Below are 56937 nucleotides of genomic sequence, written 5' to 3' on the forward strand. Positions count from 1 at the left end.
GTGCCGCAGGGCACGATCCACTTCCCGGAGGCGTTCGGCGTCTGACCGGGCAAGACCGCCGCCGCCGAGTTCCGGCGCGGCGGAGGCGGACATGCCCGAGCTGCCTATGTGCGGACAAGCCGCTTTTGTACGGCACACTGAGCAGGCCCCTCAGGGCCGCCGAGGACCGATGCGAAGGATGGTTATGCCGACCTCACCAGCCACCGCGACGAACAGCACGTCGAACGGAACCCCCCAAGCGATCCTGCTCGAACTGGTCGACGAGCACGGCAACACCATCGGCACCGCGGAGAAGCTCTCCGCCCATCAGGCGCCCGGGCAGCTGCACCGGGCGTTCTCGGTGTTCCTCTTCGACGAGCACGGGCGGCTGCTGCTCCAGCGCCGCGCCCGCGGGAAGTACCACTCCCCCGGTGTCTGGTCCAACACCTGCTGCGGCCACCCGTATCCCGGCGAGGCCCCGTTCGCCGCTGCCGCCCGGCGTACGCACGAGGAGCTGGGCATCTCGCCCTCGCTGCTCGCCGAGGCGGGCACGGTCCGCTACAACCATCCGGACCCGGACTCGGGGCTGGTGGAGCAGGAGTACAACCACCTGTTCGTCGGTCTGGTGCAGGCTCCACTGCGGCCGGACCCGGAGGAGGTCGGCGAGACCGCGTTCGTGACGCCGAAGGAGCTGGACGAGCGTCATGCCCAGGCGCCGTTCTCGGCCTGGTTCATGACCGTGCTGGATGCCGCGCGCCCGGCGATCAGGGAACTGACGGGTCCCTCCGGCGGCTGGTGACGGGGACCGGCACGGCGCCCTACAGGGGCGTGGTGCCGTCCGTCGGACTCAGTGGCAGCAGTGGCAGCGCGGCCCAGATGATCTTTCCGCCGCTCGCCGTGTGTTCGACGTCGCAGGAGCCGCCCGCTTCGAGGGTGATCTCGCGCACGAGCAGGAGACCCCGCCCGCCGGTCTGGCCGGAGTCGGTCTCCAGCGCCTTGGGCCGGTAGGGATGGTTGTCCTCGACGGACACGCGGATCCACTCGGCGCCGATGGCGACCTCGACGGCGACCTCGGGCGAGAGCAGGGCCGCGTGCCGTACGGCATTGGTGACCAGTTCCGAGACGATCAGCAGCAGTCCCTGGACGAGGTCGTCCTCGGCGGGGACGCCTTGACGATTCAGCAGATCCCTGACGGCGTGCCGGGCCTGGGGGACGGAGACATCGACCGCCGCAGCGGTGAATCGCCAGACGCCCTCGTACGTACGGGGCCGGGCCGGGACGCTCCCGCGGCTCTCCATAGTCCGGCACCCACCCTCGGCTCGACTGCCCCTGACCATCGAGTAACAAGTGTTGGGAGTCGGTTGGTCCGGACCGGCCCGCTGAACAGAAGTCAGCGCCAATCGACACTTTTTGACCGTGCGGGTATGACAGAGTCAGTTGTGCGACCCTTCCTGATCTTCTTCTGACGGAATGGTCGGCGTTTTCGCTTCTACGACCATATGCATGCTCTGGTGGCCGCTGCGCTCGGCGGTCCGTCGAAGGGCAGCGCCGACAGGAAGAAGCGGCCGGCCGCCCGCATCGGGACCCCTTCCTGATCATAGGTCGGGGGACGGCGGATACCATCCGGCACATGGAGCCGTTGGAGCGGTCGGGACCGCAGCCGCAGTTGGCACACACCGTCACGGACGGGGTCGCCACCGTCGTCATCAGCAATCCCGCCAAGCGCAACGCGATGACGGCCCAGATGTGGCGGGCGCTGCCCGCGCTGCTCTCGGAGCTCGCCTGTGACGAGGCGGTGCGCGCTTTGGTGCTGACCGGCGAGGGACCGACCTTCTGCGCCGGCGCCGACATCTCCTCGCTCCGCGAGCCCGGCGAGGGCCCGCAGGCGCTCGCCGTGCGGGCCGAGGAGGCGCTCGCCGCGTTCCCCAAGCCGACGCTCGCCGCGGTACGCGGCTACTGCGTGGGCGGCGGCTGCCAGCTCGCCGCGGCCTGCGATCTGCGGTTCGCGCAGGAGGACGCCCTCTTCGGGGTGACGCCCGCGAAGCTCGGTCTCGTCTATCCGGCCTCCTCCACGCGCCGCCTCGTCTCACTGGTGGGGCCGGCGGCGGCCAAGCATCTCCTCTTCTCGGGCGAGTTGATCGACACGGCGCGGGCGCTGCGCACCGGGCTGGTCGACGAGGTGCTGCCCAAGGGCGAACTGGGCAAGCGCACCGCGGAGTTCACCCGGATCCTCGCTTCGCGCTCGTTGCTCACGCAGGCCGCGGCCAAGGAGTTCGCGACGGGCCGCACCGACCGCGACGCTCACTGGGAGGAGCAGCAGCGCACGAGCGGCGACCCCGCGGAGGGGGTCGCCGCCTTCCTGGAGCGGCGCGCGCCGCTCTTCACCTGGAACGGATGACGGGACCTCCGGTCAGCCCTGCGCGGCGAGTGCGGCCTCCGCCTGCCCCGCCACCGCACAACCAACTGCGCCGGGGCCTTGTGCGGCGAGCCCGCGTCGTACGGTGGCTGCGAGTCGTACTCCGTGAGCAGCCGCACCGTCTGGGCCACCTCGTCGCCCGCGATCCGGCCGAGCAGATACAGAGCCCTCTGCAGGAGCAGTCCTGTACCCCTCCTTTCCCGCCATCGCCGGCCCGGCCTTCACGACGTACCGACCAGTCGGTAACATGTCCGTATGAGCTCTCTACCCCCGCGCGCCGGCCGCCGCTGTCACAACTCCCTCAACCTGCTGCACTCGTCGGTCTACTTCTCGCCCGATCTCGGGAGCGAGCTCGCACGGCTCGGCATCGAGGATGCGAGTGCCGCGTACTTCGCCGCGCGCGGAGCCGCGATGGGCGCCGTGGGACCGGGCACGGTCGCCGCGGCCTTCTACAACTTCAATCCCGAACTGGTCGCCCAGCACCTGCCCGCCGTATGGGACATCGCTTCCCCCGAAACGGTGCTTGAGGCCAAACTGCGCGCCGTCGACCGCACACTGCGGCGGCTGCTCGGCGAGGAGGCGCTGGCGTCCGAGGAGCTGGCGGAGGCCGCACGGCTCGCGCTGCGCGCCGCCGAGGCGTGCACACCCCACGCCCGGCCGCTGTACGCGGCGCACGCGGACCTGCCTGTTCCCAAGGAGCCGCACCTCGCCTACTGGCACGGCGCGACCCTGCTGCGCGAACACCGCGGCGACGGCCACCTCGCGGCGCTGCTCTCCGCCGGGCTCGACCCCGTCGAGGCGCTGGTGAGCCACACCGCGACCGGGAAGGGCGCGGCGCCGCGCTGGATCCTGTCCACCCGCGGCTGGCGCCGCACGGACTGGGAGGCCGCCCAGGACCGGCTGCGCGAGCGTGGACTGCTGGACGCCGAGGGCGAGTTGACGGAGGCGGGTACCGCGCTGCGGGCCGAGGTCGAGGACAGCACCGATCGCATCGACCGTGCCCCGTACGAGCATCTTGGCGCCGAGGACGTCGAGCGGCTCACCGATCTGGCACGCGGCTTCCTGATGACCGTGGTGGCCGCCGGCGCGTTCCCCGAGGACGTCAGCGGCTAGGGCTGAGCCCCACCGGACAGCGCGTGTCCGAGACGGCGCGCGACACAGCCCCCGGCCACCCGGCACAATGCACTCTCAAGCACAGCCAGCACGAGAAGGCGAGTCGGGAAAACCGTGACGACGTCCATCGAAGGCAGGATCGCCGAGGAGCTCGGCGTACGGGAGCGGCAGGTGAAGGCGGCCGTCGAGCTGCTCGACGGCGGGTCGACCGTGCCGTTCATCGCGCGCTACCGCAAGGAAGCGACCGAGATGCTCGACGACGCGCAGCTGCGCACGCTCGAGGAGCGGCTGCGGTATCTGCGCGAGCTGGAGGAGCGGCGGACCGCGATCCTCGAGTCCGTGCGCGAACAGGGCAAACTCGACGAGGCTCTGGAGGCGCGGATCCGCGCCGCCGACACCAAGGCACGCCTGGAGGACATCTACCTGCCCTTCAAGCCCAAGCGGCGCACCAAGGCACAGATCGCGCGCGAGGCCGGCCTCGCGCCGCTCGCGGACGGGCTGCTCGGCGACCCGTCGGTGGATCCCCACGCGGCCGCCGCCGCGTTCGTCGACGCGGACAAGGGCGTCGCGGACGCCGCCGCGGCTCTGGACGGCGCGCGGGCGATCCTGACGGAGCGGTTCTCCGAGGACGCCGACCTGATCGGCGAGCTGCGCGAGCGCATGTGGACGCGCGGACGGCTGGCTGCGAAGGTGCGCGAGGGCAAGGAGGAGGCGGGCGCGAAGTTCGCCGACTACTTCGACTTCGCCGAGCCGTTCAAGGAGCTGCCCTCGCACCGGGTGCTGGCGATGTTCCGGGGCGAGAAGGAGGACGTACTCGACCTGGTCCTGGAGCCCGAGGAGCCGTCCGAGCAGCCCGGTCCTTCCCTGTACGAGTCGTCGATCGCCCGCCGGTTCGGTGTCGCCGACCGCGGACGTCCCGGTGACAAGTGGCTCGGCGACACGGTGCGCTGGGCCTGGCGGACCCGGATTCTGGTGCACCTGGGGATCGATCTGCGGCTGCGGCTGCGCACGGCGGCCGAGGACGAGGCGGTACGGGTCTTCGCCGCGAATCTGCGGGATCTGCTGCTCGCCGCGCCCGCGGGCACCCGCGCGACGCTCGGCCTCGACCCCGGTTTCCGTACGGGCGTGAAGGTCGCCGTCGTCGACGCCACGGGCAAGGTCGTCGCCACCGACACGATCTATCCGCACGTCCCGGCGAACAAGTGGGACGAGTCGCTGGCCAAGCTGGCGCGCCTCGCCAAGGAGCACTCGGTCGACCTGGTGGCCATCGGCAACGGCACGGCGTCCCGCGAGACCGACAAACTCGCTGGTGAACTGCTCACCAAGCACCCGGAGCTGGGGCTGACCAAGGTGATGGTCTCCGAGGCGGGCGCCTCGGTGTACTCCGCGTCCGCCTTCGCCTCGCAGGAGCTGCCGGGCCTCGATGTGTCGCTGCGTGGCGCCGTCTCGATCGCGCGCCGCCTCCAGGACCCGCTGGCCGAGCTGGTCAAGATCGACCCCAAGTCGATCGGCGTCGGGCAGTACCAGCACGATCTGTCCGAGGTGAAGCTCTCACGCTCGCTCGACGCGGTCGTCGAGGACTGTGTGAACGGCGTCGGCGTCGACGTCAACACCGCCTCCACCCCGCTGCTCTCGCGGGTCTCCGGCATCGGCACCGGGCTCGCCGAGAACATCGTGGCGCACCGCGACGCCCATGGCCCCTTCCGCTCCCGCAAGGCGCTGAAGGACGTGGCGCGCCTCGGCCCCAAGGCGTACGAGCAGTGCGCGGGCTTCCTGCGGATCCGGGGCGGGGAGGACCCGCTGGACTCCTCCAGCGTGCACCCGGAGGCGTATCCGGTGGTGCGGCGCATGGTCAAGACGGCCGGTGAGGAGGTCGCCTTGCTGATCGGGAACGCTCCGGTGCTGCGCTCGCTGAAGCCCGCGGACTACGTCGACGACACCTTCGGTCTGCCGACGGTGACGGACATTCTGCGGGAGCTGGAGAAGCCGGGGCGCGACCCGCGGCCGGCGTTCAAGACGGCCACCTTCAAGGAGGGCGTGGAGAAGCTGGGCGACCTGGCGCCCGGGATGGTCCTCGAAGGTGTGGTGACCAATGTGGCGGCCTTCGGCGCGTTCGTGGACATCGGTGTCCACCAGGACGGCCTGGTCCATGTGTCGGCCATGTCGAAGACCTTCGTCAAGGACCCGCGGGACGTGGTGAAGCCGGGGGACGTGGTCAAGGTGAAGGTTCTGGACATCGACATCCCGCGCAAGCGCATCTCGCTGACACTGCGGCTCGAGGACGAGGCCGCCCCGAAGACGGGCGGCCCGAAGCAGCCCCGCGAGCGGGGTGAGCGCGGCGGCCGGCCGCCTCAGCAGCGTCGTCAGCAGGGCGGCGGACGCGGGGACCGCGGCGGCGAGCGCCAGGCTCCCCCGCCGGCGAACAGCGCGATGGCGGACGCGCTCCGGCGCGCGGGTCTCACGGATCCCGACCGGCGTCGCTGAGCAGGGACGATGCCGACGCCCTGATCCTCAGGACGGGCGGGGTCCCGCAGCCGGGTGGCTGCGGGACCCCGTGCGTACGGCGTGCCGTCGGCGCGCGTGGTGTGCGCCCATTGCGGGTGACGTCGCGTCAGGGACCGTTCGTCCCGGGGAGGGCCGTCAGAGCTCGGTGACCTTGCCGTCGGCCACCTCGACACGCCGTGTCGTGCGGACCGCGTCGAGCATCCTGCGGTCGTGCGTGACCAGGAGCAGGGTGCCGGTGTACGAGTCGAGGGCCGACTCCAGCTGCTCGATCGCCACGAGGTCGAGGTGGTTGGTCGGCTCATCCAGGACGAGGAGATTGACGCCCCTGCCCTGGAGGAGCGCCAGCGCCGCGCGGGTCCGCTCGCCCGGTGAGAGCGTGGTGGCCGGGCGCAGTACGTGTTCGGCCTTCAGGCCGAACTTGGCGAGCAGCGTGCGTACTTCGGCGGGCTCGGTCTCGGGGACGGCCGCGCAGAAGGCGTCGAGCAGCGTCTCAGTGCCGTAGAAGAGTCCGCGGGCCTGGTCGACCTCGCCGACCACGACGCCCGAGCCGAGCGAGGCATGGCCGGCGTCCAGGGGCAGTCGTCCCAGCAGGGCGGCGAGCAGGGTGGATTTGCCGGCACCGTTGGCGCCGGTGACGGCGACGCGATCGGCCCAGTCGATCTGGAGCGAGACCGGGCCGAAGGTGAAGTCGCCACGGCGTACCTCGGCGTCGCGCAGGGTCGCCACGACGGAGCCGGAGCGCGGTGCGGACGCGATCTCCATCCGCAGCTCCCACTCCTTGCGGGGCTCCTCCACCACATCGAGGCGTTCGATCATGCGCTGGGTCTGGCGGGCCTTCGCCGCCTGCTTCTCGCTGGACTCACTACGGAACTTACGGCCGAGTTTGTCGCTGTCGGTCGCCTTGCGGCGGGCGTTCTTGACGCCCTTGTCCATCCAGGAGCGCTGCATCTGGGCGCGGCCTTCGAGTGAGGCCTTCTTGTCGGCGTACTCGTCGAAGTCCTCGCGGGCATGGCGGCGGGCGGTCTCCCGTTCCTCCAGATAGGCGGTGTAGCCGCCGCCGAACAGGGTGATCTGCTGCTGGGCGAGATCGAGTTCGAGGACCTTGGTGACGGTACGGGTCAGGAACTCACGGTCGTGGCTGACGACGACCGTGCCCGCGCGCAGACCCTGGACAAAGGTTTCGAGGCGGTCGAGTCCGTCCAGGTCGAGGTCGTTGGTCGGCTCGTCCAGCAGGAACACGTCGTAGCGCGAGAGGAGCAGCGACGCGAGTCCGGCGCGGGCGGCCTGGCCGCCGGAGAGCGCGGTCATCGGCAGATCGAGCCCGACGGTCAGACCGAGCGAGCCGGCGACCTCCTCCGAGCGCTCGTCGAGGTCCGCGCCGCCGAGGGCGAGCCAGCGTTCCAGGCTGTCGGCGTACGCGTCGTCCGCGCCCGGAGCACCGTCGACCAGCGCCTGGGTGGCCTCGTCCATCGCGCGCTGCGCGGCGGCAACTCCGGTCCGGCGGGCGAGGAAGTCCCGCACGCTCTCGCCGGCCCGGCGCTCGGGTTCCTGCGGAAGGTGGCCGACGGTGGCGCCGGGCGGGGAAAGCCTGAGCTCGCCCTGCTCCGGCCGGTCGAGTCCGGCGAGCAGGCGCAGCAGTGTGGACTTGCCGGCGCCGTTGACTCCGACGAGGCCGATCACATCGCCGGGCGCGACGACGAGGTCGAGCCCGGAGAAGAGAGAGCGGTCACCGTGTCCGGCGGCGAGATCCTTGGCGACGAGAGTGGCAGTCATCAGGAGGCCGATCCTAACGGGACCGGCGCCCGCCTCATTCGGGCCGCCGGACCTTCCGCGGGCCGAGGAGCTGCGCCGCCGGAATCAGGGCCAGGCCGGCGAGCATGGTGAGCAGGAAGATCGGCCACGCGGTGATCCGCAGGGTGGCCGGCGCGGTCGCCGGCAGGAGCGTTCCGGCACCCCAGAGCCGGGGCCGCCGCACCGTACTGCGCAGCCGGGGAAAGGTGGCCCGGCCGGTCGCCACAGCCAGCACACCGGCCCAGGCGAGCACCGCCGCCAGCATCAGCGTGATCACAAGTATGAGCGGGGACATGCCCCGCCCCCGGAGCCCCGCACAGGGCCCGCGCGGCGATGCTCCCACCACGGCGCCGGGTGATCAGGACTTCTGGGCGTCCGGCACCGGTGCGACCAGCACGCTCCCCACCGTGCGCGCGACCAGGAAGGACTGCCCCTTCACCACGCGGCCGTCCAGCGGAATCCGGTGCTCGCCCGGCTCCAGCATCCCGTCGAAGACCTCCCGTGTGTGCGTGCGGCGGAGCCGGTCCAGGCTGTACGCGACGAGCCGCACCCGGCAGGGCGATGTCACCTCCACGTCCGCCGTCCCGTCCACCGCCGCCAGCCGGGTCAGCCTGCGGCGCTCGGGCGGGCTGCGGTCCAGAGCGTGTTCTATCTGGGCGACGAGCACGGGGACGAGCGGGGCCGGCCCGTCCACGTATGTGACGTCCGCGGCCGCAGCCTCGACGGCGGCGCGCACCGCAGCCCGTTCCGGTTCCGCGATGGCGTGGCCGAACGCGACGGCGCCGTAGGCGCGCAGCTCCTCCGCGGAGACGCGGGCGGCGTCGTGCGTGATGTCGGCACCGATGCCGATGGTCCGCAGCGCCGCGGCCAGCTTGGCGAGCACGGCGACCCGCGAGCCGATGAGCAGCACCCGGCGGCGCGCGAGCGGCGCCTCGTCGCCTTCCGGCAGCAGGCGTTCCAGTTCGCTCCGGTAGGCGTCGCCGCGGAAACGGTACGGCCCTATTCCGTGGTAGCCGTTGAGCTCCAGGTCCGCTGCCTCGGACGTCTGCCAGGCGAAGTCCCGCCACACGACATCGTCGCCGTCGCGCTCGATGACGGCCGTCACGGCTCCGCATTCGATGGCTTCGCACTCCGGGCAGCCGTATATCACGCAGCGCCCGCCCGCCAGCGGCGCCGGCGCTTCGAGCAGCAGAGTGCGCACCTGGGCGGCGAAGATCGCCGGAGGGACGTCGGAGGCCAGCGGCGAGACGGCGTCGAGGTCGCACAGCCGGAACAGCAGCGGCCGCCCGTCGACGATGAAGTCCATGAAGTCCCGGTGGACTTGGTAGCCACCGTCGGCGAGGACTCCCCCGGTCCGCATCGCCGGCGCCAGCCCGAAGGTCGCGTACTCGGCAGACATATCCCGAGTATCCCCACCTGTGCTGTGTTCTCAGCACAATGCGGGGAATTACGCGCATGCAACATACGTACGGAGGCGGCCACCGACGCGCAACTCAGCCATCCTTTCGAGGGGTCCGGGCCCGCGTACCCACGGCGCACGCCGTGGGTACGCAGGCCCACGGCGCACGCCGTGCCCGTCAACACGTGGTGAGCGCCTCCCCCGAGGCGAGGTGGTAGGTCGCGCGGGCATCGAGCAGCAGCGGGATCAGTTCCCGCTGGGACTGCCGCAGCGGCACGAAGGCCCCTTCACCGTCCGATTTCACCGCGACACCGTGCAGGGCCAGCTCGTCCCCGACGTCCGCGTACTGCGCCGAGTCGAGCCGGTAGCCGCAGGGCGGATCGGCGAGAATCTGCTCCGGCTTCGCCGGATCGTTGTCGGCGCCGCCGAGATAGACCGGGCCGCGGTCCGAGAAACCCGCCAGCCGGGCCGCCGACGTGACGGCCTCGATCCGGCCGCGCCGTTCACCGGCGAAGGCCAGCAGCCCGCCGAGGGCGTCCAGTTGACTGTCCACGCGGCGCCTGTTGTTCAGCGCGGGATCGGCCTTCTCCTCATCGGTCTTGGGGTCGACGCGGCTCTCGATCAGCAGACCCACCGCGTTCTTGACGCCCGAGGCATTGCGCAGGATGCGCTCCTGCCCGTCCCCGGCCGTCTGTTTGACGGGGTCGCCGGTGACCGGGTCGGTCCAGATGCCGTACGTGCCGGTGCTGTGGCCGCCGTCGTGCGCGGCCGGGCGGACATAGTCCTCGGACAGGGTCTTCGACTCCCGGTGGACCCCGGGGTCGGTGTTCGGATTGCGCGGCCAGAGGTCGAAGAGGTCCTTGTCGTAGTACGGAGGGGTCGCGCCGTACTCGTGCAGGTCGTAGACGATGTCGGGACTCCGGTCGCGGATGACGGCGGCGATCGCCCGCGCCTCGGCCGTCCTCAGCGCGATGTGGTCCCGGTTGATGTCCACGCCGTCGGAGTTCTCACGGGTGCCGGCCGCCCGTCCGTCCGGGTTGGCGGTGGGCACGACGAGAATCCTGGTGCGGGACAGCAGCCTGCGGGTGTCGGCGTCCCGGGCATACGCAAGATCACGAATCGTGGTCAGGCAGGCGTCGCGGCCCGACGGCTCGTCACCGTGCTGCGAACAGATCAGCAGCACGGTGTTCGTGGCACGAGGGGCGCCGATGCGGACCAGCTGCAGCGGTCTGCCCTGCTTCGTCGTGCCGATCCGGCCTACCGAGACCCGGTCGCTGCCCTGGTCGACGGCGGCGAGGAAGGACTGTTCCTCGGGCTGGCCGGTCCACCGGGCGCCCTTGCTGATCTCGAATCCGGTGCGCGGCACGCTGTGCGCCGCCTCGGCGCGGGCGGTGACGAGCGGAACGGCGAGCGCGGAAACGGTGACGGCGAGAACGAGTCCGCGGATACGGGGCATCATCGGTGACCGCCTCCCGGGACCGGGAGGGCCGGATGCGGCCCACCCACACCGCTCGCGCGCCGCGCGGCCGGGATGACGGACGCCGGGGTGCCCGCGGTCGCCCGTACGAAGGCGGGCGCACCGCCGACGATCGGCAGCTTCGCCGAGGTACCCGCCAGGTCGAGGGTGAGCGTGGGGGTGCTCGCGGGCGGGTCGATCAGGTCACGGTCCGTGCCCGCGACGATCAGGGCGAGCCGGTGGCCCGCCGGAACGACGTGGTCACCGGCGTGCAGGTCGAGGGTGATGGTGTAAGGCCTGCCGGGGGTCAGCGGGCGGCCCGTGGCGTCGGAGGCGTAGTTGCCGAGGTCCGCCCAGCCACGGCTGAAGACCGTCTGCCCGACGGCGGCCGTGCGTGCCTTGGTCTCCTTGAAGCAGGAGCTGTCGCCCGGGGTGCTCGCCCCCCAGCAGGTGCGCTCGGCGAGGGTGGTGATCCCCTCGCCCGCTGCCGCGTAGTCGCGGATGGTGTCGGGACCGAGGTCCACGAGCACCGCCGTCAGATGGGCGCTGGTGGTGGACGGGGTGGCGGTGACCGTCACCCGCGCGGAGCCGGAGATCCTCAGATCGCGGCCGAGAGGTCGGGTGATGAATCCGGCCTTGGCGGGCGTGGGGCGCTCGATCTGCGCGGCCCAGTCGGTCTCGTCGAGCGTCCGGTCGTCGGTGAACGTCTCCGTCGCGCCGGGGCGTGCCGGCGACAGCGCAAGGGCGCCGACGCCCGCCGCCGTGCCGTTGCCGGGCCGCAGGCTGGTGGTGGCAGTCGCCCGGGGCGGCCAGAGACGGTCGGTGGACCACTGGTCGGGGGCGCGCTCGATGTCCGCCATCGGCTCGCGGTCGATGCCGTTGTCGTAGCCGAGGAGGTAGTGGTCGAACCAGCGGTGCAGGGTCGTCACCCACTGGGCACGGCGGAAGTCGAAGGGGTCGACATGCCCGGTCTGCGAGAGCCAGACCTTGCGCTCGACGCCCTGGTCGGCGAGGGCGTCCCACCACTGGCCGAAGTTCTTGGTGCGGACGTTGAGGTCCTGCATGCCGTGCACGGCGAAGACGCTGGCCGTGACCCGGTCGGCGGTACGGACGTAGTCGCGCCCGCTCCACAGCCGGGTCAGGTCGCCGGTGCGCGGTGCCTCGTCGATCAGCCGCTGCTGGACGGCCTGGCAACGGGCGCGGGCCTGGGGGCTCTCCACGTAGTCGGAGAGCCACTCAGGTCCGGAGTCGTAGAGCGGGGCGCCCTTGGCGAAGTAGTAGTCGTACCAGGAGGAGATGGCGGCTATAGGGACGATCGTCTTCAGCCCCTCCACCCCGGTCGCGGCGACGCCGTTGGCGATCGTGCCGTCGTAACTCTTGCCGATCATCCCGGTGTCGCCGTTGGTCCAGCCGGCCCGGGCGCGCTCGGAGCCTGTGCGGGTGGTGTAGCCGCGGGCGCGGCCGTTCAGCCAGTCGACGACCGCCTTGGCGGACTGGACGTCGGAAGGGCCGCCGACATCGACACAGCCGTCGGAGCGGTTGGTTCCGGCCAGGTCGACGGCGACGAAGGCATAGCCGCGCGGGACGAAGTAGTTGTCGTAGTAGAGCGGGAACTGGAGCACGTTGCCGTTCGCGTCGTACGTCTTGCGCTGGCTCTCATTGCCGCGTCCGCAGCAGGAGTAGTACGGACTCGCATCCATGATCACGGGGATCTTGCGGCCCTGCTGGGCCGGCTCGCGCGGCCGGACGATGTCGACGGCGACCCGGTCGGTCCGCCCGTCCCCGTCCCCGTCGAGCCGGGTGTCCACCCACACGGATTCGCGGATCGCGCTCTCGTAGGAGTAGAGGGGCCTGCTCTCCCGCGTCGCGGGCGCTCCGTGTGCGCCCGCCGGGGACAGGGTCATGGCCATCAGGGCGGCCGAAGCCGCCACCACCAGCGATCTGCACGTCAAGCGCGTGCCCCGCGCGCGTATCGGCATGCGCGGAAACTACCGCCGCCAACTCCCCTGCGACAGAGGGCAATCCAGGCATCAAAGTGACGAGAGGGACACCCGGGTTGATCTCGCCCCGATCGCAATCATATGAAAGGCCGGGCTTCGCTCCCCGGCCACGGCCGGGTCCCGGATCGCGCGGGTGGACGTGCCCGACCCGCCCCGCTCCTGGAAGAAGATCGCCGCGGCGAACTCGGTCCACGATCACCACTGAGCCGGGCGTGGGGGGTGCCGCTGTCCGGCCGGGACGGCGCCACCTCGGCTCCCCCTGGGTGGGAGCGCTCTCACAAGATCGAGGAGGCGGGATATCCTGTTCGTCCGACGAGGCCGAACACCGCAGCCGAGGAGCGCCCGCCTTGCCCGACCAGACCACGGGGTCCCGCCCCACCCTGGAAGCGGTCGCCGCCCGCGCCGGCGTCTCGCGGGCCACGGCGTCGCGGGTCGTCAACGGCGGCGCGGGGGTCCGCCCGCCCCTGGTCGACAAGGTGCGCCAGGCGGTCGAGGAACTCGGCTACGTACCGAACCACGCGGCCCGAACCCTGGTCACCCGGCGCAACGGCGCGATCGCCGTGATCATCGCCGAGCCGGAGTTCAGGATTTTCTCGGACCCCTTCTTCGAGCAGCAGGTGCGTGGCATCAGCCGGGAGCTGACGGCATACGACTCGCAGCTGGTGCTGCTGTGGGTGGAGGGACCCGGCGACCACGACCGGATCGCCCGCTACCTCGGCGGCGGCCATGTCGACGGCGCGCTCGCCTTCTCGCTGCACAACGACGACGAACTGCCCTCCATCATCCGCCGGGTCAAGGTACCGACCGTGTTCGGCGGCCGTCCCGGCTGGCCCGGGGCCGCCGCCGAGACGGCGGTGCCCTATGTCGACTGCGACAACCGCGGCGGGGCCCGGGAGGCCGTACGGCATCTGGTCTCCCTCGGTCGCGAGCAGATCGCGCACATCGCGGGCCCCCGCGACCAGACGTCGGCGATGGACCGGATCGACGGCTACCGCGACGTCCTGCTCGACGCCGACCCGGACCTTGTTCGTCAGGGCGACTTCACCGCACAGAGCGGCGCCAAGGCGATGGCCGAACTCCTCGACGCGCGCCCCGGTCTGGACGCGGTCTTCGCCGCCAACGACCTGATGGCCTCGGGGGCGCTGCGGACACTGCGCGAACGCGGACGGCGGGTGCCCGAGGACGTGGCGCTGGTGGGCTTCGACGACATGGACTCGGTCGTCGAGTCGACCGATCCCCCGCTGACGACGATCCGTCAGGACATCGAAGGCATGGGCCGGTTGATGGTCCGGCTGCTGATGCGCGTACTGAACGAGGGCGAGCCGGGGTCAGGAGCGCCCGCCTCGGTGATCACTCCGACCACGCTGGTGCGACGGGCCTCGGCCTGAGCCGCCGGACCCGCCGCACAGAGTCGGGGACGGGACGAAGAATCGCCCCGGAGGGATCAGCTGAACGGGATCACCACCACCGACGTGCTAGTACCGGTCTGGAGCCTGGAGGTGCCGTTGCCGATGGCGCCCCACACCTCCAGCCGCACGGTGCCGCCCTTGAGGTCGCCGAAGCTCCCGGTGGCCGACCGCAGTCCGCGTGAGTGTGCGTACTCCTCCCAGCCCGTCACCGGGTCGGTGGCGAAGTACTGGTAGGTCTCGGTCCGGTCGAAGGTGCCGTCACCCGTGAAGTCGTAGCTGATACGGGCCTGCTGGCCGAGCCCGACCGTGCTGCCCGCGTCCAGTTGGAGGCGGAAGGCGGTCGCGGTGCCCGAGGTGTGGACGCCGTTGACGTTCTTGATCTCGTAGGCGAGCGGCTGGTGCGGGGTGCCGTCGTAGGTGCCGCCGAGGGCCGAGGAGATCGTGTCGCTGCCCGCCGTGCCACCCGTCGCGGTGGTGAGCACTCCACCCGTACGGAGCTGGAAGGTGTTGCCCGTCGGCGGCTCCGGATCAGGATCGGGATCGGGATCGGGATCGGGGTCGCCTTGGCCCGTGCCTGTGCCGGTCGCCGTCGAGCGGGCCGGAACGGTCAGCTTCGCACCGTCCGAGAAGGTGACCGTGCGGGCGGTCGCGCCGTAGTTGTGCGCGGCGTACGTCCGTGCCGTGCCCTTGGTGAAGACGGCCGAGGCCGGGATGTCCCCGGTCACCGTCGCGTCGGGTGCGCCGATCGCGTCGAGCGTGGTGATCCAGTGGTAGGTGTGTGCCCTGGACTCGCCCTGTTCGGGGGTGTAGCCCGCGTTGCCCGCGTCCCACTTGGACTTCGCCGCCGCCGGGTCGGCCAGCGACTGGAACTCCCAGAGGATGTCCCGCCATTCGACGGCCGGGCCGCCGTTCTCCCGTTCCATCTCGGCGATGTTGCGCCGGATCGCGGCCCTCTCGCCGCCCAGGTGGAGTGAACCACCGGTCACCGGGAGGGCGTTGATGCCATGGATCTCCTCGGGGTTGGCGGTCCACCAGGTGGCGTACGCCGCGCCGCTGCCCCACACCATGCCGGCCGTGTCATGGCCGAAGGACGAGGGAAAGACCTGCTCGTCGGCGTCGAACCAGTACTGGGCGATCGCCTCGGACTCGGTGGTAAGCAGATACGTGCCGAGATCACGAAGCTCGGTGTTCCCGGTGGCCGAGCCCCACAGCACCAGGCCCGCGCTGAGGTTGGTGGACTCCGACGACGACTCCTGGTTGTTGCCCGCGGCGAAACCCTGGTGCCCGGAGGCCCAGCTGTGGCCTGCGTACACGTCGAAGCCGCGCAGGAAGGGGAAGGCGGTGTCGGTGCGGCTGGGGTTGGCCGCGTCCCGCACCAGGGTCTTCACCATGCCGCCCCAGGCCGTGTCGGCGGCCCAGGCCTGGTCGTACTGGGCGACGACCGCCGCCGCGTAGACGTAGTAGCCGTAGTGGAAGTGGTGGTCGTTGAGCTCGGTGTCGCTGCCGTAGGAGGCCGGGTAGCCGGTGAGCGTCTTCCAGACCTTGTCGTACGAGAACTCGCCTGCGCCCCCGGCCGTGAACCAGTCCTGCAGCCTGCCCTTCATCAGGCCGATGAGCTTGTCGCGGGTCGCGGTCTCACCGAGCTGGTCGGCGAGCGGCACAAGCTGGGCGAGCTGCCCGAGTACCTTCCCGGTCCAGTAGGTGTCGGTGTAGTCCTTGAACGGGTTGGGGTCGTTGGCGACCTGGTCCAGATAGCCCTTCAGCCGGGCCTGGTCGAGGGCGTTTGTCTTCGGCAGTCCGGGCAGCACGGCGGACGCCTTCTGGCTGGTGGTGAACGAGGCCGCCTCGCGGACCTTCATGGTGCCGCGCGGCGAGATGTAGGTGTACGCGGTGAGCGGGTCGGTGGTGTGCAGCCACTGATGGCGGTAGAGGGCCTGGAGCGTGCCGCGCTCGGTGCCCTCCTTGGCCTCGGTGGTCAGGGTGTAGGCGGCCCGGACCGTGCCACCGGTGTAGCTCCAGGTGGCCTTGGAGCCGGTGACGAAGCTGTAGGCGTACTTCGTGTAGGTCGCGAGCGCGTCGGTGGAGGGGAGCACGGCGAGCGAGAAGTAGTCCTTGGCGCCCAGGTCCGCTGTGATGGTCGAGCCGGAGACCGTCCAGTCGCTGCCCGTGGGGGCGAACAGCGCGTAGTGGTGGCCGGCGACCGTGATGCCGAGGACGTGCCCCTGGTCGGCGAAGACGGCGGGCGCGGCGGCCGTGGTGATCTGGGCGGCGCCGCCCGAGCCCCTGGCGTATACGAAGGGCATCCCGTGACCGATGGTGGTGCGCAGCGTGCGCGCGCCGTCCGACCAGTAGGGGGTCACGGTCCAGTCGGAGAAGTCGTCGGCCTTGGTGTCGGGTGAGTTCAGCCCGGTGAGGCCGAGGGTGAGGTCACGTTTGTGGGCGTACTCGTACTGGCGGCCCTCGCCGACGATCGCGGGGGTCGTCGGGTAGCCGACCTCGAGTCCGCCTGCGGTGGCCTGGTAGGTGAGGGGGTGGCCGTACATGGGGGTGGAGTACGGATTGTCGCCGTACCGCTGGAAGGCGAGCGAGGACCACCAGTCGTTGGTGGGAACGGGCTTGTCCTTGGCGGCGGAGGTGACCTTGGGGGTGACCGGCGCACCGGTGTTGGTGGTCGGGCCGGACGTGCCGGCGGGGCGGGTGTCGGAGTAGCTGCCAGAGCCTACGGGGATGGTGGCGGCCGCCGCCGGGGTGGCGGCCGGGCCCAGGCCGATGGCGGCCAGGGCGGTGACCAGGATCAGCGCGGCAGCTGGTCCTGTGCGGGTGGCTGGCATGGACGGCACCTCGAAGTCATTTCGGGAAAGGGCGTCCGAGAGCGCTCTCAGATGCTTAGGAACGTAAAACTCCTGAAACAAGGGTGTCAATAGATGAGACTCAGGCGGCAGTTGGCGCTGGAGGCCAAGCCGTTACGCCTTCGAGTCTTGACGAGCGGATCGCCCGAGGGGCACTCTCCAGTCGCAAGCGTGAGAGCGCTCTCAGCCGGGCGTCTCGCTCCGCCGAAGCCAAAGGAGGCTTCCCATGCCCATCGCCCGAGCCGTCAAGAGGTCCACCGTCCGCCTGGGAGCGGTCGCACTCGCCGGGGCACTGCTCGCCGCCTGTGGAGGCTCCTCGGACGGAGCCTCCGACAGCGCGGGCGGCAAGGTCACGCTCACCGTCGATCTGTTCGGATCCTTCGGCTACAAGGAGGCCGGGCTCTACGCGGAGTACAAGAAGCTCCACCCGAACGTCACGGTCAAGCAGAGCGACACCGAGGACGAGCAGGACTACTGGAAGTCGCTGCAGACCAGGCTCGCCGGCGGTGGCGGACTCGCCGACGTCCAGGGCATCGAGGTGGGCCGGATCGCCGCCGTCACCCAGCAGCAGGCCGACAAGTTCGAGGACCTCAGGACCTACGGCGCCGACAGGCTCAAGGACCAGTTCGCCGAGGCCAAGTGGTCCGCGGCCACCGGCGGGGACGGCCAGATCCTGGGCCTCGGCACGGACGTCGGCCCGGAGGCCATGTGCTACCGCACCGACCTGTTCAAGCAGGCGGGCCTGCCCACCGACCGCACCCAGCTGGCCGCCAGGTGGTCCACCTGGGACGGCTATCTCGCGCTCGGCAAGGAGTACAAGAAGAAGGCACCCGCCAAGAGCGCCTGGGTGGACAGCGTCGGCAGCCTCTACGCGATCATGGTCGGCCAGCAGAAGGAGCGCTACTACGACGCCTCCGGCAAGCTCGTCTACGACAACAACCCGGCGATCAAGGCCGCCTGGGACGCCTCCACCGACGCGGCGCAGGCCGGCCTGAGCGCCAAGCTCGACCAGTGGTCACCGCAGTGGAACCAGGCGTTCTCCGCCGGATCCTTCGCCACCATGCCGTGCCCCGCCTGGATGCTCGGCTACATCAAAGGCCAGGCCGGTGACGCGGGCAAGGGCAAGTGGGACATCGCCAAGCTGCCCGCCGGCGCCGGCAACTGGGGTGGCTCGTACCTCTCCATCCCCCGCGCGGCCAAGCACAAGAAGGAGGCGTACGAGCTGATCAAGTGGCTCACCGGCCCCGAGCAGCAGGCCAAGCTCTTCACCAAGCAGGGCAACTTCCCCTCGTCCACCGGCGCCATCGCCAAGGTCGCCGCCGCCAGGGACCCGTACTTCTCCGACGCGCCGATCGGCCAGATCTTCGGTGACGCCGCCAAGGCGGCGCCGGTCCAGGTTCTCGGCGTTCACGACAAGTCCGTCGCCGACCAGATCACCAACGCGTTGAGCGAAGTGGAGCGCAAGGACACCGCGCCCGACAAGGCGTGGTCGACCGCGAAGAAGAACGTGGCGAACGCGACCGGCTGACCCGGTCCGCCCAGCTCCGGAGGCCGGGCCTGGTTCCCGGCCGGACCGGCCTTCGGACACCGGTTTCCCACGCTCCCCGTTCCCCCTCCTCGAAGGGCCGCACCGTGACCCTCACCGCCACCGCGAAGCCGGCCGGGCCCGGGCCGTCGGCCCCGTCCCGGCCGTCGGCCGCGCGCCGGACCTGGCGCACGCTCTCGCCATACGCCTATGTCGCCCCGTTCTTCGCCCTCTTCGCCGCCTTCGGGCTCTTCCCGCTCCTCTACACGGCCTTCGTCTCGCTCTACCGGGTGGAGCTCCAGACGCCCGGCGAGATGGAGTGGCGGGGCCTGGGCAACTACACCGCACTCTTCGGCGACGAGATCTTCTGGACCGCCCTGCGCAACACGTTCACCATCGGAGTGCTCTCCACCGTCCCCCAGCTGGTGATGGCGCTGGGACTGGCCCATCTGCTCAACTACCGGCTGCGCGGCCGGACGTTCCTGCGCACGGCGATGCTGCTGCCGTACGCGACCAGCGTCGCGGCCGCCACTCTTGTCTTCGCGCAGCTCTTCGGCCGCGACTTCGGACTGATCAACTACGTGCTCGGACTGGTCGGCATCAACCCGGTGGACTGGCAGGCGGGCACCGTCAGTTCACAGATCGCCGTGTCGACGATCGTCATCTGGCGCTGGACCGGTTACAACGCGCTGATCTACCTGGCCGGGATGCAGTCGATCCCGAGCGAGCTGTACGAGGCCGCGGAGATGGACGGGGCCTCGCGCTGGCGGCAGTTCATCCATGTCACCCTGCCGGGGCTGCGTCCCACGATCCTGTTCACCGTCGTCGTCTCGACGATCGGCGCCACCCAGCTCTTCGGCGAGCCGCTGCTGTTCGAGGGCTCCATCTCCGGAGGCATCTCGCACCAGTACCAGACCCTCGGCCTCTACATGTACGAGCAGGGCTGGGGCTTCTTCCACCTGGGCCGGGCCGCCGCCATCGCCTGGGTGATGTTCCTGCTGATCCTGGTGCTCGTCGGGGTCAACGCCCTGATCGCGCGCCGCCGTTCCCGCAAGGAGGCCGGCCGATGACCGCGCTCGCCGCACCGCCGACCGGCCCGGCCGCCAGCGGCACCCCGCCGAGGCCGCCGAGCCGTCGCAGGAACGGCGCCGGGCGAACCATGCACGGCGGACTGCCGGCCTACGCGTTCCTGATCCTGGCCGTACTGATCTCGGCGTTCCCGTTCTACTGGACGATCGTCGCCGCGAGCCGCTCCAACGCCGATCTGGCGAAGGTGCCTCCGACGCTGCTGCCCGGGTCGAACCTCTTCCACAACTTCGAGGCGGTGATGGAGGAGGCGGACATCGGCAAGGCGCTGCTCAACTCCCTCATCGTCTCCGGCTCGATCACCGTGGGCACGGTGCTGTGCTGCACGCTCGCCGGGTTCGCCTTCGCCAAACTCCGCTTCCGCGGCCGTGGCGCGCTGCTGGCGATCACAGTCGGCACCATGATGATTCCGCCGCAGCTCGGCGTGATCCCGCTGTTCATGCTGATCGCCAAGTTGCAGTGGGTGAACCAGCTGCAGGCCGTGATCCTGCCCGGACTGGTCTCCGCGTTCGGGGTGTTCTTCATGCGGCAGTACCTGGTGCAGTCGCTGCCCGACGAGCTGATCGAAGCGGCACGGGTCGACGGCGCATCCACCGCACGGATCTTCTGGTCGATCGTGGTGCCGATCGCCCGGCCCGGGATGGCCGTGCTCGGGATGCTCACGTTCATGGCCGCCTGGAACGACTTCTTCTGGCCGATCGTCGCCCTGTCGTCGCAGGAGCCGACCGTGCAGGTCGCCCTGCGCCAGCTCGGCGGCGGCTATGTCCACGACCAGTCCGTGATCATGGCCGGCACCCTGCTCGGCACCCTTCCCGTGCTGCTGGTCTTCGGTCTGCTCGGCCGGCAGATCGTCGGCGGCATCATGCAGGGCGCCGTCAAGGGCTGACATCCCCCACCGCTCCACCTCACTTCTGGGAGTTCATTCCTTATGACCGCACTCGACGCACGCCCCGGAACGACGAGGGAACTCCGCTTCCCCGCAGCCTTCCGCTGGGGAACGGCCACCGCCGCCTACCAGATCGAGGGCGCGGCCCAGGAGGACGGCCGTACTCCCTCCATCTGGGACACCTTCAGCCGCACCCCCGGCAAGGTGCGCAACGGTGACACCGGCGACATCGCCGCCGACCACTACCACCGCATGCGCGAGGACGTCGCGCTGATGAAGCGGCTCGGCGTCACCGACTACCGGTTCTCGGTCGCCTGGCCCCGGGTCCAGCCGACCGGGCGTGGTCCCGCCGTGCAGAAGGGCCTCGACTTCTACCGCCGTCTCACCGACGAGCTGCGGGAGGCCGGAATCAGGCCCGTCGCCACGCTGTACCACTGGGATCTGCCGCAGGAGCTGGAGGACGCGGGCGGCTGGCCGCAGCGCGAGACCGCCCGCCGGTTCGGCGACTACGCCGGGATCACGGCCGACGCCCTCGGCGACCGGGTGGCGACCTGGACGACACTCAACGAGCCGTGGTGTGCGGCGTTCCTCGGCTATGGCTCCGGCGTGCACGCGCCCGGACGCACCAGCGCGAGCGCCTCCCTGCAAGCCGCACACCACTTCAACCTGGCGCACGGCTGGGCCGTGCAGGCGCTGCACGCCGTCCTGCCGGCGAGGTCCGAGATCTCGCTGACCCTCAATCTGCACGCCGTACGCCCGCTCTCCGGCTCGGAGGCGGATCTGGACGCGGCGCGCCGGATCGACGCCGTCGGGAACCGTATCTTCCTCGACCCGGTCTTCCACGGCCTGATTCCGGAGGATCTGGTCCGCGACACCGCGGAGGTGACCGACTGGTCCTTCGTCCAGGACGGCGACCTGGAGATCATCTCCACGCCGATCGACTCGCTGGGCATCAACTACTACTCCCCCACCGTCGTGGGCGCCGGTTCCTCCGACGGGCCCTCGCCGTGGGCCGGCGCGGAGCGGCATGTGCGCTTCCTGCCCGCGCCGGGACCGCGCACGGCCATGGACTGGCCGGTCGACGCGGACGGTCTGCACGAGCTGCTGATCCAGCTGCGGGACGATCTGCCGGGTGTTCCGCTGGTGATCACCGAGAACGGTGCCGCGTACGACGACTACGCCGATCCGTCCGGCGAGGTCCACGACCCCGAGCGGGTGGAGTATCTGCGGACGCATCTCGCCGCGGTGCACCGGGCGATCGCCGAGGGCGCGGACGTGCGCGGTTACTTCCTGTGGTCGCTCCTGGACAACTTCGAGTGGGCGTACGGCTACAGCAAGCGGTTCGGTATCGTCCATGTCGACTTCGCGACGCAGCGCCGCACGTTCAAGGACAGTGCCCGGTGGTACGCGGACGTCATCGCGCGGGGCGGGCTGACCGGCTGAGTCCGGCGGCCCTGCGGGCCGCTCGCGCGAGCGGGAGGTAGCGCAGTCGCTCGGGAAGTACGGGAACAACGGTCCGTACGACCCGGGCGAATCCGCGCAGGGCGCGCTCCTGCTCCGGGGTCCACTCCAGGCCTATCGCCGCGCGCGCGTCGGGCGGCAGCAGCCCGACGGTGATGAAGCGGCGGAAGCGGAGGAAGGGCGGCAGCAGCAGCGGCCACACCACCCCGAGCAGTGCGCGTACGGGCAGCGGTCCGCGGTCGGGCGGTGGCAGCCGGACATCGGTGGCGAGAAGTTCGCGTAGGACGGCGGTCACCTCCACCTCGTCGGCGAGCATCGCGCGGTAGTACGGCCAGAACTCCTCGGGCGTCGGCGGCATGTCCCGGTCGTCGATACCGAGGATGCGGCCTATCTGCAGCCACTCGGCGTACAGCTGCCGCTCCTGCGCCTCGGTGAGCGGCCACATCAGATAGCCCAGCGCGTGCTGGAAGACGGGGAAGCCGGTGGCGTGGACCCAGGCGTAGCAGGCGGGGTCCAGTGCGCGATAGGGGCGGCCACGCGTGTCGGTGCCCTCGACGGCCCGATGCAGTCTGCGGAGTCTGCGCCCCTCCTCGGCCGCCGCCGCCCCGCCGTAGACCCACAGCTGGAGGGAGCGCAGAGAGCGCTCACCGCGGCCCCAGGGGTCGGTGCGGAAGACGGAGTACTGGTCCACTCCGGCTCCGACGGAGGGGTGGGCGACCTGTAGGGCGAGGGCGGGAGGCAGCATCAGCAGCTCGCGGATGTCGCCGACGACGGACCACAGCAGCCCGTCGGGCGGTGGCGGTACGGGATCGACCGCGCCCCTGCTCATAACGGCCATTCTACGCCCGGGAGGTGAATCAGACGCAGACCCGCGCGCCTGCCGAGCGGAGAACCAGGTTCCGCTACAGGGGAGTTGGTGTGATCGACCGGCTGTGGAAAGAAAGTGGGCACCTGGCCATTACCAGGAGGTAACTCTGGCTGATTTGATGTGCCGCGCCGGTCCTACCCCCCACCTGAATAGGGAGTTCCTGTGCCGCACTCCGTGCTCCGCCGCATCCCGGGCGCAGCTCTGTCCACCGCGCTCGCCGCCGCCGTCCTGACCGGGACGGCTCCGACGGCCTCCGCCGCCGCCGACGAGGCCGCTACGCCCTCGCTGAAGGTGCTGACGTACAACACCTTCCTCTTCAGCAAGATGCTCTACCCCAACTGGGGCCAGGACCACCGGGCCGCCGCGATAACCGCGGCGCCGTTCTTCCAGGGCAAGGACGTCGTCGTGGTCCAGGAGGCCTTCGACAACTCCTCCTCGGACGCGCTCAAGCAGAAGGCCGCCGCTCAGTACCCGTACCAGACTCCGGTGATGGGCCGGAGCAAGGACGGCTGGGACGCGACCGGCGGTTCGTACTCGGCCGCGACGCCCGAGGACGGCGGCGTGGCGGTGCTGAGCAAGTGGCCGATCATCCGCAAGGAGCAGTACGTCTACAAGGACGCCTGTGGCGCCGACTGGTGGTCCAACAAGGGTTTCGTCTACGTCGTGCTCAATGTGAACGGCACCAAGGTCCACGTGGTGGGTACGCACGCGCAGTCGACCGACCCCGGCTGCGGCTCGGGCGAGGCCGCGCGGATGCGCAGCCGCCAGTTCAGGGCCATCGACGCGTTCCTCGACGGCAAGAACGTCCCGGCCTCCGAGCAGGTGCTGGTCGCGGGCGACTTCAATGTCGACTCGCGGTCGGCGGAGTACGCGACCATGCTCACCGACGCCGGGCTCACCGGGGCGGACGCGCGCACCGGGCACCCGTACTCCTTCGACACCGCGGATAACTCGATCGCGCGGTACCGCTACCCCGACGACCCCCGCGAGGACCTGGACTATGTCCTGCACCGGGCCGGGCACGCGAAGCCGGCGGGCTGGACCAATGACGTGGTCAAGGAGGAGTGCGCGCCCTGGACGGTCTCCAGCTGGGGCACGAAGTACACCTACACCAATCTCTCCGACCACTACCCGGTGATCGCGTCGGGACAGTAGTCGCAAGCCCTTCGCAGCTGGTCAGAGGCCGCTTTTCGGCAGTGGCTGCAAGGGGGTTGATATGTCACGGTGGTGGCCATGACGGGGCACGGGCACGTCCATGGCCACCACCATCACCACGCCCACGACCGCCTCGACGCGGCCCTCGAAGGGTCGTCTGAGGGACTGCGGACGCTGTGGTTCTCCTTCGGCGTGCTCGCCGCGACGACCGTCGTGCAGGCGGTGGTCGCGGGCGCGTCGGGCTCGGTGGCGCTGCTCGGCGACACCGTCCACAACGCCACGGACGCGCTGACGGCGCTGCCGCTCGCCCTTGCCTTCCTCCTCGGCCGGCGGGCGGCCACCCGCCGCTACACCTACGGCTTCGGACGGGCCGAGGACCTGGCGGGCATCTTCGTGGTGCTGGTGATCGCCGCTTCCGCGGTCTTCGCCGGATACGAGGCGGTGCGGCGTCTGTTCGGACCTCAGGAGGTCAGCCATCTGGGGGCGGTGGCCGTCGCCGCGCTGGTGGGCTTCGCGGGGAACGAATGGGTGGCCCGGGTCCGGATCCGCACGGGCCGCAGGATCGGCTCGGCCGCGCTGGTCGCCGACGGACTCCACGCCCGCAGCGACGGGTTCACCTCTCTGGCCGTACTGCTGGGCGCCGGCGGAGCTGCACTCGGATGGGGGTGGGCCGATCCGGTGATCGGGCTCGTCATCACCGGCGCGATTGTGCTGGTCCTGCGGGGTGCGGCCCGTGAGATCTGGCACCGGCTGATGGACGCGGTCGACCCGTCGCTGGTCGACCAGGCCGAGCACGCGCTCTCCCATGTCGAGGGCGTACGGGCCGTGGGGGATGTGCGCATGCGGTGGCTCGGGCACGGTCTGCGGGTCGAGACCTCGATCGTCGTCGACCCCGCGCTGACCGTGATCGAGGCGCATAGGGTGGCGTTGGCCGCCGAGCACGCTCTGTTGCACGGGGTCCGGCGGCTGACTGCGGCCACCGTGCAGTTCCATCCCTGACTCCCCTTGCCGGGGAGGGTGTTCCGGCGTTCTCACACTCTTGTGTGCGTGACAGGGTCATGTCACATTTGAGTCCGCTGCTCCGGACCGGTCCGGTCCACACCACTCCACGGCAATCCCCACCGCGGACTCGTACGAAGGAGAAGCCCCCCATGAGACGCACGCTCCGCGCGCGCATCTGCCTTTCCGTCCTGCTCACCCTGCCCGCCGTCGCCCTGGGCACGGGAACCGCCGGGGCCGCCCCGGAACCCGACCCGGGCGTCACGGCCTCCGCCACTCAGTACAACGTGAACACCACCCTCGAACGGACCCTCGGCGACGACGAGAGCGCCGGTTCCTACCTCGACGCCGCGACGGGCGAGCTGGTCGTCACCGTGACCGACGAGGCCGCGGCCGAGAAGGTACGCGCCGAGGGCGCCCGCCCGCAGATCGTCGAACGCAGCACGGCACAGCTCCGCGCCGCCATGATCACCCTTGAGGCCCGGGCGAAGATCACCGGTACCTCGTGGGGCGTCGACCCCTCGACGAACCAGGTCTCGATCGAGGCCGACCAGTCCCTCACCCCGCGCTCGCTGGCCCGGCTGAAGCGGGTCGCCGCGAGCCTGGGCGACGCCGTGCGGATCACCCGGGTGCCCGGCGTCTTCAAGCGGGAGGTGGCGGGCGGCGACGCGATCTACGGCGGCGGCTACCGCTGCTCCGCGGCCTTCAATGTCTCGAACGGCACGGCACGCTACTTCGTGACGGCAGGTCACTGCACGAACCTGGCCGCGAGCTGGTCGGCCACCTCGGGCGGACCGTCGATCGGCATCCGGGCGGGCACCAGCTTCCCGACGAACGACTACGGCATCGTCCGCTACACGGGGACCGACCAGCCGCCCGGAAGCGTCGACCTCTACAACGGCACCTTCCAGGACATCACCTCCGCGGCCGACGCCATCGTCGGCCAGGCCATCCGCAAGAGCGGCTCCACGACCCATGTGACCAGCGGGAGGGTCACCGCCGTGAACGTCACCGTGAACTACGGCGACGGACCGGTCTACGGCATGGTCCGCACCACCGCCTGCTCCGCAGGCGGCGACAGCGGCGGCGCGCACTTCGCCGGATCCACGGCCCTGGGCATCCACTCCGGCAGCGCGGGCTGCACGGGCACGAACGGCTCTGCGATCCACCAGCCGGTCCGGGAGGCCCTCGCCGCGTACGGCGTGAACGTGTACTGAGCGACCCGGAACCACGCGGGCGTGCCCACCGGCCGGGCACGCCCGCCGTGCCGTCGGCCCTCATGGTCGTCCACGGTGACCGGCATCCCCCGAGCCGTCGGCCGCCCGTCCAGCGGCGGCTCGATCCGCGTCCGCTCCGCGCCGGCGAGCCCACACCCCATCCGTGGCATGTGGACGGACACGCCCCAGCTCCAGCGCCGCATCCCCCACCCGCAGCTCCAGCGCCTCATCCCCCACCGGCAGCTCCAGCGCCTCGTCCCCCACCCGGCGGGAGGCTTTCACAACACTGGTGAGACAGCAATACTGTTGCACCGGGGCGAAGTGCACGGAAGGCGAGGGAGACCATGGCGACGGAGACCGAGGAGCCGACATTCACCGTCGACGAGCTGGCCGCGCGAGCCGGGGTCACCGTGCGGACCATCCGCTTCTACAGCACCCGCGGGCTGCTCCCGCCCCCGGTGATCGGACCACGGCGTGTCGGGCACTACGGCCCCGGCCATCTGTCCCGGCTGGCCCTCATCGAGGAGCTCCAGCACCAGGGGATGACGCTCGCCGCGATCGAACGCTATCTGGAGCAGCTTCCGCCCGATCTCAGCGCCCACGACCTCGCGATCCACCGTGCGCTGGTGGCCTCGTGGGCGCCGGACTCGGCGGAGGAGGCGAGCCGCGATGAGCTGGAGCGCCGCGCGGGCCGTCCGCTCGGCGAGCAGGACATCGACCGGCTCGCCGCGATGGGCGTGCTGGACCGCGCGGCCGGACCGGAAGGCACGGAGGGATACCGGCTCGACCCCGGACTGCTGCGGCTCGGGGTCGAGCTGCTGGATGTGCCGATCGCACACGAGACGATCCTCGCGGCCCGCACGGTCCTGCTGGAGCACACGCGCTCGGCGGCCCACGAACTCACCCGGCTGTTCCGGGACGAGGTGTGGAACCCGTACCGGGAGCGGGAGTCGGACCCGGAGCATGTCGCGGCGATGAAGTCGCTGTCCGCCCATATGCAGCCGATGGTGGTGCAGGCTCTGGTAACCGCCTTCCAGCGGTCGCTCAAGGAGGAGCTGCGGGCCGCGTTCGGCAAGGAAAGCTGACCGCGGCCCGCAAGCACGTCCCGCGAGCACCTCCCATGCGCGCCTCCCATGCGCGCCTCCCCCGAGCAGGGCGTGGCGCCCCGGACACCGCACGTCCGTGACGCCACTGCGCAGGCGTCACGCGTCGGTGAAGACCTCTCCGCGCTCCGCCTTCTCGACCAGCAGCGCCGGCGGCTCGAAGCGTTCGCCGTACGTCGCGGCCAGTTCACGCGCGCGTGCCACGAAGCCGGGCAGCCCGCCCTCGTACCCGTTGATGTACTGGAGCACACCACCCGTCCAGGCCGGGAAGCCGATGCCCATGATGGAGCCGATGTTGGCGTCGGCGACCGACGTCAGCACGTTCTCCTCCAGGCAGCGGACGGAGTCCAGCGCCTCCGAGAAGAGCATCCGCTCCTTCATATCGGTGAACGGGACGGCCACCTCACGCTTCCCGAAGTGCTCGGCGAGCCCCGGCCACAGGCCCGCACGCCTACCGTCCTCGTCGTAGTCGTAGAAGCCCGCTCCCCCGCTGCGGCCGGTGCGTTCGAACTCGTCGACCATGCGGTCGATGACCGCGTCCGAGGGGTGTCCGGTCCAGGTGCCCCCGGCCTCTTCCACCGCGCGCCGGGACTCGTTGCGGATCTTGCGCGGCAGGGTCAGCGTGAGCTCGTCCATCAGCGAGAGCACCTTGGCCGGGTAACCGGCCTGCGCGGCGGCCTGCTCGACGGAGACGGGGCTGACGCCCTCGCCGACCATCGCCACACCCTCGTTGATGAACTGGCCGATCACCCGCGAGGTGAAGAAGCCACGCGAGTCGTTCACCACGATCGGCGTCTTGCTGATCTGACGGACCAGGTCGAAGGCGCGGGCCAGGGCCTTGTCGCCGGTGTGCTCACCCTTGATGATCTCGACGAGCGGCATCTTGTCGACGGGCGAGAAGAAGTGCAGCCCAATGAAGTCGTCAGGACGTGTGACGCCCTCGGCGAGCGCGGTGATCGGCAGTGTCGAGGTGTTGGAGCACAGCAGCGCGTCCGGCTCGACGATGTCCTGGATCTCCTCGAACACCTTGTGCTTGAGGGCGGTGTCCTCGAAAACGGCCTCGATCACGGCGTCGCAGCCCGCGAGGTCGGCCGGATCAGCGGTCGGCGTGATGCGCCCGAGGAGCGCGTCCCGCTTGGCCTCGGTGGTCCGGCCCCGGGAAAGCGCCTTGTCGAGCAGCTTCTCGCTGTACGCCTTGCCCTGGGCTGCGGCCTCGGCCGTGACGTCCTTGAGGACGACCTCGATACCGGCGCGGGCGCAGGAGTACGCGATGCCGGCTCCCATCATCCCCGCGCCGAGAACGGCGACCTTGCGGACCGGGCGGGGATCGATGCCGCGCGGCCGGCTGGCCCCGGAGTTGACGGCCTGGAGGTCGAAGAAGAAGGCCTGGATCATGTTCTTGGCGGTCTGGCCGGTGACCAGCTCGGTGAAGTACCGGGCCTCGATGACCAGAGCGGTCTCGAAGTCGACCTGCGAGCCCTCGACGGCGGCGGCGAGGATGTTGCGCGGCGCCGGGTAGGGGGCGCCGTTCAGCTGCTTCTTCAGGTTGGCGGGAAAGGCGGGCAGGTTGGCGGCGAAGCGCGGGTTGGAGGGGGTTCCGCCAGGGATCTTGTAGCCCTTGACGTCCCACGGCTGCTGCGACTCGGGGTTCGCGTCGATGAATGCGTGGGCCTTGGCGAGCATCTCCTCGCGGGTGGCGGCCACTTCATGGACCAGGCCGTTCTCCAGGGCGCGCCGCGGGGAGTACTGCGTGCCTTGCAGCAGTACCTTCAGCAGCGCGTCGGCGATGCCCATCAGCCGTACGGTCCGGGTTACACCTCCGCCGGCCGGAAGCAGACCGAGGGTGACCTCGGGCAGGCCGATCTTGGAACCGGGGGCGTCGAGCGCGACGCGGTGGTGGCTGGCGAGGGCGATCTCGTAACCGCCGCCCAGGGCCGCGCCGTTGATGGCGGCGACGACCGGCTTGCCGAGGGTCTCGATGCGGCGCAGGGAGCGCTTGATGGCGGTGCCCGTCTCGAACGCCTGCTGGGCGTTCTCCGGACCGACCTTGATCATGTCCTTGAGGTCGCCGCCCGCGAAGAAGGTCTTCTTCGCGGAGGTGTAGATGATGCCGCGGATGGAGTCCTTCTCGGCCTCGGCGCGTTCGGCGATCGCCGCGATGGAGTCCTTGAACGCCTGGTTCATGGTGTTGGCGGACTGGTTCGGGTCGTCGAGGACGAGGGTGACGACGCCGGTCTCGTCCTGTTCCCAGCGGATGGTGGTGCTCTCGCTCATTGCTGCTACTCCGTAAGAGGGTTGGCCGGGAAGGACGGTCAGAGACGCTCGATGACGGTGGCGATGCCCATCCCGCCGCCGACGCACAGGGTCGCGAGGCCGTACCGCTTGTCCTGGCGCTCCAGCTCGTCGATCAGGGTGCCGAGGATCATCGCGCCCGTCGCGCCGAGCGGGTGACCGAGAGCGATCGCGCCGCCGTTGACGTTGATCTTGTCGAGCGGGAGGTCGAGGTCGCGGGCGAAGCGCAGCACCACACCGGCGAACGCCTCGTTGATCTCGACGAGATCGATGTCGCCGATGGTCAGTCCGGCCTTGGCGAGCGCCTTGCGGGTGGCGGGCGCGGGGCCGGTGAGCATGATGGTCGGCTCGGAGCCGGAGACCGCGGCGGAGAGGATCCGGGCGCGCGGGGTCAGGCCGTACCGCCGGCCGACCTCCTTGGTGCCGATGGCGACGAGGGCCGCGCCGTCGACGATGCCGGAGGAGTTGCCCGCGTGGTGGACATGGTCGATCTTCTCCACCCAGTGATACTTCTGCAGCGCGACGGCGTCGAAGCCGCCCATCTCGCCGATGCCTGCGAACGACGGCTTGAGCGCGGCGAGAGAGTCCGCGGTGGTGCCGGGGCGCATGTGCTCGTCGTGGTCGAGGACGACCAGGCCGTTGCGGTCGCGCACGGGGACGACGGAACGCTCGAAGCGGCCGTCCTTCCATGCCGCGGCGGCCCGTTCCTGGGAGAGCGCCGCGTACTCGTCGACATCGCGGCGGGAGAAGCCCTCGATCGTGGCGATGAGGTCGGCGCCGATGCCCTGGGGGACGAAGCCGGTGTCGAAGTTGGTCATGGGGTCGGCGAACCAGGCGCCGCCGTCCGAGGCCATGGGCACCCGCGACATCGACTCGACGCCACCGGCGAGCACCAGGTCCTCCCAGCCCGAACGGATCTTCATGGCCGCCATGTTGACCGCTTCGAGGCCCGAGGCACAGAAGCGGTTCTCCTGTACGCCGGCGACGGTGTCGGGCAGTCCGGCGGCGATGGCCGAGATACGGGCGATGTCGGAGCCCTGGTCGCCGACCGGTCCCACGACGCCGAGCACGATGTCGTCGATCGCCGCCGGGTCGAGACCGGGGAAGCGGTCACGCAGCTCGTGGATCAGACCGACGACAAGGTCGATCGGCTTGGTGCCGTGCAGGGCGCCATTGGCCTTGCCGCGCCCTCGCGGGGTGCGGATCGCGTCGTAGACATACGCTTCGGTACTCAAGACAACAGCCTTTCGAGGGTTACGTGATGAGGGGTCAGGCGAGGACGGACCGGCCGATGATCTCCTTCATGATCTCGGTCGTACCGCCGTAGATCGTCTGGATACGGCCGTCCGTGAAGGCCCTGGCGACGCGGTATTCCGTCATGTAGCCGTAGCCGCCGTGCAGTTGGAGACAGCGGTCGGCGACCCGCTTCTGGAGTTCGGTGGCCCACCACTTGGCCATCGAGGCATGGACCGCGTCGAGTTCCCCCTCCGAGTGGTCCACGATGCAGCGGTCGAGGAAGGTGCGGGTGACGGCGCATTCGGTGGCCATCTCGGCGATCTCGAAGCGGATGTGCTGAAGGCTGGAGAGCGGCCGGCCGAAGGCTTCGCGTTCCTTGACGTACTGCGTGGTTATCTCCAGGAGGTACTCGGCGGCGGCGATTCCGGCGACCGCGATGCCCATCCGCTCCTGCGCGAGATTGGTCATCAGGTGGATGAAGGCGCCGTTGAGCTCCCCGAGCAGGTTCTCCTTGGGGACACGCACGTCGTTGAAGAACAGCTCGGCCGTGTCCTGGGACTTCTGGCCGATCTTGTCGAGGTTGCGGCCCCGCTCGAAGCCTTCCGCGCCGCGCTCGACGACGAGCAGCGAGAGCCCCTTGGCGCCGCCCTCGGGGGTGGTCCTGGCGACGACGATCACCAGGTCGGCGAGGATGCCGTTGGAGATGAAGGTCTTGGAGCCGTTGAGGATCCAGTGGTCGCCGCGGTCCTCGGCGGTGGTGCGGATGCCCTGGAGGTCGGAGCCCGCGCCGGGTTCGGTCATCGCGATGGCGGTGATGATCTCGCCGCTGCAGAATCCGGGCAGCCAGCGCCGCTTCTGCTCGTCGGTGGCGAGTGAGGTGAGGTAGGGGCCGATGATGTCGTTGTGCAGGCCGAGGGCGAGTCCGGCGGCACCCGCGCGGGTGAACTCCTCGGCCAGCACGGCGCTGTAGCGGAAATCGTCGTTGCCGCCGCCTCCGTACTCCTCGGGAACGGCGAGCCCGAGCAGCCCCTGCTTGCCCGCGGCGAGCCAGGCGTCACGGCTGACGATGCCGTCCTTCTCCCACTGCTCGTAGTGGGGCAGGACCTCTTTGGCGAGGAAGGTGCGGACGGTCTCGCGGAAGGCGTCGTGCTCCACGGAGAAGATCTGGCGCTTCATCGGTCGTCCTCCTTGGTGAGCCCGGGCAGGTCCCAGTCGCGGGCCACCTCGGCGGTGTCGGCCCCCGGCTGCGCGGGCCCCCGGTACACCGTGCCGGGCGTGGCGGAGAAGCGGGGCGCGGGCGCGGGCTGGGTGAGCCCGCCGTGGTCGACGAAGGTCCCACGGGCGGCGAGATGGGGGTGCGAGGGGGCTTCGCGCAGCGAGAGCACCGGTGCCACGCAGGAGTCCGAGCCCTCGAAGACGGCCGTCCACTCCTCGCGGGTCCTGGCCTTGAAGCGGTCGGCGACGGCGGTGCGCAGTTCACCCCAGCGGGCGAAGTCCTTGCGCGCCGGGGCCTTGTCCTTGATGCCGAGCAGCTCGATGAACTCGTTGTAGAACTGCTGCTCCAGCGCGCCGACGGCCATGTACTGCCCGTCGGCGGTCTCGTACGTTCCGTAGAAGGGGCAGCCGCCGTCGAGAAGGTTGGCCCCGCGCCGGTCCTGCCAGCCGCCGGCCGCCATCATCCCGTGGATCATCGTGGCGAGATGCGCGGCCCCGTCGACGATGGCCGCGTCCACGACCTGGCCGGACCCGCCTTCGGTGCGTGCGTGCTGAAGCGCGGCGAGCACGCCGACGACGAGGTAGAGCGAGCCGCCCGCGTAGTCGCCGACAAGATTGGCGGGGACGGTGGGCGGCTCGTCGGGCTTGCCGATCATGCCCAGGATGCCGGTGACCGCGATGTACGCGATGTCGTGCCCGGCGCGCTGCGCGAGCGGTCCGTGCTGGCCCCAGCCGGTCATGCGTCCGTAGACCAGGCCGGGGTTGCGGGCGAGACACTCCTCCGGTCCGACGCCGAGGCGCTCGGCGACTCCCGGCCGGTAGCCCTCGATGAGCACGTCTGCCCGCGCGACGAGGTCGAGGACCCGGCCGGGGCCGTCCTCGGCCTTGAGGTCGATGAGGACGGAGCGTTTGTTGCGGTTGGTGAGGTCGTACGCCGGGTCGATCGCGAGCCCCGCGCCGCCGGGCCGGTCGACCCGTACGACATCGGCGCCGAGATCGGCGAGGAGCATGGCGGCGAACGGGCCGGGCCCGATGCCCGCCAGTTCGACCACCCGCACCCCGGCGAGCGGGCCGTTCCCCATCGCTGCCATCGAGCCCCCAGCGCTGCACTGTGACACAACTGATGTAACACCAATGATGGTAAGAACGCGTTCCACCCGGCACAAGGGTCTGGGCCGAGCAAGCGCTTAGAATCAGCCGCTTACCATCGTGGAATTCCGACCGAAATCATGCCTTTCCGGCCGCCTTCATGGGGGATGGCGGGATCCTCAGCGCGCCGTCGTGCGCTTGTCCGTCGCCGGATCGGCCGCAGCGTTGATGGCCCCGGCGACCTCGTCGGCGCGCGAGAGGCCGGGAGCCAGCCAGTGGTACGTCCCGACGGCCATCACCTTCACGTGTGAGCCGTCCTTGAGACGGATGTCGACGCCCCCGTGCCCGGGCGCGGCGGAGGCGACCGACTTCAGGGGAATGTGCCGGTCGGCAGTCAGATTGCGGACCACGACCTCGTCTCCCGTGAGGGACACCCGGCGATTGAGCGCGAGAAGCAGCAGATAGCCGGAAATGAGAACGACCAGCCCCGCGAGGCCGAACATCGGGCCCGTGTCCTGTCCGGCGGTGGCGGCGAGCGCCACCAGAGCGGCGCCCGCGACGAGCCCGCACACCGCAGCCGCGATGTGGGACCACCGCAACAGGCGGTGGGGACGCCAGGTACGCATGTCTTCACGCTAGATCCGGCCCTGGGGCCCGGCATGTTACCGATGGGAAACGCATCTTCTTTCGGGCCGGTTCGCACGCTAGCCTCAGCCACCGACATGACCGCGGGACAACGGCGGAGGGGCCATTGAACAGGCAGAACGGGACCGATCGCGCACAGCGGCCGTACGACATCGTGCTCTTCGGGGCAACGGGGTTCGTCGGCGTGCTCACGGCGGAGTACCTCGCGGAGCACGCGCCCGAGGGTTGCCGCTGGGCCGTCGCGGGCCGCAGCCGGCAGAAGCTGGAGCAGCTGCGCGAGCGCCTGACCGCCAAGCACCCCGGCTGCGCGGACCTGCCGCTGATCGAGGCGGACGTGGACGATCCCGGGACACTGCGCGAACTGGCCGGGTCGGCCCGCGTGATGGCGACGACGGTGGGCCCCTACCTCCTCTACGGCGAGGCTCTGGTCGCCGCCTGCGCGGAGGCCGGGACCGACTACGTCGACCTGACCGGCGAGCCGGAGTTCGTCGACATGATGTACGTACGCCATGACGCGCGGGCCAGGGAGACCGGCGCCCGGCTGATCCACGCCTGCGGCTTCGACTCCGTTCCGCACGACCTGGGGGCCTATTTCACCGTCCAGCAGCTCCCCGAGGGCGTACCGCTGAGCGTCGACGGGTTCGTACGCTCCAACGCCACCTTCTCCGGCGGCACTCTGGCCTCCGTCCTGAACGCGATGGGACGCGGCCGGCAGATGATGCGGGCGGCGCACGAGCGGCGGTTGCATGAACCGCGGCTGGTGGGGCGGAGGGCGCGGGCACCGCTCGGCGGGCCGCGGTTCAGCCGGGAGACCGGAGCCTGGGCGCTGCCGCTGCCGACGGTGGACGGGCAGATCGTGGCGCGCTCGGCGCGGGCACTGGAGCGGTACGGGCCGGACTTCCGCTACCGGCACTACGCAGCCGTCCGGACGCTTCCGATGGCGGCGGGCGGTGCGGCAGCCGTGGGCGCGCTGTTCGGACTGGCTCAACTGCCGCCCGCGCGGCGCTGGTTGTCGGAGCGGATCAAGCCGGGCGAGGGACCCGACGAGAGGCGCCGGGCCAAGAGCTGGTTCTCGGTGCGCTTCGTGGGCGAGGGCGGTGGCCGCACGGTGTTCACGGAGGTGTCGGGCGGCGATCCGGGCTACGGCGAGACGGCGAAGATGCTCGCCGAGTCGATGCTGTGCCTGGCCTACGACGAACTGCCCCACACCTCGGGGCAGGTGACCACGGCCGTGGCGATGGGCGACGCGCTGCTGGCGCGGCTCCAGGCGGCGGGCATCCGCTTCCGGGTGGCCGCCACACGCTGAGGCCCCTCTCGTTCGGCGTCCTTCACGCGGCGGCGTCGGCCAGAGCACGACGGCAGAGCGAGTCGGCCCGGCGGGTGGACTCGGGGAGCCTGAAGGACGGCGTGAGCCGGAGCGTGTGCGCACAGGCGTGGTCGAGACCGGTGCGGTGGCCGACCGAGACGAACACCGGCTTGACGCCGTCCTGTGTGCGCAGCGCCCGGCCGACCTCCTCTGCGTCGTCGGCGCGCAGCGCGGCGAAGTCCCCACGTCGGGGCCCGAGTTCGCCGTGGCTGAAGACGAAGGGGTTCTTGGCGACGCCGATCACCGGCAGCCCGGTCAGCACACCGAGATGCGCGGCGAGTCCGAAGCGGCGGGGGTGCGCCCGTCCGTACCCGTCGCAGACGACGAGGCCGGGACCTGCGCCGAGGGATTCAAGGGCGGCGAGGACGGTCGGGATTTCCCTGAAGGCAAGCAGTCCGGGGACATAGGGGAAGGCGACCCGGCCGACGGCGGTCGCCTCTTCGACGACGGTGAGGGTCGCCGCGTCCATGACGACGGCCGCAGCCGCGACGATGTCCCGTGTGTCGTCGTAGGCCACGTCGACACCGGTCACCAGGCCGGTGCCGGGCGCCGGCCCCGGCTCGTCCAGGACGACACGCGTCCGCAGTTCGTCCTGGACTGCGATGGCCTCGGCCTCGTCGGCGGGCCAGCCCCGGGGCGTCTCTATGATCTTCATGGTGAGGCCCAGCCTACGGAAGGGCGCGGCGACCGGGTGCCGTAGCCTGGCGATCATGTTCGTGATGGAATTGACCTACACCGCGCCCGTCGATCAGGTGGACGAGCTCCTCGAAGCGCACGTGGCCTGGCTGGACGCGCTGTACGAGCAGGGCGTTTTCATCGCTTCGGGCCGGAAGAACCCGCGCGACGGCGGGATGATCCTCGCCGTCGGGGACGACCGCGCGACGATCGAGAAGATCGCGGCGGCCGACCCCTTCACGCTCGGCGGCGTGTGCGAGTACCGGATCACGGAGTTCATCGCGACCAAGACCGCACCCGGGCTCGACCCGTACCGCCGGCAGTTGCCCGGTTAGGACCGGCGCGAGCGGGCGGTACGAGCACGATGAGCGCGGCTCAGAATTCGAGGCGTGCCACCCGGCCCTTCTCGCCCGAGGCCCAGCACCCGAAGTCGCCGGTGCAGTCGACCGTGTCGTACGAGCCGGTGTCGACCGTGCGCCAGCTGCGACCGCCGTCCACGGTTAGATCGGTGCCGGTCGGTCCCACGGCGAGCGCGGCGGACCTGCTGTGCGGCAGCCAGGTCACGCCTGAGCGGTAGGCCGGCGGAGGTGTCTTCGCCTGCCGCCAGCTGCGACCGCCGTCGCCGCTGACCGCTCCTGCGCTCGGGGACGACTGGTCCGGGCGGTAGTCGCCGCCGACGGCGATACCGTGGGAGCGGTCGCGGAAGGCGAGCGCGAAGACACCACGGGCGGGGTCCCCCGCCGGGATGGTCGACTCGGCGGCCTTCCAGTGCAGCCCGCGGTCGGCGGAGTGCAGCACCCGCGCGGTGGCGCCGCCGCCCGTCGCCAGCCAGACGTCCTTCGGCCCCGAGCTGACCAGGCACTGGCCGCTCGCGGCGAAGCCCGCCTCGCCCGGCTGCGCCGCCGGCATCCCGGTGTCGGGGAGCACCTTCCACGACTTTCCGCCGTCGCCGGTCGACAGGATGCGGAACCGGCCGTCCACCGGGTCGCTCATCGCGAGCCCGTGCCGGCTGTCGAAGAAGGTGATGCAGTCGTAGAAGGCCTTGGGATCGCTGTTACGGAAGGACTCCGTCCAGCTCGCACCGCCGTCCTCGGTACGGAACACCCGGGACGCCTCTCCCTCTCCGATGGCCAGCACGACCGCGCGCCGGCTGTCGAACGCCTCGATGTCACGGAACTCCAGCTCGCCCGCGCCCGGCGGCGAAACATTCAGCCAGCTGTGGCCGCCGTTCGCCGTGCGCAGGACCGTGCCCTTCGAACCGGCGACCCAGGCTGAGCTGCGGCTGACGGCGGCGAGGCCCCGGAACCGTACGTCAGTGCCGGTGGACTTCAGGTTCCAGGCCGGTTCCTTCCCTCCTGCTGTGCCGCTCCTTCCCGCCGTGTCGCGCTTTCCCGCCGTGCCGCCGCCGGTCAGCTGGGCCGCCTGTGCCGGTGCGGCCAGTGCCGCGGCAACTGCCGCCCCACACAGCCCCACTGACACCATTCGTCTCGTCTTCCCCATGGAGGTCATGGCGCTGGAAGCTAGCCCACGGCCGGGACCCCGTCCAGAGTGCGGCCCGAGGGCCCGCTGCCGCCGGCGTCGCCGAGGTCGTACGCCGCTGCCTTCCGGCGCCCTCCGGTACACGCTCGCCGACGGCAGCGGCGAGGAGCCGGAGCGGCCGACCACCGTCAACCGCTCCCCCTCCCGCAGGCTGGTGACGCCCGGCGATCTCACCATCAGTACGGCGCGGGGCGAGCGGCACGGGACACGGGTGACACTGTGGGCTGCCGAGCGAGCTACATAAGCCGCATTTCGGCCATTCCAGACCGCCCGCCGAGCGGTGACACAGGTCACTTCTCTTTCCGATGCCTCCCGATGCACGGATTGGCTCGATCCGACGTCTCTGACGGTGTCAGTAGACGTCAACGAGCCGCACACGAAGGAGCCGGCCTTGCCCACCGTCATCGAACACGCCGTGCAGGCACGCCTGGTCGCCTCGGCTCCCCAGATGGAGTCGGTCCCGGCCACGCTGCGGTACGACCGCCGGGATCCCTTCGCGGTACAGATGGCCTTTCCGCCCCCGGCCACGCTGGAAGGCAACGAGGTGTCCTGGGCGTTCTCGCGCGAGCTGCTCGCCGCGGGCATCGACGCTCCTACCGGCGTCGGCGACGTACGCGTCAGGCCCTACGGCTTCGACCGGACCGTCGTGGAGTTCCATGCCCCGGAGGGCGTCGCGATGGTGCATGTCCGCACCAGCGAGCTGCGCCGCTTCCTCAGGCGCGTCAATCTGATGGTTCCCGTCGGGCACGAGCATCGCTATCTGGATCTCGACCACAATCTGGCCGAGCTGCTGCGCGACGCCTGCTGACGCACCGCACCTGCCGGTACGGGGGACGACCCGGCCGGCAGAAGGGACCGGAGCTGCTCGTCTACCGGCCCGCGCCCAGCAGCGCGTTGAGCTTCCCGTAGTCGTAGCCGCCCGCCAGGCCCTCGACGCTCGGGCGCGGGCGGGCGGCTGACGGGGAATCAGCAGCCGTCGGCCGACGCGGTGGTGGAGTTCGTCGTCGCGGCCTCGATCACCGCCGTCCGCATCTCCTGGATGACCTTCCTCAAGGTGGGGGAGGCCTCCCCACCGCGTTCCGCCAGCTGCCCGATCCGCTCCTTGTGGAGCGAGCGCTCCTGGGCGGTGGCGAGCGCGCGTACCTCCGCCGCGGCCGCGAGCACGACGAGGGCCGCGTCCGGGCCCGAGACCTCGGCGACGGGCACCGGCCCGGCCAGCACCGCCCGCGCGTCCTCGCGCAGTGACACCACGACGCCGGGGCGGTCGATTTCGTACCGCGCGGCCGGGAAGATCCCGAGCACCCGCCTGCGCCGCCTGCGCAGATACCCGGACTGCGTCAGCTGGGTCCGGACGGCGTCGAGGGTGTACCGGGCGTGAAAGGTCACCCACTTCTTCCAGGTCCGGGGCCTGGACTCCTCGATCAGCTCCAGCAACCCGTCGAGTACCGGGTCGCCGCTGCGGCCGTCACCGACCGGGACCGCCACCCCGCCGTCGTCATCGAGCAGTCCTCGACGGGTGAGCTCGGTGAGTGCTCCAGCCCGTACCAGTGAGGCCGGTTGGGATGCGCCGGTGGCGTTCTGCCGCTCGGTGTCCCAGGACAGCAGGAACAGCCGGGCGGCGATCGAGAGAGATCCATCGGGCACTGCGCACGCCTCTCCGTCCCGGTCACTCCTGTGCCGGCTGTTCGCTCCTGTTGCCGGCTCACGGTAATTCCTTTGACAGCCCTGACGGCCCCTCCTACGGTGTACAGCGGTCCTGTTGTCGCCGATTGGAGTAGGACGTTGCTCGTCTGAGGTCTTGAGACACCGTGCGTCACCGCCTGGTCCGGTCATTCCGGCAAGCTGTGCGCGATGCGTGCGACCTCGGCGTTCGAGCCGTCCACCCCCGGCCGGGACCTTCCGCGTTCCCCCGGCGGCCTCGCCGCACTCCCGGTGTCTCCACCTGTTGCCCTGCCCCTTCCCACGCAACCGGGAGACCCGTATGTCTACTGCCTCCACCCACATCACCTGCTCCTCCCTCACCTTCGCCTGGCCGGACGGCACCGGAGTCTTCGACGACTTCCAGCTCGCGGTCGGCCCCGGCCGAACCGGTCTGATCGGAGTCAACGGTTCAGGAAAGTCAACGCTGTTGAAGCTGATCGCCGGTGAGCTGACGCCGACCGACGGTGCGGTCCGCCTGTCGGGCGAGGTCGGCCATCTGCCGCAGAACCTGGTGCTCGACACCGCCCTGCGGGTGGACGAGGTGCTGGGAATCGCCGCCGCACGCGCGGCGCTGCATGCCATCGAGGCCGGCGATCCGAGCGAGGAGCACTTCACGGCGGTCGGGGACGACTGGGACGTCGAGGAGCGGGCGCGCGCCACACTCGACCAGCTCGGACTCGGCCACATCGGGCTGGACCGCACGATCGGCGAGGTGTCGGGCGGCGAAGGAGTACTGCTGCGGCTGGCGGCCCTGCTGCTGGCGAGGCCGAACGTGCTGCTGCTCGACGAGCCGACGAACAACCTCGATCTGTACGCACGGCGGCGCCTGTACGACGCGGTGGCCGCCTGGTCCGGAGTACTGGTCGTGGTCAGCCACGACCGCGATCTGCTGGAGCTGGTCGATCAGATCGCCGATCTGCGCGACGGCGAAGTCAGCTGGTACGGCGGCAACCTCTCCGCGTACGAGGCGGCACTCGCCGTTGAAGAGGAGGCGGCGGAGCGCATGGTGCGCGTCGCCGAGGCCGATGTACAGCGACAGAAGCGTGAACTGGCCGATGCCCAGGTCAAGTTGGCCGGACGCAAGCGGTACGGACAGAAAATGTGGGACTCCAAACGGGAACCGAAGATCGTCATGGGAGCTCGCAAACGGGCGGCCCAGGAATCGGCGGGCAAGCACCGCATCATGCACACCGAGAAGCTCGCCGAGGCGAAGGAACGGCTCGACGAAGCGGTGGAGGCGGTCCGCGACGACGACGAGATCCGCATCGAGCTGCCGTACACCACGGTTCATCCGGGCCAGGTCGTACTGCGGCTGAGCGATCTGCGGCTGCGTCACGGAGCCGAGGTGAACGGCGAGTTCGAGATCCGCGGCCCGGAGCGGATCGCGCTGGTCGGACGCAACGGGGCGGGCAAGACGACGCTGCTGCGCACCATCGGCGGCGAGCTGGAGCCGGTCGCCGGTGAGGCGGTGGCCGAGGTTCCACTGCGCTTTCTGCCCCAGCGCCTCGATGTGCTCGACGACGAACTGAGCGTGGTGGAGAACGTGGCGCGGTTCGCGCCCGACGCGACCAACAACCGCATCAGGGCTCGGCTGGCCCGCTTTCTCTTCCGGGGCGCACGGGCCGACCAGCGGGCCGGAACCCTCTCGGGCGGAGAGCGGTTCCGTGCGGCGCTGGCCGCGCTGCTGCTCGCCGAGCCCGCTCCGCAGCTTCTGATGCTCGACGAACCGACGAACAACCTGGACATGGCGAGCGTGCGGAAGCTGACGGCCGCGCTGGAGTCGTACGAGGGGGCGCTGATCGTGGCGAGCCACGATGTGCGGTTCCTGGAGGCGATCGGCGTCACGCGCTGGCTGCTGCTGGACGGCGGGCTCCGGGACATCTCGGCTGACGAGGTGCGCGAGGGGGAGCTGCCGATGAGCTGACGACTGCCGCGCGGGAGCCCTCGCCGGGGCTCTGGCGGAAGGCCCCGGCGAGGACTCCCCTGGCATGCCCCGGGCGGACGTCCGAGGCGCAGTCCCGAGCGGACGTGCCCGGCGGAGTCCCGAGCGGACGTGCCCGGCGGAACGTCCCGGACGGGCGTCCGGCGTGCCACCGGCCGGGGAGGACGCGCCCCGATCGGGGGCCCGCCGGGGATTCCGCCGCGCGACGATCGCGGGTCATGATGGGCGCCACCGGACCCATAACCCCTGGAGACGCGCCCGTGCCGAGCAAGAAAGCCCTGATCCGACGCCCCAGCCCGCGCCTCGCCGAGGGCTTGGTCACCCATATCGAGCGCTCCCCCGTCGATGCCGCTCTGGCGCTGGAACAGTGGGAGACATACGCCGAGACGCTGCGCGAACACGGCTGGGAGACGGTGGAGACCGAGCCGGCCGACGACTGCCCGGACGGGGTGTTCGTCGAGGACACGGTGGTGATGTTCCGCAATGTGGCGCTCATCGCCCGCCCGGGGGCGAAGTCCCGCAGGCCCGAGACGGCTGCCGTCGAGGAGACCCTGGCCTCGCTCGGCTGCTCGGTGAACTGGGTGTGGGAGCCGGGAACCCTCGATGGCGGGGACGTCCTCAAGGTCGGCGACACAATCTATGTGGGCCGCGGTGGGCGCACCAACGCGGCCGGCGTCCAACAGCTGCGCGCCGCCTTCGAGCCGCTGGGCGCCCGGGTCGTGGCCGTACCGGTGTCCAAGGTGCTGCACCTGAAGTCGGCCGTGACCGCGCTGCCGGACTCCACCGTCATCGGCTATCCCCCGCTGGTCGACACCCCGACCGTCTTTCCGCGCCATCTGCCGGTGCCGGAGGAGTCGGGCGCGCATGTGGTGCTCCTCGGCGGCGGCAAGCTGCTGATGGCGGCGAGCGCGCCGAAGACGGCCGAGCTGTTCACGGACCTCGGCTACCAGCCGGTAGCTGTGGACATCAGCGAGTTCGAGAAGCTTGAGGGGTGCGTGACCTGCCTCTCCGTGCGCCTCCGCGACCTGTACACATAACGTAATGTAATCGAACATATGGGATCCAGGCTTGGCCAGGGGCTTACCGCCCCTTAACCTACGGTGTCGTAACCTACGAATACGTAGGTATCTCCCCGTCCCCCAGGAGCACCCGTGACGATCACCTCTCCCCACCTCGGCAGTTCGGAAGCGTGGACCGACGCCCGACTGCTGTTCGCGCTGGAAGAGGTGGTGGAGAAGGAACTCAACCGCCATCTCATGGTCGCCAAGGACTGGATGCCGCACGAGTACGTCCCGTTCACCGACGGCCGCAACTTCCCCGGCTTCTTCGAAGACGGCGAAGCCTGGGAGCCCGCGCAGTCCAAGGTCACGGACCTCGGCAAGATCGCCCTGGTCGTCAACCTGCTGACCGAGGACAACCTCCCCAGCTACCACCACGAGATCGCCTCTCTCTTCGGCCGCGACGGCGCCTGGGGCACCTGGGTGCACCGCTGGACCGCGGAGGAGGGCAGGCACGGCATCGTGATGCGCGACTATCTGCTCACCTCACGCGCCGTCGACCCGGACAAACTGGAGCAGTTCCGGATGGCGCACATGGCGGAGGGCTTCGAGTCCGACAACCGTCACTCGATGCTGCACTCGGTGGCGTACGTCGCCTTCCAGGAACTCGCCACCCGCGTCTCGCACCGCAACACCGGCCACCAGTCGGGCGACCCGGTCTGCGACCGGATGCTGGCGCGGATCGCGACCGACGAGAACCTGCACATGGTCTTCTACCGGAACCTCCTGGGCGCTGCCTTCGAGCTCGCCCCCGACCTGACCATGCAGTCCGTCCGCGACGTGGTGGTCAACTTCCGCATGCCCGGTCACGGCATGCCCGGCTTCGAGCGGGCCGCGGCGCAGATGGCGATCGGCGAGATCTACAACATGCGGATCCACCACGACGACGTACTGCAGCCGGTGCTGCGCTTCCTGAAGGTGCTCGACATCGACGGCCTCGGCCCGGAAGGGCTCAAGGCCCAGGAAGAGCTCGGCCTGTACATGGGCGGGCTGAACTCCGAGGCGTCCAAGTTCGACGAGAAGCTCGCGGCCCGCAAGGCCCGGATGGCGACTCGCGCGTCGGGCTGACCGCCGGTTCGGCCACGGTCGGCGCGTATGGCCCCGCCCGGGCGGGCCACAGTCGGAACGACCTCGCCCGCCCGGGACCCTGTCCGCCTCGCCCACCCGGGATCCTGTCCGCCTCGCGCACACCGGCTCAAGTCCGGTTCCGCGAGGCCGTGGGCGGTTCTTCGGCCCGGGGTTCGAGGTTCAGCTCGCGTCAGAAGTCTTGGGCATGGCACCCGCGGTCTTCATACGGTCGAGCACGGAGAACGCCGCGCCCTGTGGGTCGCTCAGCGCCGCGAACCGGCCGAACGGGCTGTCCATCGGCCCGAACCGCAGCACCCCACCGCGCTCCGTCGCCCTCGCGACGGCGGCGTCGCAGTCCTCGACGGTGAAGTACACGTTCAGGTACGGCGGCACCTCGGGCGGGAACTCGTCACCCATCTTCATCCGGCCGAGGACTCTCTCGTCGCCGACACTGAAGAGCTTGTAGTCAATCGCGTCGTCCTCCATCTGCTGCGCCTTGTAGGGGAAGACGGCCTGGAAGAAGGCGTCCGTCTTCTCCGGATCCCGGGTGAAGACCTCGGCCCAGCAGTACGCTCCGGGCACGCCCGTAGCCTCGAAGCCCTCGTGGACTCCGGCCTGCCACACCCCGAAGACGACCCCGCTCGGGTCCCGCGCCAGCAGCATCGACCCGAAGTCGCCGACCTGCATCGGTTCCATCAGCACCTCGCCCCCGTTGTCCCGCACCCGCCCGGCAGCGGCGGCGGCGTCGGGCGAGGCGAGGTAGAGGCACCACGCAGACTGGCCCTCCTGCCCCGGCATGGGGGGCACCACGGCGGCGACGGCCTTCCCGTCGGCGTACGCCTGTGTGTAGTTCCCGTACTCCGACGAAGCCTCGCCGAAGGTCCACCCCAGTACGTCGCCGTAGAAGCTCTTGGCTCCCTCGACATCGCTGAACATCGCGTCGGCCCAGCACGGCTTGCCCTCAGGGTGTGCGGCCATGACTCTGCTCTCCTGTTCGCGGACGGTCCGTTTTCACGCTAGCGAGTGCTCCGTGAACCCGCGCGCCGAAGGCACCGGCGCGGCGGGGCACCGCCCAGCACGAAGCGTCGGCGCACGCGCCCCCCGCCACCCGTCCGAGTGACGTGGCTTATCCGGATATGGCGATGATCTGCAAGGGTGGTCGGCCATGGATCGTGATCTTCAGGTGGACACCGACCAGTTGGGCCGATTCTCGCGCGCGCTGGGCAGCTCGCTGACCTCGCTGGCGGAGGCCAGACGGGCACTGGAGCACGTTCGGGACGACCAGGTGGGCACGAAGGAACTGGACGAGGCGTGCGACGGCTTCCAGCGGCGATGGAAGTACGGCGCGGAACAACTGGGCGCGCGGATCAGCGCGGTGCACAGGGGCGTGAAGCTCAGCCACGAGGGATACGCCCAGGTCAACAAGGTGATCGAAGCGGCGTTCAAGGCGGTGGACGGCCATGCCTGAGTACCCGCACCTGGGCTGGAACCCGGCCCCCGGCAGCCCGCCGGCCATCGCCGCGCTCCGGACGAAGCTGATGACGTCGGCAACGGCCCTGGGCACGGCGCACCGCCTGGTGACCCAGTTGCTCGGCGAGAGCACGTACTGGCGGGGAGAGGCGGCGGACGCTTTCCGCGAGGCGCTGGACGGGGACCTGCCGCGGCAGCTGAGGAACGCGCACCGCTCGGTGTCGAAGGCGGCGGCGAAGCTGCGGGGATGGCACGACGACTTGGTGGGCTACCAGGCGACGGCCCGCAGGTACGACACGCGGGCAAAGCTGGACGCGGCGGCACTGATGCGGGCGGAATCCCACCACGAACGCGCGCGCACGACGAACGTCCCGGAGCCGGAGCTGAAGGCGGCGGGGGACGCGGTGACGAGGGCGCGGGAGGCGCTGGAGTCGGTGCGGAGGCTGGCGCGGGAACTGGAGGAGACGCACAGGGTGGAGGCGGGGAGGGTGGCGAAGTCGCTGAACGAGGCGACGGAGAGGCTGGCGCCGGGGGAGCCGGGGGTGTTGGACAGGGTGCTGAAGTGGGTGGACGAGGATCTGGGCGACTTCCTGTCGGACGTGTCCGCTGTGGTCGGCTTCGCAGCAATGGTCATCGGGCCCCTGTTTCCGCCCGTTGGGCTGGCCCTGCTGTTTGTCGCCACCGGAGCGAGTTTCGGCGCTCTCGCTCTCCACTTGAGAGATCCCAGAGTGCACAAGTCCCTGAAGGACGGCTTAACGAAAGGTGAGTTCGACGCCGACTTCTGGGACTGCACCGTGACGCTCACAGGGGACGCCCTCGGGTCCGTGCCCGGTGTGGCGGCAGTGGCACACGGTGCCAAATCGGCTTCAGCGGCCTCTCACGCCCTCGGTGCACTCGGCGACTCGGGAGGAATCGCCTCGGCTGCACGCACTGGTTCAAGCGCCTTCACCAGCGGCGCAACGATCGCCATGGACGGCCTCCGGCAGGTGGAAAACCCACTTGCGGGATGGGCCTTGCGGAGCACACCTGATGCCGTCCAAGAGACGGTGAAATACACCCTCACGGGGACTGGTGCCATCACAGCCACGAGTCATCTGCCTGTGTTCGGCGAAAACGAAACGGTCGACAACACCGCAACGGCAGTGGACGGCGTACGTGCAGTCGTCGACGACGGGCCAAGCGCCGCAGCCAAGGCCGCCCACGCGTGGACAATCATCGCTCGCTAGCAAACGCCCCCAAAGGCAGGCTTGATGCTCATCAGAAATGTCATTCCCCCTCCGCCTATCTGGTTCCGGTTGCCGCCCGGCTACCACACACTGGACCTCGCCCGGCTGAACGAACTGGAGCATGTTGCCGAAGCTCTGCTGACGCCCATCCTTGCAAGCTCATCAGCAGTGACCGACTCGCTGCGTGACGCGTCTGCCTTGGTGATGCTGCTCCAAGCGATTCACGAAGGCGGAGGCATTCACACCTCCATCGGAGTGCATCCCGACGGCCAGGACGGTGCCGCAGTATCGCTCTTTTCCCTGTCTGTGCGTGGCATCGAGTCGCGAACGCCCGGTCTCGCCGTGGCGCAGAGCGGGCTCGCCATTGCGAACTCCCCCCATTGGAGCAGCAACACTCGCAAGCTGTTGGAACTGCCCATCGGTATGTCCGCGGCACTGGTAGCGGGCACTTTGTCCGCCCCGCCACGCCAACTGCTCGCGGAAGCAGGCATCAGCGCAGAACCGAGCGAGGTCTTCCAGGCCCGACTAACTGTGTCGTACCCGAGCGGCACGCGCATCGCCGTCGCCGATCTCACCAGTGCGGCAACCCGTCATGGAGAGGCATATACCGAAATCCTCGAGGCGATCGCCCGGACGATCACCTTCTCCGCACCTGACTCGGCCACATCGACCGCTCAACGCTCGTCGCGCATTCTGGAGGTGCCCTCGTGACGCCGCAGCAGCCGGACCTCCCACTTGGCAAGGCCGCGTTCGACCATCGGCCCACCGCTCTTGGACACCAACACCTCGTCATTAAGCGCTGGTGCTGGCTGACCCTTGCCCTGGGCCTTGCGGTGGCCTCGCTCTATCTGATCGCGTCTCAGCCCTTGTCCGAGGCCATCGGGTTCATCCTGATCTGCCTGCTCTTCCATCCGGTGATGATGTGTGCGACTTTTCTGGCACTCCGCCGCACAAGCCGTGTTGCAGCGATCCTCAAGACGTACGCGTGGCGGGCATTCCCCTGTGAGTACCCGCGCCGCACGGGTGAGAGCCCGAAGGTTATCCTGATCAACTTCGCCGATGGCCACATGCCGGTTTTTCGCTTCACCCCGTTCTCGGTAAGCCTCGCGCAGAAGCGAAATCCCCAGCCCGACATGATCTGGTTCGCCGGCGACCCCCGTTACGGCGGGGTCGTCTCCCCTGTCGGCGGCCACTTCCCCGTCCGCGTTGTCCCGGAGTCCATGGGGGACGCAGTCCCCGAAGGCACCCCCGAGGACAACACGCTCGCCGAGCGCGCCGAGCTCATTAAGGGCTGCAAGGTTCACACGACCTAGCCGCCCCGCTCAACCCCGCGCCCGCTTCAGCCGGAACCGTTCCTTCTCCGACAGCCCTCCCCACACCCCAAATCTCTCGTCGTTCGCCAGCGCGTACTCCAGGCACGCCACCCGCCCCTCGCACGCCCCGCACAGCTGCTTCGCCTCCCGCGTCGAAGAGCCCGGCGCCGGGAAGAAGAACTCCGGGCCCGCCTGGGCACACAGCGCGTTCTCCTGCCAGGAGAGCTCATGGTCGGTGATGGTGTTGATCGGCATACCGCACACGTTCCCCGCCGGGGATAAACGCTGGGTCAATGAAGCATCAACGTCCCCTGAGCAACCGCCCCACCTCCCGCACCCCGCCGACGGGCCCGTACTTCCCGGGCCTGACGCGCCCCACGCGCCTCTGTCCCCACCCGCCGTCGTCCGTCGCCCCCACCCGCCGGCGCCCAGCTATCAGCCGTCCTCCTGGACGCCCTGCATCACCGCGAAGCGGGCCCCCGCCGGGTCCGCCAGTTTGGCGAAGCGGCCCACTCCCTCCATGTCCATCGGGGCCATCCTGATCGTGCCGCCCAGTTCCTCCGCCTTCGCCACCGTCGCGTCGCAGTCCCTGACCTCGAAATACGGCAGCCAGGACGGCCCGGTCTCCGTCGGGTCCGCGGCCAGCGGGACGATGCCGCCGAACATCGCCTCCGCGCCCGCGCCCGCCGGGTTGAGCATCGTGTACGAGCCCGTGCCGTCCGGCAGCGGCATCGTCGAGGTCTCCCAGCCGAAGACGCCTTGGTAGAAGCCGAGGCCCGCGGCCTGGTCCTCGGTGTACAGCTCCGCCCAGCACAGCGAGTTGGGGTCGTTGACGAAGTCCAGACCCTTGTTCTTGCCCGGCTGCCAGGTTGCGAATCCCGCGCCCCCCGGGTCCTTGAAGATTGCCATGCGGCCCAGGTCGAAGACGTCCATCGGCTCGAAGACGACCTCGCCGCCGCCCTGCTCGACCGCCTTGGCCGTGGCCTCCGCGTCGGGTGACTGGAAATAGAGGGTCCAGCCGGGTGCGCCCTGTTCGGGGGCGACCGTCATCGCGCCCGCGACGGTCTTCCCGTCCTGTTGGTACATCCCGTAGCCGCCGGCATCGGGACCCGCCGACTGGAAGGTCCATCCGAACAGACCGCCATAGAAGGCAGTCGCTGCGTCGAGGTCGGGCGTGCCGAGGTCGAGCCAGTTCGGGGAGCCTGTGACGAAACGGGTGGTGAGCATGGTGCGCTCCTTCGAGGGGATCCCTCTGTCCTGTCGTCACGAGTCTGCTACCGATCCCCGAGGGCCGCACCAGTACGCACCAGGAGGTTACGGCCCGTGCCCGTACACCGTAGAGTGAAGGACGGATCCGGGCCCTTGCCGCCCGAAGCACGACAAAGGCTCCCCCGTCAGGAGCGAGCTCGCCGATATCGGTTATGCCTCGTTGCCCCCAAGGGCCAGATAATGCGGACCTCGACTCCGCGTTGCTGTGCGTAGGCAACGACGTCAGCCGTCCCCCCCTTGCCACCGGCGGGCTTGCCGTCCCATACCGCCAGCAGGATGTCGCTCTGGTCAGCAACTTCGCGCCCTGCAGCCATATATGCGTCCTCGCCCGGCGACGAGAAATCGAGCTCCGATCGCGACACGGCCAGTGTGAGCAGGGAATCATATGCCGCTCGCGCTTGATTGCTCTGGAAGCTGCTTTCGTAGTTTCTGCTGGGGACCACTACGTGCAATTGACCTCCGGCGGCCAGTGTCGCGAAAGCGAAGACCTGGTCCGCGCCCTCCGCAAGGCAGGTGAGCCCCAGAAGGTTCTCACCTTCCGCACCGGCTATCTCTGCGGCTACAGCCTTGGCGACATCACGGCGTGTGGCAGCGCTCAAGATCTGGTGTCCCGTGCAGCCGATGCGTTTCATAGCACCTTCCGTTTGGCCAGCTTCCAGAAGTAGCGGCCCATGGAGGTCAGATAGACCTCCCCGCCTTCCATGGCGACCCAGTAGTGGTCGCGTTGACCGTCCGTGGTGACCAGGTTGGCGTTGCGAAGGCGCCCCAGGTAGTCGAACTGCTGCTGCTTCGGCGTGCCCAGCATGCCAGGAGGCAGGGGCCTTCCGTCGCCTTCGTGTTCCGGGCTCAGCTGTACCACGCTGTCCGCGGAAGGAAAGTGATGGGGTAACTTCCGGAGTAACTCGGCGTCGAGCCAGGGCGGTCCGATGCGCAGAATCACGGGCTCGGTCAGGTTCGTCTTGAGAACCGGCCGCTGCTGCCACGCGTCGAAGGCGGCGCTGACGTAACCGTAGAGGCTGAGTGGAGTCACCTTTCCCAGGTGGTCGGTGGCTCCGCCCTCAAGACCGTCGAGAAGTATGCGAGTGAATACCCCGTGGCCGTCCACTTCCTGGGACGGTTCCGTTCCGCGGCTTGCCGCCAGGATGGTGACGTTCTCACGCAGAGTGGCCTTGTTCAGGCGGAAGTTCTCGGCAACGGCCGTGGCCTGGTGCCCGGGGGTACTTCCGAGGTCACCGCTGAAGCAGCAGTCGAGTATCAGAGTGACGCTGCGTGCGGGAGAGTCGTTGGCGAGGGTGATCAGGTCGTTCATCGACACACCCAGGTTGTGTGCCGTGGCGTCCTGGGTGACCAGGTCGGCGCCCCAGGCGGTCTGGGCACCGTGACCGGCGAAGAAGAAGAGCAAGTCAGTGTCACGAGCGTTGGCGAACAGCTGTGTAAGGGAATGCCGCAGGCTGTCTCGCGTGATGTGAGCGCCGTCCGTCTCACCCGTTATCAACTGCGTGCGCCAGTTGGGACTGCCATCGGCGTGTACGGAAAGGAGCTCGTTGAGCGCTGTCGCATCCGCAACGCAACCTCCCAAGGACCCGGCCGTCGGGTAGTGGTCGATGCCTACGAGTATGGCCCTCTTCATGCGTTCTTGCCCTCACCCATCATCTGCCGAACCGATGCTGCGATGGTTTTCCAGTTCCAGGCCGTCGTGCGGCTGCGCTGCAGGCCGAAGGGCAGCGTGCTGGTGGCGTCTGCGCCGTCGACGTACACGCCGAAGACGGGGACCATGAGCCCCTTGGCCATCGCGATCTCCTTCACCACCCCGGTGGCGGTGGCCATATGCCGGCCGACCAGCACGATGCACATGTTCGTGCAGGCCATCTTCTTCGTGATCAGGGCTTCCCACTGGTTCTGTGGAAGCGAGGTCTTGCTCGACCAGTCCTGAACGGTGAACGGTGTGGGCGAGTCGGCTCTCGCCTGGCCTGCGAACAACCTCTTCTGTACCTCGTTGCGATCGAAGTCGAAGCTGAGGAACGCGCGCGGATCGGCCATGATCTTCCTTGTCTCTGAGGGGGGTTGCCGACTCCTCACATTAGATGGCAGATCTGAAAACCAGGATGGTTTCAGCTTGAAATTAAAGGTTTCCCCTCGGTTCTTCGGGTCGAGGGGTGTCCTTTTTGTGCTGGTGTTTGCCGACGGGGTGTCGGGGGGCGGGGCTGGTGGTGGTGCCCCGTGGGCGGCCTGGGCCGGGGTGGGTGGCTTTCGGCGGTTTCGCGGGAGTGCCCAGGATCTTGCGGATGCGGGGATAGCCGCGGCGGACCCGGCCGGGAGTGAGCTGATCCGATGTGAGTGGCTTCTCCCAGGGCCGGCGCAGATCGCCGGTGAGGGTGCGGGCGAGTCGGAGCTGGGTGTAGGCGGCGAGGATCAGCCAGACCCAGCGGTCGGCCTGAGCGGGGTGACGCAGGCGGGGGCGGGTCATTCCCAGGGCCTGCTTCCAGAACCGGAATGTGTGTTCGATGTCGAATCTTCTCAGGAAGATCCGCCACAGGCGGTCGACGTCGTGAGTGTCGGCGTCGGGGGCCGAGTGCCATAGCCATAGCGGCTTGGGATCGCGGTTGCCGGGCAGGCGCTCGACCGCGAGGTGTACCAGCGTTCCCTCCACGTTGGGCAGGTCACCCGGGTGATCGGCCCAACCGCCCTGGCGGCGTTCGAGTTTGGGGTGCAGGCGTCCCCAGCAGCGGGCGGTCACGGCACCGAACCGGTCATGACGGGTGGTGGACTCCTGGACGGGTGCGGGGTGGGTGGCCGGGTCGGCCAGCCGGAAGGGTGCGCCATGACGCGGTTGGCGGCCTTTGGTGGGTCCCCTGCGGCGCCCTGGCGGGTGGTGCATGACGCGGTCGGCGCGGATCCGCCCGAGCAGCCGGACCGGCTCGTTGCGCAGCAACCACGTCAGCCGCACGATGTCGTAGCCGGCGTCCAGCACGAACAGCACCCCGGGGTCGCCCTCGCGACACTGACCAGCCTCGCGCAGGCGCGTGAGCAGGTTCCGGACCTGGGCGGCGGTGACCTCGGTCAGGTCATCGTCCGGGCAGAGGCGGACCGCGTCCAGCGGCCCGGTCCACGAGGTCCGTCCGCCGCCCAGCGCGGCGGCGACCTGGTAGGGCCAGCCCGGAATCGTCTGCCGCACCCCGTCGCAGCGGCACGGGCGGTGGCAGTGCAGCCGGTCCGGCGAGCACTCCGCGTCCGGGCGCGGCCACGGTGTCACGTCCAGCGCGATCGAGATCTGCCGGTCCGTCCCGCGCGGAAGCTCCAGCCCGGCCAGCGCCAACCGCAGCCGCGACACATCCAGGCGGCCTCGGGCGAGCGCGTCGTACATCGCCCCGTGCCCACGCCGGTGAACTGTCTCAAGCGACAACTCCGGCAGCGACACCACCGGGCCGCCCGCGCACAGCACCGCGTCCGTCAACTCGAACAACGCATCGGCACGGCGGGGCATTGCCGCGTACAACTCCATTCGAAAGGAGGACAGTTCGGCAAGTGCCTGCCGATGAGCGGCTCCAGGGGCGACACTCGACACTGACGACCTCCCGGCCCGTTGTGCGACTCGACATCACACAGCGTGAAAGGGAGGTCGTCGCCATGTCCGGCAGATCCCCATGTGAGTGAACGATCCGAACCTCAAACGATCACTGAAGGTTAAATTTCAAGTTCAGATGAACCGGCCATAGGCGGGCAACGCGTACGCCGCGACCACCAGGACTGATCAGCGCTGGAGACGCCTGGCCGCATCACCGAAGGCCCCCCTCGGGCAGCCGCCCCCAGTCCGAGCCGCCGAATCAGTCGGGCAGTCGGGCAGTCGGGTAGTGAACCTGGGCCGTCCTGGCTCGCGCCCCCGGCGGGGTCGCGCTGAGCCACACTCTGTCGGCGTACGCGCCCCCGCGCTCCATGCGCCGCCTCCGCGCTTCCGCGCTCCCTTGCCAGCCGTGTGCTGATCGTAAAAGCTTCCGCCAGTCGCTCCCGCGACTGCGCCGCGCTGCCGTGGACCATGACTCCCATCGCCGACGGCGGGCCACATACGCCACGGTGGATCACACATGCCAGCACGTCAGCGGTTTCAGGGCTCAACCGCCCCACTCCGAACCCGGATTTGGGGCGGGAAGGACAGGCACTCCCTCGCCCTCCTGTTCGCTCTCCCCCTCGCTCTCCTTCTCCTGCTCTTCCCGCTTCTCCCAGGCATCCCCGTCGAGTCCGCCGCTGACTCCATACGTGCCGCTCCCGGTGCCCTCCCCGTCACCGCGACGAGCGCAACGCCACCGGCTCTGTCCTCATTGGTGCTCCGCGACCCCGGCCTCAGTCCCCCGGTGCGGCTGATCTCGCAGGGGCGGTGGCAGGGCGAGACCGAGACGGCGTGGCTCATGGAGGTGTGCGAGGGCTGGCAGCGCACCTGGCGCTCGGGGCGGAACGAGGAGGCGCAGGCGGTGGTCTGGCGCTGCCCGGATGCCCGGGACGCCGCCTCGTTGGTCTGGTTCGCGGCCTTCGACCCCGACTTCTTCAGGCACCCGAAGAACCTTCCCGCCCTGCACGGTGTGTGGCTGAAACCCGAAGTGCGGTACGTGAGCGGCGCGAAGAGCCGCGAGGCTCTCTTCGCGCAGGGCAACCGGGCGGCCATGGTGTCCCTCCGTACGCCCGCCGGGGACCGTTCCGACGAGCTCACCGGACGGATCACCGCCATGGCCTCGTCACAGGCCGCCCTGCTGCCGGGCGAGCGCGCCGAACTGAGGGAACCAGCCTACGTCCGGGGCATGTCGGTGCTGGTGACGATCCCTGCGGTCAGTTATCTGGTCTACATCCTGCCCTGGCGGATGCTCCGCACCTGGCCGGTGTGGCGCCGCTACCGCGTCAGGAGAAGGGATGCCGCCTGGCGGAACGTGTCCGGTTCGGCACTCCCCCTGGCCGCCCAGGTCCGCGTCCGGGCCGTGTTCCGCGTCTTCGGCTTCTTTGTACTCGGCATGCTCATCGCCACCCGCAACCTCACGATCGACCCCGTCGTCATGCTCGCCATCGCCCTGGCCGGCGGCTGGATGGTGCCCATCGGCAGCAGGCGGCTGTTCCGCATGTGGCGTCCACGCCCCGTGCGCGGCCGTTGGGACGTGCGCGGCCGGCGCGCCTGGGCGGTGCGCTCCTGCGGTCTGGCGAGCCTCCTGCTCTACGCGGCAGGGCTGGCCCTGTTCTTCGTCTTCTACATCGCACAACTCTCGGGCCTCGCCGATTCGCCCTTGATCGAGGGAGGGCTTCCCACGGCCCGGTATCTGCAAGTGAAGTCATTCGGGCATCTGTTGGCGTTCGTCGTACTGGCGGTCGTGGGTCTCGGGGCCGGCAGTGCGGTGATTGTGGTGTCGGGCCTGCTCATGGTGTTCGGGGTCCTTGTGCGCAGGCTGGGACGTTCCTACGCCCTGAAGGACGCCGCGACCGCCCAGGACGAGAGCGACGAGCCGCCGGTCCTCTACCTCCGCAGTTTCACCGACGACTCGGCCACCATGCCGTCGAGCGCCATCGCGCGAACCAGTGTGCTGGAGCGGGCCAGTTTCGCGTGGCGCCAGCCCTTCGAGGAGATCACCGTCCGTCATGTCAGCGCGCTCGGGCCGGTCATTGCGGCGTCCCACCCTGCGGACACCCGGCGCCGGGCCGACATCGGCGCCGCTCGGATGCGTCTGGGCAGCCACTGGCAGCAGGAGATCGAGGAGATGGCGCTGCGATCCCGATGTGTCGTGGTGGGTGCGACGCCGGAGGAGCTCAACGACGGGCTGTTGCAGGAGTTGGACCTCCTGGGGAGGCATCCGACGGTGCCCGTCGTCCTGGTACTGGCTCCTTTGCCAAGGCGGCAGTTGGAGAAGCGCTGGCAGGGATTCATCGACGCGGCCGTCGCGCGGAGGGGCAGCCGGCCACGTGATCAATGGCGGTTCGACGGCCTCCGCGACCATCGGGACGGGGCCACCGGAGCGCTGCTCCTGCTCAACACCGGGGGTACGGAGTGGCGGGTCTGGGGAGCGACTCGCCGCACAGAATTCACCTACGCGGCAGCGTGGGGCGAGGCGCGTGACGTGCTGTCAGCCGGGGCGCAGGGGCTCCCGAACGGTGATCACTCAGGGGCTGCTCCGACTCGTCAGGGCACGTTACGAGGGCTTCGACATCGCCGTGGACCAGATGAGCTCGCCGGTTGAACTGGTTGAACCGGTAGCACCGGCGAGCGGCGAGGCCGACGGAAGCGTCCTGCCGTTGACGACGGCAAGGCCGTGGCGCGCGACCCGTTCACGGCGTCCTGCGCGCCGGGCGCTGAAGCCCGCACTCATCCCCCTGTGCCGGCCGCGGCGCGGTTGTGGGCCGGGCCGTTCACGTCGGCAGGCATGCCCCGACCCCGTCCCGCCCGCCGTTGCTGAACGCGGTGATGCGCTCGCTCGCATCGCCGTGGTCCGAGGAGTTGGTCCAAGGGGTCTCGTCGGCCAGCGCAGTCAGCCCGGCGGCCAGTTCGTCGGTGTCGCCCGCCTCGAATTCCAGGTCCTCGGAGCCGAACAGCGTGGCTCCGGCCAGGCAGTCGGCCTGGAGTTCGTGCGCCACGGATGCGAGGCCGAGGACCCGGTTCTGCACCGCGTGCCCCCATTCGTGGGCGATGACCAGATACACCCACGAGTCTCCGGTGCGGTACCCGTCGCGCATCAGCCCGGCGTCCCAGGCGATGAAGTCCTCGGGCGGGCAGTAGAAGGCGTTGTCGGGGACTGCGGGCTGCTGCCCGCAACTCGGTGCCTGGGGAGAGTCGGGGGTGTAGGCGCCGAACACCTGCGGGGATGAGTAGGCGCCGGTGAAAGAGTCGTTCCAGTGCGTCTTCCAGAAATTGTCCACGACGGCGACGGCGTCGTCGGCCTCCGACTGCCAGGCGTTGTCCAGCTCCGGTTCGTTGCCGGGCGTCGTCGGACGGTCCTGCGAGGGCACGGCGTCGCCGGGCCGGCCCGTGTACGGCGTGCCGCTGTCGGAGCAGCCGCCGAGCACCAGGGCCAGACACGCACCCGCCACCATCGACCACCTTGGGTACCGAGCCATCCCAACCTCCGAGCATCCAGGATTACCACGCCAAAAAGAGCATTTCAGGCGTTGCGCGCAGCGTGCGCGGAGACGAGCCGGATCTACGCCAATCGAACACGCCGCAGGTCCGTCCTTGGCATCAACAGCCTTGCGTGCGGGCAGCGTTGTGGCACGAACGGCTGAACAAGTCGCCAGACTGGAACCCGGCGGATCGCCGACGGCGAAACGAGACCGCCCAAGGGGGCGTTCATGGCACGACAACGACTGACCGGGCCACGACGCCCCAAGGCGCCGTACGCCACGATCTCGGCGCTGGCCGTCGTCGGCGGGTTGGGCTGCCTCCTGCTGCCCCTGTTCGGGTCCTTTCCCTGGGGCAGCGCCCTCAGGATTCTCATCGCGTGCGGGACGGTGGCGGGCTGGGCCGCGTGGCTGGGCCGGCGGAGCCGGCTTCCCACCGCCGACCAGGTCAGGGAGGTGGACCGTCGTCCACCCGTGCTCTTTCTGCGCACGTTCGGCAAGGAAGCCGTCTCCTTCTCCAGAAAAGAGCTGTCGCCGGATCTCAACCCTCTCCAACGCGCCATAAGGCGTCTGGGGGAGGATCCCTTCGAGGGCGTGCAGACCCTCGAAAGGTTTCTGAGCGCTGAACTCACCGAACGTGTGGGGCCGTTGATGGGACTGGGGGACCCCACCGACCGTCTGCCCCGCGAGGGGGCTGCCCGGACGTGGGTGGCCGACGGCACCTGGCGATCGGAGATCCTCAGACTGATCGCCGAGGCACGCTGCGTCATCGCTGAGATCCATGTCTCACCCGGTCTCGCCTGGGAGCTGGCACAGGTTCTCGGCGCCGGCCGGCACCGCCGGCTCTTCCTCTTCACCGCGCCGAGCACGGTTGGCGGACGCATCTCCACGGCTGTGTCGGTGAACAACCGGGTGTTCCGGCAGCATCCGGAGAGCTGGGAGAACACGGTCGCGTTCATGAAGGACGTCGGTTACGCGCTGCCCGAAGTCCATCCGGGCCCCGGAGCGGTGCTCGGGTTCAACCCCTCGGGCGGAGCCATCCTCCTGACCACCGGAGCCACCACGGCAGCAGGCTTTGTCACACCGGTAGTCGAAGCCCTTGCCACCATGGAGGCCGAGGCGGCGGGACAGCCGTAGCGAATTCCTACGCGCTCCGAGGCGCCCTCACGACCCGTCCCACCCTGCCCGTGCAGGGCGTCCCCAACCTCACAGGGCAATACACCTAGTGCGCGTGCCCCTCGGCAGCCACGCCGCCCGTCTTCGCAGGATGGTGCGGCTCATGCCCCGGAATCGTGCCGTCCGGCTTCGCCACCAGAAACAGCCCCGCCATCCCCATGTCGGAATGGCTCTGCACATGGCAGTGGTACATCCACGCCCCCGCGCCCACCGACTCCCCCGCGATGATCTGGAAGCCGAACGAGTCCGCCGGTCCCGTGATCTTGTTGTCGATCACCCGGCTGACGTCGGCCGGGCCGTCCAGCAGGCCCGTCCTGTTGTCCGCCCAGCGGTGACCGTGCATATGGAAGGTGTGGT

The 56937-nt window shown here is 69.9% G+C and carries 51 protein-coding genes and 1 pseudogene (2 of these 52 only partly in view); 26 read left to right on the forward strand and 26 right to left on the reverse strand.

Annotation, left to right across the window (positions count from 1 at the left end; all coding sequences use genetic code 11):
• On the forward strand, positions 1–45 hold the end of the coding sequence (locus tag OG293_RS04350; RefSeq protein ID WP_405997423.1) for a bifunctional class I SAM-dependent methyltransferase/N-acetyltransferase. 1203 nt of this gene lie to the left of the window's left edge; the window shows 45 of its 1248 coding nt (coding positions 1204–1248); its start codon lies off the left edge, out of view; its stop codon occupies positions 43–45.
• Positions 46–184: 139 nt separating this feature from the next.
• Entirely contained in the window at positions 185–778 is a 594-nt protein-coding gene (gene idi, locus OG293_RS04355) for an isopentenyl-diphosphate Delta-isomerase (protein ID WP_405997424.1), read from the forward strand.
• 19 nt (positions 779–797) lie between these two features.
• Here idi and OG293_RS04360 read toward each other — a convergent pair whose 3' ends face one another.
• A complete protein-coding gene (locus OG293_RS04360; RefSeq protein WP_405997425.1) occupies positions 798–1277 on the reverse strand; it encodes an ATP-binding protein in 480 nt (159 codons plus the stop codon).
• Positions 1278–1609: 332 nt separating this feature from the next.
• On the opposite strand from OG293_RS04360, the gene OG293_RS04365 reads away from it, so the two are divergent.
• Positions 1610–2377: an enoyl-CoA hydratase/isomerase family protein gene (locus OG293_RS04365; protein ID WP_405997426.1), complete on the forward strand. Its 768-nt coding sequence runs from the start codon at positions 1610–1612 to the stop codon at positions 2375–2377.
• A gap of 35 nt (positions 2378–2412) precedes the next feature.
• Here the strand turns inward: OG293_RS04365 and OG293_RS04370 are convergent.
• Positions 2413–2571: pseudogene (locus OG293_RS04370) on the reverse strand (DJ-1/PfpI family protein); the annotation flags it as partial.
• 79 nt (positions 2572–2650) lie between these two features.
• Between OG293_RS04370 and OG293_RS04375 the strand changes: the two are divergent.
• Both OG293_RS04375 and OG293_RS04380 read left to right on the forward strand, forming a co-directional pair.
• Entirely contained in the window at positions 2651–3508 is an 858-nt protein-coding gene (locus OG293_RS04375; protein ID WP_405997427.1) for an SCO6745 family protein, read from the forward strand.
• A 114-nt stretch (positions 3509–3622) separates the two neighbouring features.
• Positions 3623–5992 carry a Tex family protein gene (locus OG293_RS04380; RefSeq protein WP_405997428.1) on the forward strand — a complete coding sequence of 790 codons (2370 nt, stop codon included), beginning with the start codon at positions 3623–3625 and terminating at the stop codon, positions 5990–5992.
• 156 nt (positions 5993–6148) lie between these two features.
• Here the strand turns inward: OG293_RS04380 and OG293_RS04385 are convergent, their stop codons facing one another.
• From OG293_RS04385 to OG293_RS04405, 5 genes are all read right to left on the reverse strand, one after another.
• Complete coding sequence (locus OG293_RS04385) at positions 6149–7786, reverse strand: ABC-F family ATP-binding cassette domain-containing protein (RefSeq protein WP_405997429.1); 1638 nt, start codon at positions 7784–7786, stop codon at positions 6149–6151.
• A 34-nt stretch (positions 7787–7820) separates the two neighbouring features.
• A complete protein-coding gene (locus OG293_RS04390) occupies positions 7821–8099 on the reverse strand; it encodes a hypothetical protein (RefSeq protein ID WP_405997430.1) in 279 nt (92 codons plus the stop codon).
• 63 nt (positions 8100–8162) lie between these two features.
• Positions 8163–9203 carry an oxidoreductase gene (locus tag OG293_RS04395; protein WP_405997431.1) on the reverse strand — a complete coding sequence of 347 codons (1041 nt, stop codon included), beginning with the start codon at positions 9201–9203 and terminating at the stop codon, positions 8163–8165.
• 178 nt (positions 9204–9381) lie between these two features.
• Positions 9382–10662: a M14 family metallocarboxypeptidase gene (locus tag OG293_RS04400; RefSeq protein WP_405997432.1), complete on the reverse strand. Its 1281-nt coding sequence runs from the start codon at positions 10660–10662 to the stop codon at positions 9382–9384.
• The gene (locus tag OG293_RS04405; protein ID WP_405997433.1) at positions 10659–12638 is read right to left on the reverse strand and encodes a Xaa-Pro dipeptidyl-peptidase; all 1980 of its coding nucleotides are present in this window, start codon (positions 12636–12638) and stop codon (positions 10659–10661) included. The genes OG293_RS04400 and OG293_RS04405 overlap by 4 nt, the downstream gene beginning before the upstream one ends.
• A 368-nt stretch (positions 12639–13006) precedes the next feature.
• Between OG293_RS04405 and OG293_RS04410 the strand changes: the two genes are divergently transcribed.
• Positions 13007–14047, forward strand: coding sequence for a LacI family DNA-binding transcriptional regulator (locus tag OG293_RS04410; RefSeq protein ID WP_405997434.1), 1041 nt, complete (start codon positions 13007–13009; stop codon positions 14045–14047).
• Positions 14048–14103: 56 nt separating this feature from the next.
• Here OG293_RS04410 and OG293_RS04415 read toward each other — a convergent pair whose 3' ends face one another.
• Positions 14104–16899: a glycosyl hydrolase gene (locus OG293_RS04415; protein WP_405997435.1), complete on the reverse strand. Its 2796-nt coding sequence runs from the start codon at positions 16897–16899 to the stop codon at positions 14104–14106.
• 244 nt (positions 16900–17143) lie between these two features.
• On the opposite strand from OG293_RS04415, the gene OG293_RS04420 reads away from it, so the two are divergent.
• The 4 genes from OG293_RS04420 (at position 17144) to OG293_RS04435 (ending at position 21857) form a co-directional block, all read left to right on the forward strand.
• A complete protein-coding gene (locus OG293_RS04420) occupies positions 17144–18445 on the forward strand; it encodes an ABC transporter substrate-binding protein (RefSeq protein ID WP_405997436.1) in 1302 nt (433 codons plus the stop codon).
• 104 nt (positions 18446–18549) lie between these two features.
• Positions 18550–19512, forward strand: a complete 963-nt coding sequence (locus OG293_RS04425; protein ID WP_405997437.1) for a carbohydrate ABC transporter permease — start codon at positions 18550–18552, stop codon at positions 19510–19512.
• Entirely contained in the window at positions 19509–20414 is a 906-nt protein-coding gene (locus OG293_RS04430) for a carbohydrate ABC transporter permease (RefSeq protein WP_405997438.1), read from the forward strand. The genes OG293_RS04425 and OG293_RS04430 overlap by 4 nt, the downstream gene beginning before the upstream one ends.
• Positions 20415–20456: 42 nt before the next feature.
• Positions 20457–21857, forward strand: a complete 1401-nt coding sequence (locus OG293_RS04435) for a GH1 family beta-glucosidase (RefSeq protein WP_405997439.1) — start codon at positions 20457–20459, stop codon at positions 21855–21857.
• Here OG293_RS04435 and OG293_RS04440 read toward each other — a convergent pair.
• Positions 21829–22704 carry an oxygenase MpaB family protein gene (locus tag OG293_RS04440; protein ID WP_405997440.1) on the reverse strand — a complete coding sequence of 292 codons (876 nt, stop codon included), beginning with the start codon at positions 22702–22704 and terminating at the stop codon, positions 21829–21831. The genes OG293_RS04435 and OG293_RS04440 overlap by 29 nt on opposite strands.
• Before the next feature lie 201 nt (positions 22705–22905).
• On the opposite strand from OG293_RS04440, the gene sph reads away from it, so the two are divergent.
• From sph to OG293_RS04460, 4 genes are all read left to right on the forward strand, one after another.
• The gene (sph, locus tag OG293_RS04445; protein ID WP_405997441.1) at positions 22906–23898 is read left to right on the forward strand and encodes a sphingomyelin phosphodiesterase; all 993 of its coding nucleotides are present in this window, start codon (positions 22906–22908) and stop codon (positions 23896–23898) included.
• A gap of 78 nt (positions 23899–23976) precedes the next feature.
• Complete coding sequence (locus OG293_RS04450; RefSeq protein ID WP_405997442.1) at positions 23977–24897, forward strand: cation diffusion facilitator family transporter; 921 nt, start codon at positions 23977–23979, stop codon at positions 24895–24897.
• A gap of 152 nt (positions 24898–25049) precedes the next feature.
• On the forward strand, positions 25050–26114 hold the full coding sequence (locus tag OG293_RS04455) for a S1 family peptidase (protein ID WP_405997443.1): 1065 nt from the start codon (positions 25050–25052) through the stop codon (positions 26112–26114).
• Between the two features lie 344 nt (positions 26115–26458).
• The gene (locus tag OG293_RS04460) at positions 26459–27199 is read left to right on the forward strand and encodes a MerR family transcriptional regulator (protein WP_405997444.1); all 741 of its coding nucleotides are present in this window, start codon (positions 26459–26461) and stop codon (positions 27197–27199) included.
• Positions 27200–27316: 117 nt separating this feature from the next.
• Here the strand turns inward: OG293_RS04460 and OG293_RS04465 are convergent, their stop codons facing one another.
• The 5 genes from OG293_RS04465 to OG293_RS04485 form a co-directional block, all read right to left on the reverse strand.
• Positions 27317–29491 (reverse strand): 3-hydroxyacyl-CoA dehydrogenase NAD-binding domain-containing protein, encoded by a 2175-nt coding sequence (locus OG293_RS04465; RefSeq protein ID WP_405997445.1) that lies wholly within the window; start codon positions 29489–29491, stop codon positions 27317–27319.
• 38 nt (positions 29492–29529) lie between these two features.
• Positions 29530–30744 carry an acetyl-CoA C-acetyltransferase gene (locus OG293_RS04470; protein WP_405997446.1) on the reverse strand — a complete coding sequence of 405 codons (1215 nt, stop codon included), beginning with the start codon at positions 30742–30744 and terminating at the stop codon, positions 29530–29532.
• A 34-nt stretch (positions 30745–30778) separates the two neighbouring features.
• Positions 30779–31921, reverse strand: a complete 1143-nt coding sequence (locus tag OG293_RS04475; protein ID WP_405997447.1) for an acyl-CoA dehydrogenase family protein — start codon at positions 31919–31921, stop codon at positions 30779–30781.
• The gene (locus tag OG293_RS04480) at positions 31918–33051 is read right to left on the reverse strand and encodes a CaiB/BaiF CoA transferase family protein (protein WP_405997448.1); all 1134 of its coding nucleotides are present in this window, start codon (positions 33049–33051) and stop codon (positions 31918–31920) included. Before OG293_RS04480 ends, OG293_RS04475 begins: the two co-directional genes overlap by 4 nt.
• 177 nt (positions 33052–33228) lie before the next feature.
• The gene (locus tag OG293_RS04485; protein ID WP_405997449.1) at positions 33229–33675 is read right to left on the reverse strand and encodes a hypothetical protein; all 447 of its coding nucleotides are present in this window, start codon (positions 33673–33675) and stop codon (positions 33229–33231) included.
• A 125-nt stretch (positions 33676–33800) separates the two neighbouring features.
• Here OG293_RS04485 and OG293_RS04490 point away from each other — a divergent pair, with 125 nt between their 5' ends.
• Positions 33801–35000, forward strand: a complete 1200-nt coding sequence (locus OG293_RS04490) for a saccharopine dehydrogenase family protein (RefSeq protein WP_405997450.1) — start codon at positions 33801–33803, stop codon at positions 34998–35000.
• Between the two features lie 22 nt (positions 35001–35022).
• Here the strand turns inward: OG293_RS04490 and OG293_RS04495 are convergent, their stop codons facing one another.
• Positions 35023–35715: an endonuclease V gene (locus OG293_RS04495; RefSeq protein WP_406003500.1), complete on the reverse strand. Its 693-nt coding sequence runs from the start codon at positions 35713–35715 to the stop codon at positions 35023–35025.
• 55 nt (positions 35716–35770) lie between these two features.
• Here OG293_RS04495 and OG293_RS04500 point away from each other — a divergent pair, with 55 nt between their 5' ends.
• A complete protein-coding gene (locus tag OG293_RS04500) occupies positions 35771–36070 on the forward strand; it encodes a YciI family protein (protein WP_405997451.1) in 300 nt (99 codons plus the stop codon).
• 40 nt (positions 36071–36110) lie between these two features.
• On the opposite strand, the gene OG293_RS04505 is transcribed toward OG293_RS04500, so the two are convergent.
• Positions 36111–37244: an oxidoreductase gene (locus OG293_RS04505; protein WP_405997452.1), complete on the reverse strand. Its 1134-nt coding sequence runs from the start codon at positions 37242–37244 to the stop codon at positions 36111–36113.
• Between the two features lie 421 nt (positions 37245–37665).
• On the opposite strand from OG293_RS04505, the gene OG293_RS04510 reads away from it, so the two are divergent.
• A complete protein-coding gene (locus OG293_RS04510; RefSeq protein WP_405997453.1) occupies positions 37666–38082 on the forward strand; it encodes an SsgA family sporulation/cell division regulator in 417 nt (138 codons plus the stop codon).
• Between the two features lie 158 nt (positions 38083–38240).
• Here OG293_RS04510 and OG293_RS04515 read toward each other — a convergent pair whose 3' ends face one another.
• A complete protein-coding gene (locus OG293_RS04515) occupies positions 38241–38918 on the reverse strand; it encodes a GPP34 family phosphoprotein (protein WP_405997454.1) in 678 nt (225 codons plus the stop codon).
• Between the two features lie 337 nt (positions 38919–39255).
• Between OG293_RS04515 and OG293_RS04520 the strand changes: the two genes are divergently transcribed.
• The 3 genes from OG293_RS04520 (at position 39256) to OG293_RS04530 (ending at position 43043) form a co-directional block, all read left to right on the forward strand.
• The gene (locus OG293_RS04520; protein ID WP_405997455.1) at positions 39256–40899 is read left to right on the forward strand and encodes an ABC-F family ATP-binding cassette domain-containing protein; all 1644 of its coding nucleotides are present in this window, start codon (positions 39256–39258) and stop codon (positions 40897–40899) included.
• A 278-nt stretch (positions 40900–41177) separates the two neighbouring features.
• Positions 41178–41954 (forward strand): dimethylargininase, encoded by a 777-nt coding sequence (gene ddaH, locus OG293_RS04525; RefSeq protein WP_405997456.1) that lies wholly within the window; start codon positions 41178–41180, stop codon positions 41952–41954.
• Between the two features lie 114 nt (positions 41955–42068).
• Positions 42069–43043: an acyl-ACP desaturase gene (locus tag OG293_RS04530; protein WP_405997457.1), complete on the forward strand. Its 975-nt coding sequence runs from the start codon at positions 42069–42071 to the stop codon at positions 43041–43043.
• Positions 43044–43223: 180 nt separating this feature from the next.
• Here the strand turns inward: OG293_RS04530 and OG293_RS04535 are convergent, their stop codons facing one another.
• A complete protein-coding gene (locus OG293_RS04535; protein ID WP_405997458.1) occupies positions 43224–44021 on the reverse strand; it encodes a VOC family protein in 798 nt (265 codons plus the stop codon).
• A 187-nt stretch (positions 44022–44208) separates the two neighbouring features.
• Here OG293_RS04535 and OG293_RS04540 point away from each other — a divergent pair, with 187 nt between their 5' ends.
• The 4 genes from OG293_RS04540 to OG293_RS04555 all read left to right on the forward strand — a co-directional run bounded on the left by OG293_RS04540 (position 44209) and on the right by OG293_RS04555 (position 47052).
• The gene (locus OG293_RS04540) at positions 44209–44511 is read left to right on the forward strand and encodes a hypothetical protein (RefSeq protein ID WP_405997459.1); all 303 of its coding nucleotides are present in this window, start codon (positions 44209–44211) and stop codon (positions 44509–44511) included.
• A 109-nt stretch (positions 44512–44620) separates the two neighbouring features.
• A complete protein-coding gene (locus OG293_RS04545) occupies positions 44621–45739 on the forward strand; it encodes a hypothetical protein (RefSeq protein WP_405997460.1) in 1119 nt (372 codons plus the stop codon).
• Positions 45740–45763: 24 nt separating this feature from the next.
• Positions 45764–46450 carry a hypothetical protein gene (locus tag OG293_RS04550; protein WP_405997461.1) on the forward strand — a complete coding sequence of 229 codons (687 nt, stop codon included), beginning with the start codon at positions 45764–45766 and terminating at the stop codon, positions 46448–46450.
• On the forward strand, positions 46447–47052 hold the full coding sequence (locus OG293_RS04555) for a hypothetical protein (protein WP_405997462.1): 606 nt from the start codon (positions 46447–46449) through the stop codon (positions 47050–47052). The genes OG293_RS04550 and OG293_RS04555 overlap by 4 nt, the downstream gene beginning before the upstream one ends.
• 9 nt (positions 47053–47061) lie before the next feature.
• Here the strand turns inward: OG293_RS04555 and OG293_RS04560 are convergent, their stop codons facing one another.
• From OG293_RS04560 to OG293_RS04585, 6 genes are all read right to left on the reverse strand, one after another.
• Positions 47062–47307, reverse strand: coding sequence for a WhiB family transcriptional regulator (locus tag OG293_RS04560; RefSeq protein WP_405997463.1), 246 nt, complete (start codon positions 47305–47307; stop codon positions 47062–47064).
• A 180-nt stretch (positions 47308–47487) separates the two neighbouring features.
• Entirely contained in the window at positions 47488–48279 is a 792-nt protein-coding gene (locus OG293_RS04565; protein ID WP_405997464.1) for a VOC family protein, read from the reverse strand.
• A gap of 167 nt (positions 48280–48446) precedes the next feature.
• Positions 48447–48953: a hypothetical protein gene (locus OG293_RS04570; protein ID WP_405997465.1), complete on the reverse strand. Its 507-nt coding sequence runs from the start codon at positions 48951–48953 to the stop codon at positions 48447–48449.
• Entirely contained in the window at positions 48950–49951 is a 1002-nt protein-coding gene (locus OG293_RS04575) for a caspase domain-containing protein (protein ID WP_405997466.1), read from the reverse strand. The genes OG293_RS04570 and OG293_RS04575 overlap by 4 nt, the downstream gene beginning before the upstream one ends.
• On the reverse strand, positions 49948–50361 hold the full coding sequence (locus OG293_RS04580; RefSeq protein WP_405997467.1) for a TIR domain-containing protein: 414 nt from the start codon (positions 50359–50361) through the stop codon (positions 49948–49950). Before OG293_RS04580 ends, OG293_RS04575 begins: the two co-directional genes overlap by 4 nt.
• Before the next feature lie 82 nt (positions 50362–50443).
• A complete protein-coding gene (locus OG293_RS04585; RefSeq protein WP_405997468.1) occupies positions 50444–51886 on the reverse strand; it encodes an NF041680 family putative transposase in 1443 nt (480 codons plus the stop codon).
• A 784-nt stretch (positions 51887–52670) separates the two neighbouring features.
• Here OG293_RS04585 and OG293_RS04590 point away from each other — a divergent pair.
• A complete protein-coding gene (locus OG293_RS04590; protein WP_405997469.1) occupies positions 52671–54530 on the forward strand; it encodes a hypothetical protein in 1860 nt (619 codons plus the stop codon).
• Positions 54531–54699: 169 nt separating this feature from the next.
• Here the strand turns inward: OG293_RS04590 and OG293_RS04595 are convergent, their stop codons facing one another.
• Positions 54700–55380 carry a hypothetical protein gene (locus OG293_RS04595; protein ID WP_405997470.1) on the reverse strand — a complete coding sequence of 227 codons (681 nt, stop codon included), beginning with the start codon at positions 55378–55380 and terminating at the stop codon, positions 54700–54702.
• 255 nt (positions 55381–55635) lie between these two features.
• Here OG293_RS04595 and OG293_RS04600 point away from each other — a divergent pair, with 255 nt between their 5' ends.
• Complete coding sequence (locus OG293_RS04600; protein ID WP_405997471.1) at positions 55636–56541, forward strand: hypothetical protein; 906 nt, start codon at positions 55636–55638, stop codon at positions 56539–56541.
• Positions 56542–56626: 85 nt separating this feature from the next.
• Here the strand turns inward: OG293_RS04600 and OG293_RS04605 are convergent, their stop codons facing one another.
• On the reverse strand, positions 56627–56937 hold the 3' portion of the coding sequence (locus tag OG293_RS04605) for a multicopper oxidase domain-containing protein (RefSeq protein ID WP_405997472.1). Its footprint extends 697 nt past the window's final position; 311 of the gene's 1008 nt are visible here — the last part of the coding sequence; its start codon lies off the right edge, out of view — the gene reads right to left on this strand; its stop codon occupies positions 56627–56629.

Origin of the sequence: Streptomyces sp. NBC_00829 (assembly GCF_045161795.1) — a bacterium.
GTDB lineage: Bacteria > Actinomycetota > Actinomycetes > Streptomycetales > Streptomycetaceae > Streptomyces.

Excerpts from the sequence above, each read along its gene's own strand:
- idi (WP_405997424.1), top strand. The coding sequence starts at position 185 with ATGCCGACCTCACCAGCCACCGCGACGAACAGCACGTCGAACGGAACC.
- OG293_RS04360 (WP_405997425.1), bottom strand. The coding sequence starts at position 1,277 with ATGGAGAGCCGCGGGAGCGTCCCGGCCCGGCCCCGTACGTACGAGGGC.
- OG293_RS04365 (WP_405997426.1), top strand. The coding sequence starts at position 1,610 with ATGGAGCCGTTGGAGCGGTCGGGACCGCAGCCGCAGTTGGCACACACC.
- OG293_RS04375 (WP_405997427.1), top strand. The coding sequence starts at position 2,651 with ATGAGCTCTCTACCCCCGCGCGCCGGCCGCCGCTGTCACAACTCCCTC.
- OG293_RS04385 (WP_405997429.1), bottom strand. The coding sequence starts at position 7,786 with ATGACTGCCACTCTCGTCGCCAAGGATCTCGCCGCCGGACACGGTGAC.
- OG293_RS04390 (WP_405997430.1), bottom strand. The coding sequence starts at position 8,099 with ATGTCCCCGCTCATACTTGTGATCACGCTGATGCTGGCGGCGGTGCTC.
- OG293_RS04395 (WP_405997431.1), bottom strand. The coding sequence starts at position 9,203 with ATGTCTGCCGAGTACGCGACCTTCGGGCTGGCGCCGGCGATGCGGACC.
- OG293_RS04400 (WP_405997432.1), bottom strand. The coding sequence starts at position 10,662 with ATGATGCCCCGTATCCGCGGACTCGTTCTCGCCGTCACCGTTTCCGCG.
- OG293_RS04405 (WP_405997433.1), bottom strand. The coding sequence starts at position 12,638 with ATGCCGATACGCGCGCGGGGCACGCGCTTGACGTGCAGATCGCTGGTG.
- OG293_RS04415 (WP_405997435.1), bottom strand. The coding sequence starts at position 16,899 with ATGCCAGCCACCCGCACAGGACCAGCTGCCGCGCTGATCCTGGTCACC.
- OG293_RS04420 (WP_405997436.1), top strand. The coding sequence starts at position 17,144 with ATGCCCATCGCCCGAGCCGTCAAGAGGTCCACCGTCCGCCTGGGAGCG.
- OG293_RS04430 (WP_405997438.1), top strand. The coding sequence starts at position 19,509 with ATGACCGCGCTCGCCGCACCGCCGACCGGCCCGGCCGCCAGCGGCACC.
- OG293_RS04435 (WP_405997439.1), top strand. The coding sequence starts at position 20,457 with ATGACCGCACTCGACGCACGCCCCGGAACGACGAGGGAACTCCGCTTC.
- OG293_RS04440 (WP_405997440.1), bottom strand. The coding sequence starts at position 22,704 with ATGAGCAGGGGCGCGGTCGATCCCGTACCGCCACCGCCCGACGGGCTG.
- OG293_RS04450 (WP_405997442.1), top strand. The coding sequence starts at position 23,977 with ATGACGGGGCACGGGCACGTCCATGGCCACCACCATCACCACGCCCAC.
- OG293_RS04455 (WP_405997443.1), top strand. The coding sequence starts at position 25,050 with ATGAGACGCACGCTCCGCGCGCGCATCTGCCTTTCCGTCCTGCTCACC.
- OG293_RS04460 (WP_405997444.1), top strand. The coding sequence starts at position 26,459 with ATGGCGACGGAGACCGAGGAGCCGACATTCACCGTCGACGAGCTGGCC.
- OG293_RS04465 (WP_405997445.1), bottom strand. The coding sequence starts at position 29,491 with ATGAGCGAGAGCACCACCATCCGCTGGGAACAGGACGAGACCGGCGTC.
- OG293_RS04475 (WP_405997447.1), bottom strand. The coding sequence starts at position 31,921 with ATGAAGCGCCAGATCTTCTCCGTGGAGCACGACGCCTTCCGCGAGACC.
- OG293_RS04480 (WP_405997448.1), bottom strand. The coding sequence starts at position 33,051 with ATGGCAGCGATGGGGAACGGCCCGCTCGCCGGGGTGCGGGTGGTCGAA.
- OG293_RS04485 (WP_405997449.1), bottom strand. The coding sequence starts at position 33,675 with ATGCGTACCTGGCGTCCCCACCGCCTGTTGCGGTGGTCCCACATCGCG.
- OG293_RS04495 (WP_406003500.1), bottom strand. The coding sequence starts at position 35,715 with ATGAAGATCATAGAGACGCCCCGGGGCTGGCCCGCCGACGAGGCCGAG.
- OG293_RS04500 (WP_405997451.1), top strand. The coding sequence starts at position 35,771 with ATGTTCGTGATGGAATTGACCTACACCGCGCCCGTCGATCAGGTGGAC.
- OG293_RS04505 (WP_405997452.1), bottom strand. The coding sequence starts at position 37,244 with ATGACCTCCATGGGGAAGACGAGACGAATGGTGTCAGTGGGGCTGTGT.
- OG293_RS04520 (WP_405997455.1), top strand. The coding sequence starts at position 39,256 with ATGTCTACTGCCTCCACCCACATCACCTGCTCCTCCCTCACCTTCGCC.
- OG293_RS04535 (WP_405997458.1), bottom strand. The coding sequence starts at position 44,021 with ATGGCCGCACACCCTGAGGGCAAGCCGTGCTGGGCCGACGCGATGTTC.
- OG293_RS04540 (WP_405997459.1), top strand. The coding sequence starts at position 44,209 with ATGGATCGTGATCTTCAGGTGGACACCGACCAGTTGGGCCGATTCTCG.
- OG293_RS04550 (WP_405997461.1), top strand. The coding sequence starts at position 45,764 with ATGCTCATCAGAAATGTCATTCCCCCTCCGCCTATCTGGTTCCGGTTG.
- OG293_RS04560 (WP_405997463.1), bottom strand. The coding sequence starts at position 47,307 with ATGCCGATCAACACCATCACCGACCATGAGCTCTCCTGGCAGGAGAAC.
- OG293_RS04565 (WP_405997464.1), bottom strand. The coding sequence starts at position 48,279 with ATGCTCACCACCCGTTTCGTCACAGGCTCCCCGAACTGGCTCGACCTC.
- OG293_RS04570 (WP_405997465.1), bottom strand. The coding sequence starts at position 48,953 with ATGAAACGCATCGGCTGCACGGGACACCAGATCTTGAGCGCTGCCACA.
- OG293_RS04575 (WP_405997466.1), bottom strand. The coding sequence starts at position 49,951 with ATGAAGAGGGCCATACTCGTAGGCATCGACCACTACCCGACGGCCGGG.
- OG293_RS04580 (WP_405997467.1), bottom strand. The coding sequence starts at position 50,361 with ATGGCCGATCCGCGCGCGTTCCTCAGCTTCGACTTCGATCGCAACGAG.
- OG293_RS04595 (WP_405997470.1), bottom strand. The coding sequence starts at position 55,380 with ATGGTGGCGGGTGCGTGTCTGGCCCTGGTGCTCGGCGGCTGCTCCGAC.
- OG293_RS04600 (WP_405997471.1), top strand. The coding sequence starts at position 55,636 with ATGGCACGACAACGACTGACCGGGCCACGACGCCCCAAGGCGCCGTAC.